This is a genomic window from Stutzerimonas stutzeri (assembly GCF_019090095.1).
GTDB lineage: Bacteria > Pseudomonadota > Gammaproteobacteria > Pseudomonadales > Pseudomonadaceae > Stutzerimonas > Stutzerimonas stutzeri_AN.
Genome location: NZ_JAGQFP010000002.1, coordinates 624,914 through 680,383 on the forward strand (window position 1 = coordinate 624,914; position 55,470 = coordinate 680,383).

Below are 55,470 nucleotides of genomic sequence, written 5' to 3' on the forward strand. Positions count from 1 at the left end.
CTCGTCAGTGGCCTGCCGGGCTCTTGGCGGCTACGGCGTTTCCGTGAGCGGCGGCGTCGCCATGGCTGCCAGCACCGAGTACCGGCACTTCGTTGCCTTGCGCGTCGAAAAGCCGGCCGTCGCGGAAGTAGTCGCCGTCATGAAGCTTGGCGATGTCCTGATAGCGCAGGGTACGCTCGCTGGCGGCGACGAATACCGACTGCTGGTTCGAGTTGCCGGCTTTCAGGTGGTTGAAGATCAGGTTCAGCACGATGGCCATGATCGCCGCCGAGCTGATGCCGGAATGGAAGATGGTCTCGAACCAGGCCGGGAACTGGTGGTAGAAGCTTGGCGCCGCGATCGGAATCATGCCGAAGCCGATCGAGGTGGCGACGATGATCAGGTTCATGTTGTTGCGGTATTCCACCTGCGCCAGCGTTCGGATACCGGCCGCCGCGACGGTGCCGAACAGCACGATACCGGCGCCGCCGAGCACCGCAGTGGGAACAGCGGCGATCAGCCGGCCCATCACCGGCAACAGGCCCAGCGTGACCAGGATGAGCCCGGCCGTGGCGACCACGTAGCGGCTCTTCACGCCGGTCACGGCCACCAGGCCGACGTTCTGCGCGAAGGCACTCTGGGTGAAGGAGCCGAAGAGCGGAGCCAGGCTGCTGGAGATCATGTCGGCGCGCAGGCCATTGCCCAGCCGCTTGGAGTCGACCTTGGTGCCAATGATCTCGCCCACCGCCAGGATGTCGGCCGAGGTTTCCACCAGAGTCACGATGATCACGATCAGCATCGACAGAATCGCCGCCAGGTGAAACTCCGGCATGCCGAAGTGCAGCGGCTTGGGCATCGCAACCATCGGACCTTCGAGCACACCGGAGAAGTCCGTCATGCCCAGGAAGGCTGCCACCAGGGTGCCGATAACCATCGCCAGGAGAATCGACAGCCGGGAGATGCTGGCGCTGCCGAGCTTGGACAGCAGCAGCACCGTTGCCAGGGTAAAGGCGGCCAGGCCGATATTGGCCGTGCTGCCGAATTCGGGCGACTGGCTGTTGCCCCCCATCGCCCAGCGTGCCGCGACCGGCATCAGGGTCAGGCCGATGATCGTGATGACGATACCGGTGACCAGTGGCGGGAAGAACTTGGTGATCCGAGAGAAGATCGGGGTAATCAGCAGGCCGATCAACGAGGCGGCGATCACGGCGCCGAGCACGGCGGGAATGCCTCCGGCGCCATCGCTGCCGATGATGGCGATCATGGTCGCTACCCCGGCGAAGGACACGCCTTGTACCAGCGGCAGTTGGCAGCCGAAGAACGGCAGGCCGAGGGTCTGCAGCAGGGTGGCGAGGCCACCGGCGAACAGCGAGGCGGCGATCAGCAGGCCGATGTCCGCCGGAACCAGTCCGGCCGCCTGACCGACGATCAGGGGCACCGCGACGATACCGCCATACATGGTCAACACATGCTGCAGGCCATAGGCCAGGTTGGCGCCGATGCCGAGATTCTCGTCTTCGGGCCGCTGTTCAGGAGATGGTTTTGCGGATGAGGCTGTCATGTCGATCCCTTTCTCGCTGTTGTTCTTGTGCGGCTAATGTAGACAATTCCTTTCAGGATTGACTACCACTTTGTATACATTTTTATCTGCTGCCGCTCAGGACACAGGTGCAGCCACGTTCTCCAGCGCGTGGAGCAAGGCGGCCCGTGGACGTTGAGTGGTCAAAAACGCGAGGGCGACAAACCGACGGCCGGTTGCGCAGGGTTCAGGTTACGACTGCCAAGGGCGGAATCGATGGCTGGTGAATTGGTGGTGCAACTGGGGCCTTGCCCCGCGAGGGGCCCCATTCGTGGCCAACGCCAAACTGTGGGAGTGGTCTCGACCGCGAACGGGCACGGTGCGCTGGCTGGCTTTGTGGGTGGGGTCGGGGATGAGGGAGAACGAGCGGGAGCCGTCAGACCGTGCAACCGCTCCATTCGCGGCCAAGGCCGCTCCCACAGGTCACGCACCTCGCCCAAACCGTGGGAGCGGTTGGGGACGCCTAGTCTTGACCGCGAAAAGGCATGGCGCACCGGCTGGTTATTTTTGGTGGAATCGCGTCAGGGGAAGGGAGGAACGAGCGGGAGCCGTCAGATCGTGCAAACGCCCTATTCGCGGCCAAGGCCGCTCCCACAGGCGCGCATTTCGCACAACCATGGGAGCGGTTGGAGACGCCTAGTCTTGACCGCGGACGGCATGGCGCACCGGCTGGTTATTTTTGGTGGGATCGCGTCTGGGTAAGGGGGAACGAGCGGGAGCCGTCAGATCGTGCAAACGCCCTATTCGCGGCCAAGGCCGCTCCCACAGGCTACGCACTTTGCCCAAACCGTGGGAGCGGTTTGGGACGCCTGGTCTTGACCGCGAATGGCCGCGACGCACCCGCTGGCCACCCGTTGGGTTGGCGCCAGGATGACCGGCGGAGGGCGAGTCGAGTGCGCGGCCTCCGGGCGGAAGCCGCGCACTAAGAAAGACCGGCGGTCGGTCAGTCTTCGAGCATCGCCTTGTTGCGGACTGCGCCCTTGTCGGCGCTGGTGGCGAGCAGGGCGTAGGCCTTGAGCGCCGTGGTCACCTTGCGCGCGCGAGGCTGGGCCGGCTTCCAACCCTTCTTGTCCTGCTCGATGCGGCGGTGGGCCAGTTCTTCATCGCTGACCTGCAGCTGGATGCTGCGGTTGGGGATGTCGATCAGCACCTTGTCGCCGTCGCGGACCAGGCCGATGGCGCCGCCTGCGGCCGCTTCCGGCGAAGCATGGCCGATGGACAGGCCCGAGGTGCCACCGGAGAAGCGACCATCGGTGAGCAGGGCGCAAGCCTTGCCCAGGCCTTTGGACTTCAGGTACGAGGTCGGGTAGAGCATTTCCTGCATACCTGGGCCGCCCTTCGGGCCCTCGTAGCGAATGATGACGATGTCGCCGGCCTTCACTTCGTCATTGAGGATGCCCTTCACGGCACTGTCCTGGCTTTCGAAGATCTTCGCCGTGCCTTCGAACACGTGGATGGATTCGTCTACGCCGGCGGTCTTCACCACGCAGCCATCGAGCGCGATGTTGCCGTAGAGCACGGCCAGGCCGCCTTCCTGGGAATAGGCGTGCTCGACGCTACGGATGCAGCCGTGCTCGCGGTCCAGGTCCAGGGTGTCCCAGCGGGTCGACTGGCTGAAGGCCGTCTGCGTCGGGATGCCGGCCGGGCCGGCCTTGAAGAAGGTGTGCACCGCTTCGTCCTGGGTCTGGGTGATGTCCCACTGGGCGATGGCTTCTTCCATGCTGCGGCTGTGCACGGTGGACACATCGGTGTGCAGCAAACCGCCACGGGCCAGTTCGCCGAGAATGGAGAAGATGCCGCCGGCGCGGTGCACGTCTTCCATGTGGTACTTCTGGATGTTCGGCGCCACCTTGCACAGCTGCGGCACCTTGCGCGACAGCGCGTCGATGGCGAGCAGGTCGAAGTCGACCTCGGCTTCCTGGGCGGCGGCCAGGAGGTGCAGGATGGTGTTAGTCGAGCCGCCCATGGCGATGTCCAGCGTCATGGCGTTCTCGAACGCCTTGCGGCTGGCGATGTTGCGCGGCAGCACCGACTCGTCGCCTTCACCGTAATAGCGCTGGCACAGTTCGACGGCAGTACGGCCGGCGCGCAGGAACAGCTGCTCCCGGTCGCTGTGGGTCGCCAGGGTCGAACCGTTGCCGGGCAGGGCCAGGCCCAGGGCTTCGGCCAGGCAGTTCATCGAGTTGGCGGTGAACATGCCGGAGCAGCTGCCGCAGGTCGGGCAGGCGCTGCGCTCGTATTCGGCGACCTTCTCGTCGGACGCGCTTTCGTCCGCGGCGATGACCATCGCATCGACCAGGTCCAGGCCGTGGCTGGCCAGCTTGGTCTTGCCGGCTTCCATCGGGCCGCCGGAGACAAATACCACCGGGATGTTCAGGCGCAGGGCGGCCATCAGCATGCCGGGGGTGATCTTGTCGCAGTTGGAGATGCAGACGATGGCGTCGGCGCAGTGCGCGTTGACCATGTACTCGACCGAGTCGGCGATGATCTCGCGCGAGGGCAGCGAGTAGAGCATGCCGTCGTGGCCCATGGCGATGCCGTCATCGACCGCGATGGTGTTGAATTCCTTGGCGACGCCGCCGTGCTTCTCGATCTCGCGTGCGACCAGCTGGCCGAGGTCCTTCAGGTGCACGTGGCCGGGCACGAACTGGGTGAAGGAGTTGGCGATGGCGATGATCGGCTTCTTGAAGTCTTCATCCTTCATGCCGGTGGCACGCCACAGCGCGCGGGCACCGGCCATGTTGCGGCCGTGCGTGGAGGTTTTCGAGCGGTAATCGGGCATGACGGTTCCTGCGGCTAATCAGCTGGTCGAATAGTGCTTATGGTGAGCGTCACCTGTGCCGCGTGCAACGGCAGGTGACCGTGCGTGCGGAGGGGCCGGATCGAGACGGGGTATCGCTCGGGCGGCCTGGGCTCATGGGCCCGCCGGGGGATGGCGGCGAGGAATGGGCCGATTCTACGCCCGGCCGCGGCACTGCGAAAGGTTGATGGTCGGGGTCGGCGGGTTGCCGGCGCGGTCGTCGAGGTGGATGTCGCTTTCACATCCACCGTGTGCGTCCCGCGTTCGCCTCAGCTGTTCGGCAGGATCCGGCAGGTGATGCTCTTGATATAGCGCGTCTCGGGAATCGCCGGGTGCACCGGATGGTCCGGGCCCTGGCTGCCGCGTTCCAGCAGCTGGATGTTGCGGTCCAGATGACGGGCGCTGCCGAGCAGGATGTTCTGCAGATCGTCCTCGGGCAGGTGCATGGAGCAGGACGCGCTGACCAGGATGCCGTCCTTGTTGAGCAGGCGCATGGCTTGCTCGTTGAGGCGGCGGTAGGCGGCTTCGCCGTTCTTGAGGTCCTTCTTGCGCTTGATGAAGGCTGGCGGGTCGGTGATGACCACGTCGAAGCGCTCCTCGGCGTTCTTCAGCTCCTTCATCGCCTCGAAGGCATCGCCTTCGACGCAGGTCATCTTTTCAGCGACGCCATTGAGCGCCGCGTTACGCTCGACCCCGTCGAGGGCGAAGCCCGAGGCGTCGACACAGAACACCTCACTGGCGCCAAACGCGGCGGCCTGTACGCCCCAGCCGCCGATGTAGCTGAACAGATCCAGCACGCGCTTGCCCTTGACGTAGGGTGCCAGCCGCGCGCGGTTCATCCGGTGGTCGTAGAACCAGCCGGTTTTCTGGCCTTGCAGCACAGGCGCTTCGAACTTCACGCCGTTCTCTTCCAGGGCCACCCACTCGGGGACGACCCCGAAGGCGGTATCGACGTAACGCTCCAGGCCCTCGGCGTCCCGCGCGCTGGAGTCGTTCTTCCACAGTACGCCACGCGGCTTGAGTACCTGCACCAGGGCTTCGAGCACCGCGTCCTTGTTGCGCTCCATGGTGGCGGAGGCCAGCTGGACCACCAGGTGATCGTGGAAACGGTCTACCACCAGCCCTGGCAACAGGTCCGAGTCGCCATAGATCAAGCGGTAGCAGGGCTGATCGAACAGGCGTTCACGCAGCGACAGGGCGACCTGGATGCGGTGCACCAGCAGCGACTTGTCCAGGCTGTGCTTGAGATCGCGCGACAGCAGGCGGGCGCAGATCAGGTTGTTCGGCGAGACGCCGACGATGCCCAGCGGTTTGCCGCCCGCCGCTTCGAGGATGGCCTGGTCGCCCGCGGCGAAACCGCTCAGCGGCGTGGCCGCGGTGTCCACCTCGTTGCTATAGACCCACAGGTGCCCCGCGCGCAGGCGGCGATCGGCGTTGGCTTTGAGACGCAGGCTGGGCAGGGTCATTGGGAGGGCTCCGGGAAAAGGGCGGGATTATAAGGGGGACGGAAGATAAAAGCGCGGAGCAAGCAGGGGTTCGGACGGATCAAGGGTTCGGCTCGGGCACCGATGGAACCGCAGCTTCGTTGTGGTGGATCGATGGAGCGTGATCCACCCTACGTTTCTCCGGGCTCCAGACTTCCAGCCCACCTGTAGGAGCAGGCTCTGCCTGCGACCCGCTCGACCAGGAGCCGTGTCCGATCGCAGGTAGAGCCGGCTCCTACGGGCGCGAAGCCTGCGGCCGCTTCTTTCTACACCGCCAGTGCCTTGATCAGGGCGTCACTGAACGCGGGGATATCGTCCGGTTTGCGGCTGCTGATCAGGTGGCCATCGACCACCACCTGCTCGTCGACCCAGTTGGCGCCGGCGTTTTTCAGATCGTCGGTCAGCGAGGGCCAGCTGGTCATGCGCTTGCCTTTGACCAGGTCGGCGGAGGCCAGCAGCCAGGCGCCATGGCAAATGACGGCGATGGTCTTGTTCGCGCGCGCAGCGTCACGCACCAGCTCCTGGGCCATGTCATCGGTGCGGATGATGTCGGAGTTGACCACGCCGCCGGGCAGCAGCACCGCGTCGTAATCCTCCATGCGGAGGGTGTCGAAGGTCTTGTCGACATGAAACTTGCTGGCCGGGGTGGTGTGATTCCAGCCGGTCACCTCGCCATTCTTGGCCGAAACGATGTGGACGGTGGCGCCCTTCTCCTCGAGTGCTTCCTTGGGCCCGGTCAATTCCACCTGCTCGAAGCCGTCGGTAACCAGCGCCGCAACGCGTTTGCCTTTGAGTGACTCTGCCATGTTCGTCCTCCTCGTCGTTTCAAGAGCGCCCAGATCGGCGCTACTTGAAATCCGACCATGTTCTCGGCCAAAGTTCGCACCCTTCGGCCGCGGCGATGCGCTCAGCGTCTGCCCCTTGATGTGGTCAGCATCCTGCGTGGTCGTCCTGCACGACTGCCGTTCGGCCCCGGCGAACCGGAAGCGGGCTGACGCCGCCTCGCCCGTCCTGATAAGGTCATCTCCGGTTCATTGCCCATAGCGTCCATGCCCGAACTTCCTGAAGTCGAAACCACCCGCCGCGGGATCGAGACCCATCTGGTCGACCAGCGTGTCAGCCGTGTCATCGTCCGCGAACGACGCCTGCGCTGGCCCATTCCGGACGATCTCGATGTGCGCCTGTCAGGGCAGCGCATCCTGGCGGTGGAGCGGCGCGCCAAATACCTGCTGATTCGCGCTGAAGTGGGCACTCTGATCGCCCATCTCGGCATGTCCGGCAGCCTGCGGCTGGTACCGGCGGACCTGCCGGCGGCCAAGCACGAACACGTCGACATCGTCCTCGAGTCGGGCATGGCGCTGCGCTACACCGATCCGCGCCGTTTCGGCGCGCTGCTCTGGAGCGAGGATCCGCTGAGCCACGTGCTGCTGGCCAACCTGGGCCCCGAGCCGCTCAGCGACGCCTTCGATGGCGAGCGTCTGTACCAGCTGTCGCGCGGGCGGAGCATGGCGATCAAGCCGTTCATCATGGATAACGCGGTGGTGGTGGGCGTCGGCAACATCTATGCGAGCGAAGCGTTGTTCGCGGCGGGGATCGATCCGCGCCGGGCCGCGGGCGCGGTGTCGCGGGCGCGCTATCTGAAGCTGGCGATCGAGACCAAGCGCATCCTGGCGTATGCCATCGAGCGCGGCGGCACGACCCTGCGCGATTTCGTCGGCGGCGACGGCAAGCCTGGTTACTTCCAGCAGGAGCTGTTCGTCTACGGGCGAGCCGGCGAGTTCTGCCGGCAGTGTGGCTCGACCTTGCGCGACATTCGCCTGGGGCAGCGAGCCAGCGTTTACTGCGGCCGCTGCCAGCGTTGAGGCGGCCACTGCGCAGGCATTGACGGCGTTCACGATCAATAAGTGGCCGCCGCTGCTATAGTGACCGGCACAACAATCATCTGCCTCGTTTCGCCCAGTTGAAGGACCACACCATGAATCTGTTTCGCTCCACTGCTGTCGTCTTGGCCCTGACCACTGGTCTGCTGGCGGTTCCCGCTCAGGCGCAGTCCGTGCAGCAGAACGCCAGCGGCGATCCCATGTACACCGTCGAGGCGCCCAAGGCCTTTTCCATCGTCGGCGATCTGTTTATCGCACGCCCGCTGTTGATCGCCGCAACGGCCATCGGCGCCGGTCTGTTCGTGGTCAGCCTGCCGTTCAGCGCCATGGGCGGCGGCATCAAGGAAACCGGTAAGGCGCTGGTCGTCGAGCCCGGCGCCGCCGCCTTCGCCCGTTGCCTGGGATGCACCCGCGTCGGTTACAACCGCCAGGACTGAGCCAGGCCTCGCGCTGACCGGAGCGCGATAAGCACTACCCGCACGGCTCCGCCGCCTTCGCGCGCGCGGAGCCGTGTCGTTTCTGAGGTTTGCTTTTTTTGCGATACCAGCGCTGACCGAAGGCGGCGGGCCGGAGCGCTCAGGTCTTGGTATCGCTGGCTGGTCGCGTGGTGCGGCTGAGGATGCAGGTCGGCCGCGTTGCGAAGTGATGCCGGTTGCCGGGCTCACCGCAGCGGTGAGCCGCGCACGTCGCCGATCAGGCCTTGCCGGTGATGATCAGGTATTTCTGCATCAACTCGTCCTTGCTCTCGACGTTGTTCGCATCCAGCGGAATGCAATCAACCGGGCAGACCTGCTGGCACTGCGGCTCATCGTAGTGACCAACACATTCGGTGCACAGGTTCGGGTCGATGACGTAGATTTCCTCGCCTTGGGAAATTGCGCTGTTCGGGCACTCGGGCTCGCACACGTCGCAGTTGATGCAGTCATCGGTGATTATCAGGGACATCCAGCTAGCTCCAGCCGCGGCGTCGGCCGCAGCGCAGGTAAGAACGACGCGCCAATTTTGCCGCATCCATACGGCCGGTGCACGCGACAGTGCGATCCCCCGGCCAGCGGTTGCGCTCGGCGCGGCCGCCGTGGCGTTAACGCGAGGCGTAGCGCTCGGTCAGCGCTTTCATCACCGAGGGGTGAACGAACTTGCTGACATCGCCCCCCAGGCGCGCGATCTCGCGAACCAGGGTCGAGGAGATGTAGGAGAACTTCTCCGAGGGTGTCAGGAACAGGCTTTCGACATTGGGCGCCAGTTGCCGATTCATGTTCGCCAGCTGGAATTCGTATTCGAAGTCGGACACCGCGCGCAGGCCACGCAGCAGCACATTGGCCTTCTGCTCGATGACGAAATGCGCCAGCAGCGTCGAGAAGCCCAGCACCTTCACGTTCGGCAAGTGCGAGGTCACTTCCTGTGCCAGAGCCACACGCTGTTCGAGCGGAAACAAGGGATTCTTGTTAGGGCTGGCAGCGACCGCAATGATGACTTCATCGAACAGGCGTGAAGCGCGCTCGACCAAGTCGGTGTGGCCCATGGTGATCGGATCGAAGGTTCCCGGATACAGCACTCGATTCATCGCGGCGTCCTGACGCATGCGTGGGGGGTGGATGGTAGCGGCTCGGTCACGGCAGCGTAAAGCATCAAAGCGGATGACCCCCGGATGCCAGCATAGCGCTGGCGTTCAAGGATTTTTCAATCGTTCGGCCAGTTGACTGGAGAGCTTCGCGGTCAGGCCGTAGATGGACAGCTGCGGGTTGGCGCCGATACTGGTCGGAAACAACGAGCCGTCATGGATCGACAGGTTGGCCAGTTGTTGGTGCCGCCCGAGGCTGTCGGTCACCGCCTGGCGCGGATCTTCACCCATGGCGCAACCGCCCATGACATGGGCGCTGCCGAGCCGGGTGCGATAGCGCTCGAGCTTTAGTCCATCGATCAATTGGCGCGCTTGCGCGAGGCGGGTGACGTACTCGGCGTCACTGTGCAGCGGCAGGACCGCTTTGGCCCCGGCCGCAAACTGAATCTCGGCCATGCTGTGATACGCACGGCGGATGCCGTCCCAGGTGTAGTCGGTCATTCGATAATCGAGCGTCGGCGAGCCGTCGCTGCGCAGCTGAACCTGGCCCTCCGCGCTGTCCGGGTGAAAGCCATCGCGCATCAGCGCGATCATCGCATTGGTGTGGGGTAACTGTTCCATTCGCAGGGCGTTGTCGACGCCGAAGCGCCCGAGCAGCGTCGCCGCCAGGGCCGGGTGCACGGGCGGCACCTCGAGCTTGTAGGACATCCGCCCGCGCGCGCCGTCGCGCCACTGGAAATGATCGGAATAGATCGATTGGGGGGCGCCGTAGAAGGGGTTGATCACCGCCTCGAATTGCGCCGCCGAGAAATTCACCAGGTGCAGGAAGGTACGCTTGCCGAGCCGCTGATGTGGGTCGGGTGCATCCGAGCGCAGCAGGATGGCCGGCGTGTTGATGCCACCGCCGGCAAGGATGTAGTGCCGCGCACGGACCCGGATCCGCCGTCCGGTCGGTGTGACGCACAGCGGGTCCATGGCCACGCACTCCAGCGCCGTCACCCGGTCGTGCTCGATCACCAGGCGGTCGGCTCGGGTCAGGTAGAGCACTTCGCCACCGGCCTCCAGCATGGCCGGGATCGTCGTCACCAGCATCGACTGCTTGGCGTTGGTCGGGCAGCCCATGCCGCAGTAGCCCAGGTTCCAGCAGCCGCGCACGTTGCGCGGTATCACCGCCCAGCTGTAACCGAGCGCCTCGCAGCCGTCTCGGATCACCTGGTTGTTGGCGTTGGGCGGCAATGGCCAGCGCTCGACACCCAGGCGCTGCTCCATCCGCTCGAACCAGGGCGCCAGATCCTGCTCGGAAAGCCCTCGGACGTCGTGCTCGCGGGCCCAGTGCTCGAGGGTGGCGGGGGGCGTGCGAAAGCTCGAGGTCCAGTTCACCAGGGTCGATCCGCCCACTGCACGGCCTTGCAGAATGGTGATGGCGCCGTCGTGGCTGGTGCGGCCGATAGCCTCCTGATAGAGCGAGGCGTAGGCGGTCGGCTCCTGCATATCGAAGTCGCGGCTGCTGCGCAGCGGTCCTTCCTCGATCAGCAGCACCCGGTAACCCGCCGCGCTGAGGATTTCCGCGCTGGTAGCGCCACCGGCCCCGCTGCCGACGATGGCAATGTCGGCCTCGAGGGTGGCGTCGTGCTCGAGTCGCGATCCATCGTGAATCTTCCAGCCGCGGGCGATACCTTCGGCAATCGGGTCGGGAACGGGCATCGGTTCTCCTTGATGCAAGCGGCGTGTTCAGCCAGTCGGCTAGACGGTTGGCGGGCCGGGATAGCCGCAATGCGCCCAGGACTCCGGACGGCCATACCAGGCCATCAGGATCATCTGCTGGAGCGAGGCATGCCCCTGTCGGAACAGGTCGATCGAGCTGTGCTCCCAACGCTGCAGAAATGCCGTCACTTCGTCATCCTGCGCCTGCTCCCAACCGCCCCAGATGCCCGTCGACGGACCGCGGGTGAGCGGCAGCGACAGCAGGTCGAACAACTGCCGGACCTGCTGCGCGACCGCCGGTGACAGGCGGGCCAGGCCTTGGTCGAGGCTCGCCAGCGTGCCTTGAACGGCACCGGGCAGGCTGGCGGGAGCCGTTGCGCCCTCGAGCATCACTGCAGCGATACGCCGTAGCATCGGCAGGTCACTGTCGCGCAGTTGCACGAATCCCCGGGCCGGGTGATCGGCGCTGCAGCCGGCGAGGCTGCCGAGCAGGCCGGCACCGGCAAGGGCGACGCTGCCGAACAGGCCGATGCGAAGCAGGCGGCGGCGAGAAACCAGGTTGTCGCCAGTCATCGTTTCGAAGGGCATGGCCGCGCGACTCAACGTACGAAGAGCTTGTAGATGAGCTTCTGCAATGCCTTGCCGTAGGGTGGATAGATCACGCTGGCCGCATTGAAGCGCTGCTTGACGAAAACGCCCTTGGCCTTGCTGAAGGTCAGGAAGCCGTCTCGCCCATGGTAATGCCCCATCCCGGACGGGCCGATGCCGCCAAATGGCAGATCGTCCTGCGCCACATGCAGCAACGTGTCGTTGAGGCAGACTCCGCCGGAATGAGTGTGCCGCAGCACTCGGCGCTGCTCGGCCTTGTCGTAGCCGAAGTAATACAACGCCAGCGGACGCGGCCGCGCAGTGACGTAGGCGAGCGCCTGGTCGATCCCGTCGTAGGGCACCACCGGCAGCAGCGGGCCGAAGATTTCATCCTGCATGACCTGCATGTCGTCGCTCACCTCGAGCAGCACATGCGGTGCCATGCGCCGCTGCTCGCCTGGTTCATGCAGTGCTACCACGCGGGCGCCCTTGGCCCGGGCGTCGTCCAGGTAAGCCTGCAGGCGCGCATGCTGTCGACGGTTGATGATGGCGGTGTAGTCCGGGTTGTCTTCCAGCTGTGGATAGAAACGTCGCACCGCCTTGGCGTAGGCCTCGACAAAGCCATCGATGCGCGATCGCGGCACCAGCACGTAATCCGGGGCGACACAGGTCTGGCCTGCATTGAGTGTCTTGCCGAAGGCGATGCGCTCGGCGGCGTCGGCCAGCGGCACGTCGGCCGACACGATCGCCGGAGACTTGCCGCCCAGTTCGAGGGTCACGGGCGTGAGATGCTCCGCGGCGGCGCGCATCACCTGGCGACCCACGCTGGTGCTGCCGGTGAACAGCAAATGGTCGAAGGGCAGCTGCGAGAACGCGACCGCGGTGTCGACGTCGCCGAGGACCACCGCGACCTGATCCTCGGGAAAGATCTGCGCCAGCAGGTCCTTGAGCAGCGCGCCGGTCAGCGGCGTGGCCTCGCTCATCTTCAGCATGATCCGGTTGCCCGCCGCCAGCGCACCGATCATCGGGCCGATGGCGAGATACAGGGGATAGTTCCAGGGAACGATGATGCCGACCACCCCCAGCGGCTGATAGACCACGCGGGCGCTGGCCGGCTGGAAGGCCAGGCCGACCCGCCGCCGGGACGGAGCCATCCAGCGCCGCAGATGGCGCTTGGCATGCCGAATGCCATGCAGGCTGGGCATGATTTCCGCCAGCCGCGTTTCGTCTGCCGAGCGGTTGCCGAAGTCCTCGCTTATCACGTCGATCAGAACTTGCTGGTGGCCGGCAAGCAGGTCGTGCAGCGCTTCCAGCCACTGCAGGCGGTCCTCGGCGCAAGGGCTGGGCGCGGCCTGGAATGCCTGACGCTGCCTTTCGAACAGGGTTTGCAGGCGGTCGATTTCGAGGCTGGGCTGATTGGCATGAGGGGCATCGGCAAGCATGGTGCGATCCGGGCAGGTGACAGCCGATGGTTTTAGAGTAATGACTCTAATCTGTCAAACCTGTGCGCGTCCCGAGCGGGCAGGTTACCTTTGCGGTCTCCGTTTCAGCGTACCGAACACAATTCCGCATGACCGCCAAATCAAGTACCCGCGAGCGCATCCTGCAAGCCAGCCTGGAGCTGTTCAACGCCAGCGGCGAGCGCAGCGTGACCACCAACCATATCGCCGCGCACCTGGCGATATCGCCGGGCAACCTCTATTACCACTTCCGCAACAAGCAGATGATCATCGCCGAGCTGTTCGAGCGCTACGAGGCGAATGTCGATGGCTTCCTGCAACTGCCGGAAGGCCGCGCGTTGACCATCGAGGACAAGGCTCGCTACCTCGAGGCGCTGCTGTCGGCGATGTGGGACTACCGCTTCCTGCATCGCGATCTGGAGCACCTGCTCAGCAGCGATGCTCAGCTGGCCGAGCGTTATCGGCTGTTCGCCCAGCGCCATCTGCTCAGTGCGCGACGCATCTACCAGGGGTTCGTGGACGCCGGCATGCTCGAGATGACCGCGCCTCAAGTGGAGGCGTTGGCAGTCAATGCCTGGATCATCATGACGTCCTGGGTACAGTTCCTCTGCAGCTTGCACGGCGCCCCGGACCAGGTACTCGACAGAGGCATGTTGCGCCGCGGCATTTACCAGTTGCTGGCGCTGGAGCAGGGCTTCGTGACGCCGCCGTGGCGCCCGGCCGTGGCGCGCCTGCTGGCGCAACTGGACGGAGCGACGATCATCCAGGACGATGCGTCGTCATCGTCCGCACGGCTCTAGGGCGCCGACAACCACTCGGGTATCCGCTGCTCCAGGTAATAGCGCGGTGCCAGCGGGGTGCCCTCGACGAAGCCGACATGGCCGCCGGTACGATGCAGCTCAAGGGCGGTGCTCGCCGACAACTCCGCGGGCTCGGGCACGCTGTGGCGGGACACGAAGGGGTCGTCCTCGGCCTGAATCAGCAGGGTGCGCACCCGGATGTCCGGCAGGAAATAGCGACTCGAAGCGCGGCGGTAATAGTCGCTGGCGTCGGCGTAGCCGTGCAGCGGTGCGGTGAACCGGCCGTCGAAATCCCAGAAGGTGCGCATGCCATCGAGCGAGCCGAGCTGTTCCAGCGCAGCCAGATGCTCGGTACGCCCCTGGCTGGCGAACAGCCGCCGCTTGTCGCGCACGTAGGCCACCAGCTCGCGCATGAAATGCGCCTGGTAGACGCGCGAGAAGCCGCGACCGATGCGGTCGGCGCACTGATCGAGGCGAAAGGGGACCGAGACGGCGACGGCCCGCTGCAGCGGCGCCGCGCCACCCGCTTCACCGAGGTACTTGAGCAAGACGTTACCCCCCAGCGAGTAGCCGACCGCATGCAGTGGCGCCAGCGGGCGAGCGGCCTGCAGGTGCGCGATGACTTCGGCCAGGTCGTCGCTGGCGCCGGAATGATAGGCGCGGGGCAGCAGGTTCGGCTCACCGGAGCAGCCGCGCCAGTTGATCGCCACGCTGGCCCAGCGCCGCTCGGCCAGGCGCTGCTGCAGACCCAGCACATAGTGGGAACTGGACGAGCCGGTCAGCCCATGCAGCACCAGCACCAATGGCGCCGAAGGTTCATGGACGCCGTGCCAGTCGAGATCGATGAAATCTCCATCGGCCAACCACATGCGCTCGCGGCGCCGCGACAGTACGGGTGCGCGACGGCAGAACGAATTCCACAGCGTCTGCAGATTGCCCCCCGGCAGCCACCAGGCGGGCGCGAAGGTGGTGTCGGGTTCGGAACCTACGGGAATATCTGAGACGGTCATGGACGCGGTGCGACCCTGCGAATGGTGGTGTGACAGGCCCTGCTGCCCGGTGATCGGAGCGCCTCCGGCGGCGCCGCCAGGTCAGGCCTCGCCGCTGCGTTCCCAGAGTGCGTAGTGCACGTTGCCGGCTTTTTTCTCGCGGTGCAGCCGCCAGTTGCCGGGCAGGCCGAGCGTCGAGGGCTGCGCCTCGCTCTCGGTATAAACCCAGGCTTGCTTGGCTAGCCATCCCTTGCCTTCCAGCAGCGCGCAGGCGGGTTGCAGCAGGTTCTTGTTGAACGGTGGATCGAGAAACACCAGATCGAACGGCGTGGGCGTCTGGGTTTCCAGGTAGCGCAGCGCGTCGCTTTGCAACAGCTGGCCGTGGCCGCACTTCAGGGTATCCAGGTGCTTGCGCAGGCTGGCGATGGCGTTGGCGTTCAGGTCCAGCGCCAGCGCCAGGCTGGCGCCGCGCGACAGCGCCTCGAGATACAGCGCACCGCTGCCGGTGAACGGATCGAATACGCGGGCGCCGGACAGATAGGGCGCCAGCCAGTTGAACAGGGTCTCACGCACACGGTCCGGTGTCGGGCGCAGGCCTTCGGCATCGGGGAAGCTGAAGCGCCGGCTGCGCCATTCGCCGCCGATGATGCGTAGCTGCCCCTGGCCACCACGGGCAGAAGGTCGGATGGGTGGGTTGGCCATCAGTGCTCCGGGACGCCGCTGGGTTGTTCGACGGGCTTCTCGCTGGGTGCCGGCAGCGGCTTCTGCTCGACCTGCGGGCCGACCGTGACGATCACGAAGTTCTCTGCGCTGAGGTGCTTGTTCATCGCGGCCTTGACCTCTTCGACCGAGAGCGCCTGCACCTGTTGCATGAAGTCTTCGAGGTAGGTCAACGGCAGGCCGTAAAAGCCGATGCTGCCCAGCTGACCGACGATGTCGGCATTGCTCGCCGTCGACAGCGGGAAGCTGCCGGCGATCTCACGCTTGCTGCGTTCCAGTTCGGCCTGGGTCGGACCATTCTTCAGGAACTCGTCGACCAGTTGCTGCACCAGCTGCAGGGTGGCTTCGGAGAGGCTGGCGCGGGTCTGCAGGTTGATCATGAACGGCCCGTTGGTCTGCATCGGGCTGAACCCGGAGTAGATGCCGTAGGTCAGCCCGCGTTTCTCGCGGACTTCTTCCATCAGCCGGGTACCGAAGCCGCCACCGCCGAGGATCTGGTTGCCCAGGTAGAGGGCGGCGTAATCGGGGTCTCCGCGCGGGATGCCGAGCTGCGCCAGCATCAGGTGCGTCTGGTTGGACGGAAAGTCGATGTGTCGCGTGCCCGGTGTCGGAGCGCTCGGCACTGGCGGCGGTGGCAATGCCGGGCCCTGCGCAAGCGCGGCCGAAACCTGTTCGGCTATCGCTTCGGCCTGTGCGCGGTCGAGATCGCCGACCAGCGCGATCACCGCGTTGCCGGCGGTATAGGCCTTGGCGTGGAAGGCGCGAAGCTGATCGGCACTGATCGCGGGGATGGTATCCGGCGTGCCCTCGCTGGGGTGCGCGTAGGGATGCTTCTGATAGAGCTGCTCGAACAGTTCGAGGCTGGCGAGCTTGCCCGGGTTCTGCTTCTGGAATTCGAAGCCGGCCAGTACCTGGTTCTTGATTCGCTGCAGCGAATCGGTGGGGAAGGTTGGCTGGCCAACGACCTGGCTGAACAGCTGCAGTGCCGGCTCGCGCTTGTCCGGTGCGCTGAGGCTGCGCAGGCTGGCCACGGCCATGTCGCGATAGGAACCGTTGCTGAACTCCGCGCCAAGGCTTTCGAAACCCTCGGCAATGGCGGTGACGTCCTTGCCCTCGATCCCTTCGTTGAGCATGGCGTTGGTCAGCATCGCCAGCCCGGGCAGGTCACCGTCCTGGCTGCTGCCGGCGGCAAAGGTCAGGCGCAGATCGAACATCGGCAGTTGGTGGGCTTCGACGAACAGTACCCGGGCGCCACCGCTGGTCTGCCAGCTCTGAATATCCAGCTCCCGGCGTGCCAGGGGCTTGCTGTCGAGCTCGTCGAGGGACTCGATCCGCGCCTGTTTCTCGTCGGCTTGCTTGGCAATGGCTTGCCCTGACTCGGCCGGGGTGGCGACCGTTTCTTCAGTGGGCACCGGGATCGCCGAGGCCGTCTCGCCGGTGTCTTCGCAGGCGGTGAGCCCCAGGCAGGCCATCAACAGCAGGCCGAGCAGGCTGCGATGCAACGGGTTGCGATCACTCATCGCTGGACTCCTCGGGCAGAACATGGGCCACGCTCAGGCGGGAGCGGGTGAAATAGTGGCGGGCAGCTTGCTGTATGTCGCCCGCAGTGACGGCTTCCAGCGCGCTGAGCTCCTCGTCCATCAGGCGCCAGGACAGCCCGACGCTTTCCAGCTGGCCGATGGTGGTGGCCTGCTGGCTGATGGAGTCGCGCTCATAGACCAGCCCGGCGATGACCTGGGCGCGCACGCGCTCGAGCTCCTCCTGGCTCGGCGCGTTCTGCTTGAGCTGCTCGAGCTGCTTCCACAGGCCCGCCTCCACCTCTTCCAGGCTGCGGTCCTTTTGTCTGTTGGGCGTGGCGCTGAGCACGAACAGCGAATCGCCGCGAGCGTAGGCGTCGTACCAGGCCGAGGCGCTGGTCACCAGCTCTTCGCCGCGCTCGAGCTGCTGTGGCAGGCGCGCGCTGTAGCCGCCGTCGAGCAGCGCGCTGATCAGGCGCAGGGCGTGGATTTCTCGCGGCGTTTCGCTGGTCGCCAGGCTCGGGGTATTGAACGCCATGATCAGGCTGGGGACCTGCGTCTTGACGTGCAGGGTCAACCGTCGCTCACCCGGCTCGTCCAGTTCCAGGGGGCGTTTGGCCTCTGGTATAGCACGGCTCGGAATGGGGCCGAAATAGCGCTCGGCCAGCTCGCGCACCTCGACCGGCGTGACGTCGCCGACCACCACCAGCGTGGCATTGTTGGGCACGTACCAGCGCTCGTACCAGCGGCGCAGTTCCTCGACGCTCATGCGCTCGAGATCGGCCATCCAGCCGATGGTCGGCGTGTGATAGCCGCTGGCGGGATAGGCCATCGCCTTGAAGCGTTCGAAGGCCAGGGCGCTCGGCTTGTCGTCGGTGCGCAACCGACGCTCCTCCTTGATCACCTCGATCTCCCGGGCGAACTCGTCGGCGGGCAGCTTCAGGCTGGCCAGGCGGTCGGCTTCGAGCTCGAAGGCAACCGCGAGCCGGTCGCGCGCCAGCACCTGGTAGTAAGCCGTGTAATCGTCGCTGGTGAAGGCGTTTTCCTCGGCCCCGAGCTCGCGCAGGATGCGTGACGCTTCGCCGGCCCCGAGCTTGCGGCTGCCCTTGAACATCATGTGCTCGAGGGCATGCGACAACCCGGTCTGTCCGGGCGACTCGTAGCTGGACCCCACCTTGTACCAGAGCTGGGACACCACGACCGGCGCGCGGTGATCTTCACGCACGATCACCTTCAGGCCGTTGTCCAGGGCGAATTCGTGGGTGGGCTGGCTGTCGGCTGCAACGACCAGGGACATATACAAGGCGCCGAACAACAGGGCTGCGGCGCTGCGTAGCATCGGGGGCATAGTCAGGGCTCGTTCTGGGATCGGTCTCGCTGCGAGGTAAGGGGCAGCCGAGCACGGTTGGCCATGGTACTGGGGCATCGGGGTCAGGGCAAAGCGGTCGAACATCCGGCCATCAATGTGCCGCACCGCTGGTGGATGGCCGCGCTTAGCGCCAGCGGTTACGCAGTGCTAGGATAGGCCCCGTCTGGCCGGTGGCATGACGCCGGCGTTTCGCCCTCTTGAGAAAATCTTCTCCATGTTTGGTTCCAACGACGATAAGAAGGCGCCGGCCGCGACCGGCGAAAAGAAAGGCTTGTTCGGCTGGTTGCGCAAGAAGCCGCAGACGCCCGCCGCCGAGCCGCCACCGGCCGAGCCGCTGGAAGACAGCCAGCCATTCGCGGACGAGCCCGATAGCCTGCAACGCGAAGAACTGCCCGCCGAAGAGCCGCCCCGCGCTGAGCTGGCCGAGCCCGCCGAACTGCCGGTGATGGAGCCGGACACGGCCGCGCAGACCGAGCCCGAGCCCGAGCTCGAGCCGGTCCAGCCCAAGGACGTTCCGGAAGCGCCGGCATTGGCCGAGATCGCCATCGAACCAACGCCTGCCGTCGTCGAGGCGCCGGCCAAGCTGGGCTTTTTCGCACGCCTCAAGCAGGGCCTGTCGAAGACCAGCGCCAGCATCGGCGAAGGCATGGCCAGTCTGTTCCTGGGCAAGAAGGTCATTGATGACGATCTGCTGGACGAGCTGGAAACCCGCTTGCTGACCGCCGACGTCGGCGTCGAAGCCACCACGGCGATCATGCAGAACCTCACCCGCCGCGTCTCGCGCAAGGAACTGGCCGACAGCGGCGCCTTGTACAAGGCGTTGCAGGAAGAACTCGCCGCGCTGCTCAAGCCTGTCGAACAACCGCTGGCGGTCGATAGCGGCAAGCAGCCCTTCGTGATCCTGGTGGTCGGCGTCAACGGCGTCGGCAAGACCACCACCATCGGCAAGCTGGCCAAGAAGCTGCAGCTCGAAGGCAAGAAGGTCATGCTGGCCGCTGGCGATACCTTCCGCGCGGCGGCGGTCGAGCAGTTACAGGTTTGGGGTGAGCGCAACAAGATTGCGGTGATCGCTCAGCACACCGGCGCCGATTCCGCGTCGGTCATCTTCGATGCGGTGCAGGCGGCCAAGGCGCGCGGTATCGATGTGCTGATCGCCGATACCGCCGGCCGTCTGCATACCAAGGACAACCTGATGGAAGAGCTGAAGAAGGTCCGTCGGGTGATGGGCAAGCTCGACGAGACCGCACCGCACGAGGTGCTGTTGGTGCTCGATGCCGGCACCGGCCAGAACGCCATCAACCAGACCAAACAGTTCAACCAGGCCGTGGAGCTGACCGGCCTGGCGCTGACCAAGCTCGATGGCACCGCCAAGGGCGGGGTGATCTTCGCCTTGGCCAAGCAGTTCGGCACGCCGATTCGCTATATCGGGGTGGGCGAAGGCATCGATGACCTGCGCACCTTCGAAGCGGACGCCTTCGTCAATGCGCTGTTCGCCGAGAAAGGGACGAGCGGAGCCTCGGCATGATTCGTTTCGATCAGGTCGGCAAGCGCTATCCCAACGGTCACGTTGGCCTTCACGAGCTGTCCTTTCATGTGCAGCGTGGGGAGTTTCTCTTCGTCACCGGCCACTCCGGTGCCGGCAAGAGCACCTTGCTGCGCCTGCTGCTGGCAATGGAGCGCCCAACCAGCGGCAAGCTGTTGCTGGCCGGGCAGGACCTGGCGCGAATCAGCAATGCGCAGATTCCATTCTTGCGCCGGCAGATTGGCGTGGTATTCCAGAACCACCAGCTGCTGTTCGATCGCACCGTATTCGATAACGCCGCGCTCCCGCTGCAGATCCTCGGGCTGAACAAGCGTGAGATCGGCCAGCGGGTCATGACGGCGCTGGAGCGCGTCAGCCTCAAGGACAAGGCGCTGCAATACCCGGCGGACCTTTCGACGGGGCAGCAGCAGCGCGTCGGCATCGCCCGCGCCGTGGTTCACCGCCCGGCATTGCTGCTGGCCGACGAACCCACCGGTAACCTCGACCCGCGTCTGGCGGCGGAGATCATGGGCGTGTTCGAAGATATCAATCGCCTCGGCACCACGGTGCTGATTGCCAGTCACGACCTGGCACTGATTGCGCGCATGCGCCATCGCATGCTCACGCTGCAGCGCGGGCGTCTTATCGGTGACGGGGAGGCCGCCCGATGAGCGCACCCGAGCAGAATCCGAACCCGGCCGAGCGCGCCGGTGGCGTGCGCAACAAGCCGGAGCAGCCGCGCGGCGATGAGCCAGATTTCAAGACGCTGTTCCACGCCTGGCTGGAGAGCCATCGGGCCAGTGTGGTCGACAGTGTCGGCCGGCTGGTCAAGCAGCCTATCGGCAGCTTCTTCACCTGTCTGGTCATGGCCGTGGCGCTGAGCCTGCCCATGGGGCTGGCGCTGTTGCTGGACAACGTCGAGCGCCTCGGCGGCTCCTGGCAGCGGGCGGCGCAGATTTCGTTGTTCATGAAGCTGGACGTGGGCGCGGAGCAGGGGCGCACGCTGCGCGAGCAGATCCTCGAGATGCCCGATGTGGCCGAAGCCAGCTGGATCAGCCGTGAGCAGGCGTTGGAGGAATTCCAACAGCTGTCCGGTCTCGGCGAGGCGCTGCGCGAACTGCCGGAGAATCCGCTACCCGGCGTGATTCTGGTCACGCCCAGCAAGGTCGATCGGGACGATCTCGAGGCCCTGCGCCAGCGTCTTGCCGAACTGCCAGGCGTTGAGCAGGCGCAGCTTGATCTGCTCTGGGTCGAGCGTTTGACCGCCATCCTCAAGCTCGGCGACCGCTTCGTCTTCGGCCTGAGCCTGCTGCTGATCGCCACCTTGCTGCTGGTGATCGGCAACACCATCCGGCTGCACATCGAGAACCGCCGGACCGAGATCGAGGTGGTCAAACTGGTCGGCGGAACCGACGGCTACGTGCGCCGTCCCTTCCTCTACATGGGCGCTCTGTACGGCCTGGGTGCCGGGCTGATTGCCTGGTTGCTGCTGGCCTACGGGCTGGGCTGGCTGAACGAAGCCGTGGTTGGGCTGGCCGGTCTGTACGGTAGCGACTTCGGGCTGGAAGGTGTGCCGGCAGACGATGGCCTGTCGCTGGTGCTCGGCGCCGTGTTGCTGGGTTATATCGGCGCCTGGCTGGCCGTGGCGCGCCACCTGAGCGAGTTGGCTCCGCGTTAAGTTGCTGTTTTTAAAGAGATTTTATGAGGTGTAAGGGAACTTTTCCAGGTTCTTGCAGTCTGACTCGGCAGTGCTAAACTGCTGCAGCTTCATTATCGGAGGATCTGCATGACTACTAATCTGCAACCTGTTCAAGCCCTGGTCCCGGGAGCCAATCTCGAGGCCTATGTGCAGACGGTTAACAGCATTCCGCTGCTTACGGTCGAGCAGGAGCGTGATCTGGCCGAGCGTCTGTTTTACCAACAGGACCTCGAGGCCGCGCGTCAGATGGTGCTTGCCCACCTGCGATTCGTCGTGCACATCGCTCGCAGCTATTCGGGCTATGGTCTGGCGCAGGCCGACCTGATCCAGGAAGGCAACGTGGGCCTGATGAAGGCGGTCAAGCGCTTCAACCCGGAGATGGGTGTGCGCCTGGTGTCTTTCGCTGTGCATTGGATCAAGGCCGAGATCCACGAATTCATCCTGCGTAACTGGCGCATCGTCAAAGTCGCCACGACCAAGGCGCAGCGCAAGCTGTTCTTCAACCTGCGTAGCCAGAAGAAGCGCCTGGCCTGGTTGAACAACGATGAAGTCGAGCGGGTGGCCGACAGCCTCGGCGTCGAAGCCCGTGAAGTCCGCGAGATGGAAAGCCGCCTGACTGGCCATGACATGGCGTTCGATCCCTCGGCCGATGCTGACGACGACAGCGCCTACCAGTCGCCTGCGCATTATCTCGAAGATCATCGCTACGATCCGGCCCGCCAGCTCGAGGACGCCGATTGGAGTGACAGTTCCAACTCCAGCCTGCACGAGGCGCTGGAGACATTGGACGAGCGCAGTCGGGATATTCTTCAGCAGCGCTGGTTGAGCGACAACAAGGCAACGCTGCATGACCTGGCGGCCAAGTATGGGGTGTCCGCGGAGCGCATCCGGCAGCTGGAGAAGAATGCGATGAACAAGCTCAAGGGGTCCATCCAGGCCTGATTGGCTCCCGGATGATCGACAAGGCGCTGCACTGCAGCGCCTTTTTTTATGCTCGTCGGGTCAGATCCGGCGCGCCCGGGCCGGTGTGTCAGGACGGCGGGCTGACACTGCTCAGGGCATCGCTCAGTGCGATCAGCAACTGTGCGGCGCTGATGGGTTTGTGCAGCCAGCTGATGCCGGTGTCACCTTCGCGCTGCTCGAAGTGGCTGGCAGCGGAAATCACGATGATCGGCAGATGGTGCGTCGCCGGGTTCGCGCGTACCTCGTCGATCAGCTCGCGGCCGCTGCCATCGGGCAGGTGAAGGTCGAGTGTCATCGCCTCGTAGCGGACGTTGGCCAACTTGTCCCGGGCCGCATGCAGGCTCTGTACCCGGTCCACGGCATAACCGGCGTCGCGCAGCATCAGGTGCAACAACCGGCCGGTGTCCGGTTCGTCTTCGATCACCAGCAGCCGTGGCTGGCCCTGGTCCGCTGCCGGCGAGGAGGGCTCGAGGATGGGCAGCTCGCACCAGAAGGTCGTGCCGCGCGTCTCGCTGGTTTCAAAGCCGACCCGCCCTCCCATGCGCTCGATGAACTTTTTGGTGATGGCGAGCCCCAGGCCGGTGCCACCCTTCTGACGGCTATCCGAAGCGTCGGCCTGGGCAAACTTCTCGAACACCCGGCTGCGGAAGCTGGCCGGGATGCCGGGGCCCTGGTCGGTGACGTTGATGCGCACGTGACCGGCATCGGGCAGGCTGCAGTGCAGGCTTACTTCGCCGCCTTCGGGGGTGTACTTGATCGCGTTCGACAGGAAATTGGTCAGCACCTGTTGCAGGCGCAGGCCATCGACCCAGACGTTCACATTTGCCGGATCGCGCAGCACACAGCTCACGTTGAAGTGCGCGGCGAAGGCCTGATTGCTGGCCAGTGCCTCGTCCAGAAGCCGGCGCAGCGCATGTTCGCGCATGTCGAAGGCCATCTTCCCGGCTGCGATTTTTTCCATGTCCAGCAGGTCGTTGATCAGATAGCCCAGGCGCAGGCTGTTGCGATGGGCGATATCCAGCATCTGCTGCATCGCGGGCGGCACATCGCCCAGCGCACCGCCGGTTACCAGGCCCAGGGCGCCACTGATGGAGGTCAGCGGCGTGCGCAACTCATGGCTGACGGTCGAGACGAACTGGTCCTTCATCTGCTCGATGCGCTTGTGCTCGGTGAGGTCCATGCTGGTGCCGCTGATGCGCAGGGGCTGGCCGTCTCGGTCGCGCTGGATGTAGCCCCGGATGAGTACCGGAATCACTTTCCCGCTCTTGTGCAGGAAGCGCAACTCGGTGGTGAAATGGTCGACCGCCGAGAGCATGGTTTGCGCCAGCTGTGCCTTGGCCGACGCCAGGTCCTCGGGGACCAGCAGGCGCTCCCAGAGCTTCAGATCCGACTGCAGCTCACCGGGGCGATAGCCGAGCATGTGCCAGGCTCGCGGCGATGCATAGAAGCTGCCGGCGTCCAGATGCAGGTCCCATAGGCCGTCGTTGCTGCCCTTGAGGGCGAGGCTGAGGCGCTCTTCGCTGAGTTGCAAAGCGCGTTTGTTTTCGCGGATGCGCTCGGTCATCTGCTGCGCCAGTGCCTCGGCGCGGCTGCGCCTGAGCGACAGGGAGGCGGTCAGGACGAACAGCAGCACGCTCAGGCCGGCACCAAGTCCGATGACCAGCCAGTTGCTGGCCTGAAAGAACGCCTCGAACTCCGGCAGGCTCTCCAGGCGCAAGGTCCAGGTCTGCCCGTAGAGGTCGAGCTGTACCACCTGGCTGTACTGTGCCGGCTCGGCGCGTGGCTGCTGGCGGCTGACGAAGATCAGATCGTCGGGATCCTCCGTTTCACCGGCATAGATGTGCAGGCTGAGGTTGGGATCGGCGGCGCCGAGGATACCGTGCATCAGGTCGTCCATCCGGTAAGGACTGTAGACGAACCCCCGGAGCGCCTGCAGGCGCTGTTCGGCTGTGCCCGAGGGTTGGTCAGGGCGATACAGTGGCACGTACATGAGAATGCCGGCCTGCGTTTCGCCGTGGGTCTCCTGGCGCAGCGTGACCTTGCCGGTGATGTGCGTTTGCCCGGATCGGGCGGCCTGCAGCATCGCATGGCGGCGCACCGGCTCGGCGAACATGTCATAGCCGAACGCTGCCAGGTTGCGGCCGCGAAATGGCTCGAGGTAGACGATAGGGGTGTACAGTCGGGCGTCTTCGCGGTGAGGGTGCACGTCGTAGTCGGCGAAGCCCTCAGCGCGAACCCGCTGGATGTGCGCGGTCCGCTCCGCTGGCCGTACGGCCTCCGCGAAGCCGACACCCTGGATGCCGGGGTAATGCTCGCGTAACCGCAGACGCTCGTTGTAGGCGCGCCACTGGGAGCGGGACACCTCCGCGTTAACGTCGAACAGCCCGGCCGCGCCGAGCAGGATCTGCTCGTGGTCGACCATCCGCTTGCCAATGGCTTCGGTGGTGGTCTTGACCAGGAAGTCGAACTGCTGGTTCGCCGCGCGCTCTTCTTTGAGCGTGAGGTGCTGGAAAATGGCCAGTTGTACGAGCAGGGTGAATGCCAGCACGAGCCAGGCGACACTGTTACGCCAGTGAAAGAGTTGCCGCACCTTGCTCAAAGGTGCCTGGATTGCGTTTCCGCTCATGCTAGCGCTGCCATGCGTTCGGTGGCGAATCGGCGAGAGGATGACTGCACGTCCGTCTCGATGGCATCCCGTCCATCGGGCGTCGCCGGCATCTCGCGACCTGTCGCATGCAGCTTACTCGTTGCGATGGCGCTCTGCCATAACGCTCCGTCTGACCGTTCCGGTTGCCGACGAGCGCCGGATCAGCGGTCAGTCAATCGGCCTTGGTCGGTTGAAGCTGGTTCAGGTAGTGGCTGCCGCCCAGCTGCCGCATCTGCTGGCGGATCCAGCTGGCACGTCGGCGTACGTGCGGTCCGGGGCGCCCTGCGCTCCACTCGCGCGGGTTGGGCAGCACCGCGGCCAGCTGGCTGGCCTGGGCCGTGGACAGGTAGGCCGCGCCTTTGCCGAAATGGTGTTGGGCCGCCGCCTCGGCGCCGAAGATGCCGTTGCCCCATTCGACGCTGTTCAGATAGACCTCGAGGATGCGCTGTTTCGGCCAGAGCAGCTCGATCCAGGCGGTGAACCAGACTTCGAAGCCCTTGCGCACCCAGCTGCGGCCAGACCAGAGGAACAGGTTCTTGGCGACCTGCTGGCTGAGGGTGCTGGCGCCACGCAGCGAGCCGCCGCGCTCGTTGTGCGCGAATGCCGCGCGAATGGCGGCGATGTCGAACCCCCAGTGATTGGCGAACTTCTGGTCTTCGGCCGCGATGACGGCCATCTTCAGGTCATCGGGCAGCACCTTCCATGGCCGCCAGTTGCGCTGCAGGTCGATGGGCTCGCCGGTGCTCCAGGACTCGATCTTGCGCTCGATCATGAGCGCCGTGAATGGCGGCGGAACCCAGCGCAGCACCAGTACCAGCAGCACGGATAGGGCGCTCGACCAGAGCAGCAGTTTGATGAGGCGGCGCGACAGGGCTCGGAGCATGGACATGGTCGGGGGCGGGGTGAACGGGCATTATAACGGCGTCGTCCACTCCTGACTGGAAGCGCCTGAATGATTCGCCTATTCCTTCTGCTCGCTGCCTTCTTCGGCCTGACCGGCGTGGCGCTGGGCGCCTTTGCGGCACATGGTCTGAAAAGTCGTCTCAGCACCGACTACCTCGCGGTGTTCCAGACCGGCGTGCAGTACCAGCTGATTCATGCGCTGGCGCTGTTCGGCGTCGCGTTGCTGGCGTTGCATGCGCCGGGCCGCCTGCTGAGCGCTGCTGGCGGGCTCTTCGCGCTGGGCGTCCTGCTGTTTTCCGGCAGCCTCTATCTGTTGGCGCTGACCGGCGTTACCCGCCTCGGCATCGTCACTCCTATCGGCGGCACCGCCTTTCTGGCCGGATGGCTCTGCCTGCTGCTGGCGGCCTGGAACCTTCGCGGGTGAGTGATCGCACCACGGCGGCATGGATGAATGGCAACGCGCGTCGCCTTGGTGCGCCGGGGCGATCGGGCTAGAATGCGGGCCCCCTTGTCAATGGTGGCGATCACTATGCACATCCAGTTGAACGGCGAGCGCTACGAGCTCCCTGACGGTCAGTCGGTGGCCGATCTGCTGCAACGCCTGGACCTGACTGGGCGGCGGCTGGCGGTCGAGCTCAATCGAGACATCGTACCGCGCAGCCAACATGGCACGACGCGCCTGGCCGAAGGCGATCAGGTCGAAGTCGTGCACGCGATTGGCGGTGGTTGATCGGCTTACCGCCTCGATAGCAATTCCGGACGTCGCCCGTGCAGCGACGTACTTCTTCGCTTCATTACAGATGAACAGGATGGTCGCATGAGCCCAGTTCCGCACGACAAACCCTTTACGCTTGCCGGCCGCACCTATACGTCGCGTCTGCTGGTAGGCACCGGCAAATACAAGGATCTCGACGAGACCCGCGCCGCCATCGAGGCGTCCGGCGCCGAAATCGTCACTGTCGCGGTGCGCCGCACCAACATTGGCCAGAACCCGGGCGAGTCTAACCTGCTCGACGTCATCTCGCCGGAGCGCTACACCATCCTGCCGAACACCGCCGGTTGCTACGACGCCGACGAGGCAGTGCGCACCTGCCGCCTGGCCCGCGAGCTGCTCGACGGCCACAAGCTGGTCAAACTGGAAGTGCTGGCCGACCAGAAGACGCTGTTCCCCAACGTCATCGAAACCCTCAAGGCCGCCGAAGTGCTGGTCAAGGACGGCTTCGACGTCATGGTCTACACCAGTGACGACCCGATCATTGCGCGGCAGCTGGCGGAAATCGGCTGCATCGCGGTCATGCCGCTGGCCGGCCTGATCGGCACCGGGCTGGGTATCTGCAATCCCTACAACCTGCGCATCATTCTCGAAGAGGCGAAGGTGCCGGTACTGGTCGACGCCGGCGTAGGCACCGCCTCCGACGCGACCATCGCCATGGAGCTGGGTTGCGAGGCGGTGCTGATGAACAGCGCTATCGCCCATGCGCAGAATCCGGTGTTGATGGCCGAAGCCATGAAATACGCGATCGATGCGGGGCGCCTGGCCTATCTGGCCGGACGCATGCCGAAGAAACTCTACGCCAGCGCGTCCTCGCCGCTCGAAGGCTTGATTCGCTGAGTGATCCCGTCTCCGGCCGCGTTCGTTCCGGGCGCGGCCGTTCCTTTTTTCTACAGGTCTATTCATGAGCGACACCCTCTCTCCGGCTGACGGCCAACGGCGCATGCGCACCATCAAAAGCTTTGTCATGCGCGCCGGGCGCATGACCGAAGGCCAGCAACGCGGCCTGGGCCTGGGTTGGCCGCGATTCGGCCTGGAACTGGCCGACGGCATGCGCGATTTCGACCAGGTCTTTGGCCGGTCGGCACCGCGCACGTTCGAAATCGGCTTCGGCATGGGCCACTCCACGCTGGAAATGGCGGCGGCCGCACCTGAACAGGACTTCATCGGCGTCGAGGTGCATACACCCGGCGTCGGTGCGCTGCTAAACGGACTTCTGTCACAAAACCTGACGAACGTGCGGGTTTACAGTTGCGATGCGCTGGAAGTGCTGCGTGAATGCGTCCCCGATGCCAGTCTGGACCGGGTCCTGCTGTTCTTTCCCGACCCCTGGCACAAGAGTCGCCACCACAAGCGGCGCATCGTCCAGCCGGCATTCGCCGAACTGGTGCGGCAAAAGCTGAAGGTCGGCGGGGTATTGCATATGGCCACCGACTGGCAGGCCTATGCCGAACACATGCGCGAGGTGATGAGCGCCGCGCCCGGCTACCGCAACCAGGCGGCCAATGGGCAATACGTCGAGCGTCCACAAGAGCGCCCGACGACCAAGTTCGAGCGCCGTGGCGAGCGCCTGGGCCATGGGGTCTGGGATCTCAAGTTCGAGCGCGTCGACTGATAGAAAAAAGGGTTGTCGTGTGGCACCCGCCAGCGCCGCGACCCGCGGCCTCAGGGAAGACCAGATAAAACAAGAGCATGCCAGGACGGCACGATCTCCCAACGCCTCAACGAGCGCCTTGCCTATCGGCAAAGGCCGTTATCTGCCGCGCGTCCTTTGCGCAGCAAGGAGCAAAAGCGATGTATAGGAAATGTGCAGTTCTGCTAATGGCGCTCTGTGCCAGCCAGGTCCAGGCCAAGGTAGACGAGGCTCAGGCGGCACGCCTGGGCCAGGATCTGACGCCACTGGGCGCCGAGCGGGCCGGCAACGCCAGCGGCAGCATCCCGGCGTGGACCGGTGGGGTGACAGCGCCGGCCAATTACCAACCGGGCATGCATCATCCCGATCCGTTCGCAGCTGATCCGGTTCTCTACCGGGTCGATAGCACCAATGTCGCGCAATACGCGGCGCTCTTGCCGGAAGGGCTGCGTGCTCTGGTCGAGCGTGATCCGGACTTCTACCTGCGCGTATTCCCGACACGCCGCAGCGCCGCGGCACCCCAGCGCATCTATGACCAGACGCGTGCCAATGCGGAGTCAGCCGAGCTGATCGCCAATGGCAACGGCATCACCGGGGCGGTCGCCGGTATCCCGTTTCCGCTGCCCGAGGACGGTATGCAGGTCATCTGGAACCATATCCTGCATTACAAGGGCGAGCAGACCCACATGGTCAACAACCAGGCCGTCGTCATCAACGGCAGGGCCAGCCTGATCAAGCGGGACCGGCACATCTACTACGTCTACAACCGCGAGGGGATGACCCCCGCGCAGCTGGACAATACGCTGCTGTTCTACAAATACCGGGTAACCGCGCCGGCTAAGCTCTCCGGGACCGCCCTGGTGGTACAGGATCCCATGGATCAGGTGTTGGCGATCCGCAAGGCCTGGCGCTACAGCCCGAGCGATCGCCGGGTTCGCCGTCTGCCTTCGCTGGCCTACGACTCGCTGCAACCGGACACCAGCGGACTGGCGACCGCCGACGTGGTCGACTCCTTCAACGGCGCGCCGGATCGTTACGAGTGGAAGCTGATCGGCAAGCGGGAAATGCTTGTGCCCTACAACAGCTACGCGATCCATCAGCAGGGCATTCCCTATGAGTCGATCGTCGGTGCACGGACCCTGAATCCCGACCTGCTGCGCTACGAGCAGCATCGGGTGTGGATCGTCGAGGCGGCGCTGCGCAAGGGATTCAGCCACCCCTATGCCATGCGCCGGTTCTATATCGACGAAGACAGCTGGCAGATCCTGGCGGTCGATCTGTTCGATGGCGATGCCGAGCTGATCGGCTTGCAGGAGAGTCATCCGATCAGCTACTACGAGGTGCCGATGTTCGGCAGTACCGTGGAAACGCTGTACCACCTCAAGGATGGCAACTACTTCGTCGACGGCCTGGACAATAACGAGCCGATGTACGACTTCAGCGCCCAGATGGGGCCACGCGACTTCTCGCCCGCAGCGCTGCGTCGCGGCGCCAACTAGCGTTCGAGCCCCGCCAGGCCGTTGCGCGGCCTGGCACCGCCCTGGCCAGCCTGGCCAGCGCCTCCTGATCAGACCCGTCGGTGCCGTCGCGGTCAGCGCCACCACCGGGGTGTCACGACGCTACCCACCCTGCCAAGCCCGCTACGGACCCTTGCACGCATCCCGATGCAGCGCCACCGCGGCTCGCGCGCGCATGCTGGACGTCGTAATCGTCCGCGGCATGCGTCACCTGTGGCGGCGGCGAATAGCGATACCGATGCTCTGCCGCCAGCCGCCAGCCGCGCGGCCTCATCCAGTCGTACCAGAACCACTGCCCGGCGAGCGACGCCTCGACGTCTGTGCGGCCCCATCGAGGGGCAGTGCAGGCGCCGGGTTGGCGCAACGCACGCTGCGCCGGGATCGGCCGACTCATCGGCACCATACCGGGCGGTTCTTATATGTATATACAATGGCGCTCGTTAGGGTAGTGGCTGCCTGGGTAATAAGCGGCTTACGCGCCGGTAAATAGCGGTTATAGGTGCTTGACCACGCTCTGTGTCTTTTCTATTGTATATACAATAAGACAAGCCGAGGTCAGTCCCGATGCCTTCCACTCCCGATAAGCGCCTGCTATGGCGTGCCGTAAGCGTCTTCGACGGTAGGCAGACCCTGCCTCAACCCATGGCGGTGCTGGTCGAGGCCGGTCGCGTCGCGCTTATGGTGCCTATGTCCGAACTCGACGAGGCGCAGGTCGCCGGTGCCTTCGAGGCCGGGTGCGGGGGTGTGATGACGCCCGGTCTGATCGATTGCCACAGTCATCTGGTCTATGCCGGTAACCGCGCCGATGAATTCGAGCAGCGTCTGGAAGGTGTCGATTACGCTGAAATCGCCAAGGCCGGCGGTGGCATTCTCCGTACCGTGCGCGCCACTCGCGCCGCCAGCGAGGAGCAGTTGCTGGACGAGAGCCTGCCTCGGCTGCAGGCCCTGCTGGCCGATGGCGTGACCACCGTCGAGATCAAGTCCGGTTATGGCCTGACGACCGCCGACGAGCTGAAAATGCTGCGGGTGGCGCGCCGCCTCGGCGAGCTGCTGCCGGTACGAATCACCACGACCTTGCTGGCGGCGCATGCCTTGCCACCCGAATATGCCGACGACAGCGACGGTTACATCGACCTGGTGTGCGGCGAGATCATCCCGGCGGCCGCAGCCGAGGGCCTGGCCGATGCGGTGGACGTGTTCTGCGAGCACATCGGCTTCAGCGCAGCCCAGTGCGAGCGGGTCTTTCAGGCGGCGCAACGGCACGGCCTGCCGGTCAAGGCGCATGCCGAGCAGTTGTCCAACCAGGGCGCCAGCGCCCTCACGGCGCGTTATCAGGGGCAATCGGCCGACCATATCGAGTTTCTCGACGAGGCCGGGGTGCAGGCCATGGCCGCTGCCGGTACGGTCGCGACCCTGTTGCCGGGCGCTTATCACACGTTGCGCGAAACCCAGCTGCCGCCGATTGCGTTGCTGCGTCAGTACGGTGTGGCGATGGCGGTGGCCGGCGATGCCAACCCCGGCACCGCGCCCATCTGTTTCCCCACCCTGAACCTGAATCTGGCTTGCACGCTGTTCCGTCTGACCCCTCGCGAGGCGCTGGCCGGCATGACCGCACACGCGGCGCAGGCTTTGGGTAAACCCGAACTGGGCCGCATCGCCGTCGGCGCGCCAGCCGATCTGTGCTTGTGGGATGTCCGAACGCCGGCCGAGCTGGCGTACGCGGTACAGCCGGGACGACTGCGTCAGCGCATCGTCGGCGGTGTCGTCAGCTATGACAAGGAGGCCGATCGCCATGTGGGCTGACCGTCATTCCATGGCGCTCTGGCAGGGGCGTGTCGATCCCGAGGCAGACAGCGCGCGCTGGCACCAGCGCGTCCAGCCGCTCGTCGAGGGCAACCCACCGGGACTGGCCTTGCTTGGCTTCGCCAGTGACGAGGGGGTGCGGCGCAATCATGGCCGGGTCGGCGCGGCGAATGGCCCGCTGGCGATGCGCAAGGCGCTGGCCAATCTGGCCTGGCATCGCAGCGGACCGGCCTACGATGTCGGTGACGTGGTCTGTGCCGATGGCGACCTGGAGGCTGCCCAGGCGCGTCTGGGCGAGTGTGTCGGCCGATTGCTGGAGGCCGGGCATCTGCCGATCGTACTGGGCGGCGGGCATGAAGTGGCGTTCGGCAGCTGGCAGGGCCTGGCGGCGCATTTGGGCGGCGATCGATCCGCGCAGGCCGTTCCTCCCCGCATAGGCATCATCAACTTCGATGCGCATTTCGATCTCCGCGATCCGGCCCAGGTGCATTCGTCTGGCACGCCGTTCGCGCAGATCGCCGAGCAATGCGCCATACGCGGCTGGCCCTTCGCGTACGCCTGCATCGGCGTCAGCCGTGCCAGCAACACCCGCGCCTTGTACAAGCGCGCCGCCGAATTGGATGTGCTGGTGCGCGAGGACCGTGAGATCCGCGAGGCCAGCCTGGCGGCCATCAGCACCGACCTGGATCGCTTCATCGCCGACTGCGATGCCGTCTACCTGACCATCGATATCGACGTGCTGCCCGCCTGCGAAGCCCCTGGCGTCAGCGCACCGGCTGCGCGCGGCGTGTCCTTGGCACTGCTCGAGCCGTTGCTCGAACGCGTCCGCGACAGCGGCAAGCTGCGCCTGGCCGACCTCGCCGAGCTCAACCCCGAACACGACATCGACAGCCGCACCGCGCGGTTGGCGGCGCGTTTGATTCACCTGCTGTCCCTGACCGGCTGAGCCCGCGCAGCCCTTTCTCTGACAAAAACAATTACAGAGGAACCACCGATGATGCTTTTCAGCGTTCGAGCGCTCCGCCGGGAGGACGACCATGTCTGACCCGGCCACCACCCTCGTCCATGTCTCGCCGGGCCGTGCCCTGGCGCGTCTGCTCGGTTACAGCCTGATCGGGCTGCTGGTGTTTTTCGTGCCGTTCGAGATCGACGGTCGCTCGACCATCCTGCTCGATCACAGCGCCAGCGCCTTGCTCGCCCACGCGCGGCCACTGGTCATCGCGATCGCACTGCTGTTCATGCTCTACGGTGCGCTGCAACCCTGGTTCAGCGGCAGCTGGCGTGGCGACCTGACCCGCACGGTATTCGCCGTGCTCAAGGTGTTCGGCCTGCTGATTGGCGTGGGCTATCTGTTTGGCGTCGGGCCGGCGGCCTTGTATCAGCCGGGCATGCTGCCGTTTCTGTTCGACAAGCTGGTGCTCAGCCTGGCGCTGATAGTGCCGCTCGGCGCCCTGGCGCTGGTGTTCCTGATCGGCTTCGGGCTGCTGGAGCTGGTCGGCGTGCTGATGCAACCGGTGATGCGGCCGATCTGGCGCACTCCGGGCAAGTCCGCGATCGATGCCGTGGCCTCGTTCGTCGGCAGCTACTCGGTGGGCCTGCTGATCACCGACCGCATGTACCGCCAGGGCCATTACAGCGTGCGCGAGGCGGCGATCATCGCCACCGGATTCTCCACCGTCTCGGTGCCGTTCATGGTGATCATCGCCAAGACCCTCGGCCTGATGGACATCTGGAACCTGTATTTCTGGAGCGCGATGCTGGTGACCTTCAGCGTCACCGCCGTCAGCGCGCGCATTTATCCGCTGTCGCGCCTGCCGTCCGAGCGCCGCCCCGAGCCGCCCCTGCCGGCCGGCGACAGCCGCATCGCCAGCGCCTGGCGCGCGGGGCTCGAACAGGCCGCCTGCGCGCCGTCGCTGCCCAGCGCACTGCGGAAAACCTTCATCGACGGGCTGCGCATGACCGCGGCGATCCTGCCGAGCATTCTCGCGGTCGGCCTGCTCGGGTTGCTGGCCGCCAAGTACACCCCGCTGTTCGATGCCATCGGCCTGCTGCTGTACCCGCTGACCTGGCTGTTCGGCCTCGAGCAGCCAATGGCGGTGGCCGGTGCGATCTCCTCGGGTCTGGCCGAGATGTTCCTGCCGGCGATGCTGCTGAGGGACGCCGAGGCACAGGTCAAGTTCGTCACCGCGATCGTCTCGGTGAGCAGTGTGCTGTTCCTGTCCGCCTCGATCCCCTGTGTGCTCGCCACCCGAATCCCCCTGCGTTTGCGCGACCTCCTGCTGGTCTGGCTGCAACGCACCCTGTTGAGCCTGGCCTTCAGCATTCCGCTGGCCCACCTGGCGCATTACCTGGGCTGGCTGTAACGCCTGCCGCTTCCGAGTTTGTCAAAGAGGACCCTGAAATGACCCGTTTCCGCGACACCGAAATCCGCGCCGCCCGCGGCACCACCCTGACCGCCAAAAGCTGGCTCACCGAAGCGCCGCTGCGCCTGCTGATGAATAACCTCGACCCGGAAGTGGCCGAGAACCCCAAGGAGCTGGTCGTGTATGGCGGCATCGGCCGTGCCGCACGCAACTGGGAGTGTTTCGACAAGATCGTCGAGGTGCTGACCCGCCTGGAAGACAACCAGAGCCTGCTGATCCAGTCTGGCAAGCCTGTCGGCGTCTTCGAAACCCACAAGGATGCGCCGCGGGTGCTGCTGGCCAACTCCAATCTGGTGCCGCATTGGGCGAACTGGGAGCACTTCAACGAACTGGATCGCAAGGGCCTGGCCATGTACGGGCAGATGACCGCTGGCAGCTGGATCTACATCGGCAGCCAGGGCATCGTCCAGGGCACCTATGAAACCTTCGTCGAGGCCGGCCGCCAGCACTATGGTGGCGACCTCAAGGGCCGCTGGGTACTGACCGCCGGCCTGGGTGGCATGGGCGGCGCGCAGCCACTGGCCGCTACCCTGGCCGGGGCCTGCTCGTTGAATATCGAGTGCCAGCAGAGCCGTATCGATTTCCGCCTGAAGACCCGCTACGTCGACGAGCAGGCCAACGACCTCGACGACGCCCTGGCGCGTATCGACAAGTACACCGGTGAAGGCAAGGCGATCTCCATCGCGCTGTGTGGCAACGCCGCCGAGATCCTTCCGGAACTGGTACGTCGCGGCGTGCGGCCGGACATGGTCACCGACCAGACCAGCGCCCACGACCCGCGCCACGGCTATCTGCCGATCGGCTGGAGCTGGGACGAATACGTCGCCCGCGGTAAGACCGAAGAAGAGGCGGTGGTCAAGGCCGCGCGTCAGTCCATGGCGGTGCACGTGCGGGCCATGCTGGACTTCCAGAAGATGGGCGTGCCGACCTTCGACTACGGCAACAACATCCGTCAGATGGCGCTGGAGGAGGGCGTCGACCACGCGTTCGACTTCCCCGGTTTCGTGCCGGCCTACATCCGCCCGCTGTTCTGCCAGGGCATCGGCCCGTTCCGCTGGGTAGCGCTGTCCGGCGATCCCGAGGACATCTACAAGACCGACGCCAAGGTCAAGGAGCTGATCCCCGACGACGCGCACCTGCACAACTGGCTGGACATGGCCCGCGAGCGCATCAGCTTCCAGGGCTTGCCGGCACGCATCTGCTGGGTCGGCCTGAAGGATCGGGCGCGCCTGGCCCAGGCCTTCAACGACATGGTCGCCAGTGGTGAGCTGAAGGCGCCGATCGTGATCGGTCGCGACCACTTGGACTCCGGCTCCGTGGCCAGCCCCAACCGCGAGACCGAGGCGATGCAGGACGGCTCCGACGCCGTCTCCGATTGGCCGCTGCTCAACGCCCTGCTCAACACCGCCGGTGGCGCCACCTGGGTTTCGTTGCACCACGGCGGCGGCGTCGGCATGGGCTATTCGCAGCACGCCGGGGTAGTCATCGTCGCTGACGGTACGCCAGAAGCCCGGGCCCGTCTCGGACGGGTGCTGCGCAACGATCCGGGGACCGGGGTGATGCGTCACGCCGACGCGGGTTACGACATCGCCATTCAGTGCGCCGGCGAGCAAGGACTCGACTTGCCGATGGTCGCCGCTACCCAAGGAGCCGACGCATGAGCCTGTTCAACCTGATTCCGGGCCAATTGACCCTGGCCCAGCTGCGCGCGGCCTACCACGCACCCCTCCAGCTGCGGCTGGACGACAGCGCCCACGCCGCGGTCGAGGCCAGCGTTGCCTGCGTCAACGCGATCATCAGCGAAGGCCGCACCGCTTATGGCATCAATACCGGTTTCGGCCTGCTGGCCTCGACCCGCATCGCCAGCGAAGACCTGGAAAAGCTGCAGCGCTCTCTGGTGCTGTCGCATGCCGCCGGGATTGGCGAGCCGCTGGACGACGCCATGGTGCGGCTGATCATGCTGCTCAAGGTCAACAGCCTGGCGCGCGGGTTCTCCGGCATTCGCCTAAAAGTCATCGAGGCGCTGATCGCCATGATCAATGCCGAGGTCTACCCGCATATTCCGTTGAAGGGGTCGGTCGGGGCTTCCGGTGACCTGGCGCCGTTGGCGCATATGTCGCTGGTGCTGCTCGGTGAAGGTCGGGCGCGTTACCAGGGTCAGTGGCTACCGGCCCGGGAGGCGCTGGCGGTGGCCGGGCTCGAACCCATGACCCTGGCCGCCAAGGAAGGCCTGGCCTTGCTCAACGGCACCCAGGTCTCCACCGCCTACGCCTTGCGGGGGCTGTTCGAGGCCGAGGACCTATTCGCCGCGGCCACCGTGTGCGGCGGGCTGACCGTCGAGGCGGCGCTGGGCTCGCGGGCTCCGTTCGATGCCCGCATTCATGCCGCGCGCGGTCAGCGTGGGCAGATCGATGCGGCGAGCGCGTTCCGCCACCTGCTCGGCGACAGCAGCGAAGTCGGCCACTCCCACGAGGCCTGCGACAAGGTGCAGGACCCGTACTCGCTGCGCTGCCAGCCGCAGGTCATGGGCGCCTGCCTGACGCAGTTGCGCCAGGCCGCCGAGGTGCTGGCGGTGGAAGCCAATGCGGTCTCCGACAATCCGCTGGTGTTCGCCGCCGAAGGCGATGTGATCTCCGGGGGCAACTTCCATGCGGAACCGGTGGCCATGGCCGCCGACAACATCGCCCTGGCGATCGCCGAAATCGGCGCGCTGAGCGAGCGGCGTACTTCGCTGATGATGGACAAGCACATGTCGCAGCTGCCGCCGTTCCTGGTGGCCAATGGCGGGGTCAACTCCGGATTCATGATCGCCCAGGTCACCGCCGCGGCCCTGGCCAGCGAGAACAAGGCTCTGGCGCACCCGCACAGCGTCGACAGCCTGCCGACCTCGGCGAACCAGGAAGACCACGTCTCCATGGCCCCGGCTGCCGGCAAGCGGCTGTGGGAGATGGCCGCCAACACCCGAGGCGTGCTGGCCATCGAGTGGCTGGGTGCCTGTCAGGGGCTGGATTTCCGTGAGGGCCTGAAAAGCTCGCCGTTGCTCGAGCGGGCGCGCCAGGTGCTGCGGGCCAAGGTGCCCTACTACGTGGAAGACCGCTTCTTCGCGCCGGACATCGCCGCGGCCGATGCTTTGCTCGCCGAGCGCGTACTCAACCCCTTGATGCCCAACGGGCTGTTGCCTTCGCTGAACCAGTGACGCTGTGACGTCTTCCTGGCCTGTACGCGGTGCAGGCCAAGGGGACCTTTTGCCGCAAAACAACAATAAAAACCGAAAGGAACTCTCATGAATTCAATTGTTCTGGCCGTATTGGCCATGGTCACGCTGTCGATGATGCGGGTCTCGGTGGTCTTCGCCCTGGTGATCTCCGCGGTAATCGGCGGGCTGACCGCGGGGATGCCTATCGAGGCGATCATCGAGGCCTTCAACGAGGGCCTCGGCGGAGGCGCCTCGGTGGCTCTGGCGTACGCGACCCTGGGCGCGTTCGCCGTGGCCCTGTCGCGTACCGGTATCGCCCAGCGATTGTCGGCCCGGGTCGTCGAGCACCTAGGGCACAGCCGCCACAAGTCCGGTGAGCTGGCGCTGGTCAAGTGGATCATGCTGGCCAGCCTGGTGCTGGCCGGGTTCGCCGCCGAAACCGTGATTCCGGTGCATATCGCCTTTATCCCGATCCTGGTGCCGCCCCTGTTGCACGTGATGAATCGCCTGCAACTGGACCGACGCCTGACCGCCTGTGCGATCACCTTCGCCATTACCGTGACCTACATGGCATTGCCGATCGGCTTTGGCACCATCTTCCTCAACGATATCCTCATCGGCAACGTCAACCAGGCCGGCGCCGTCCAAGGGTTGACGGTCAGCCGCGAGATGGCGCCCCAGGCGATGGCAATCCCGGCGCTGGGCATGGTCTTCGGGCTGGCGATCGCCGCGTTCAGCTACCGCCGCAAGCGGGTCTATCAGGAACTGCCGGTCGCCGGCGAGCACCTGAGCAGCAGCGCCAGGCCCTTGAGCTTGCGCCAGCTCGGACTGATCGCCCTCGCCCTGCTGCTGGCGCTGGGTGTGCAGCTGTGGAGCGGTTCGATGGTGTTCGGCGGCCTGGTCGGCTTCGCGGTGATTTCCATCAGCGGGGTGATCCGCTGGGATGAACAGGACGACGTGTTCACCCAGGGCATGCGCCTGATGGCGCTGGTGGGGTTCATCATGATTGCCGCGGCCGGTTTCGCGGCGGTGATGAAGGCCACCGGAGAGATCCCCAGCCTGGTCAGCAGTTCGGCAGAGCTGATCGGCAACAATCGCGGCATGGCGGCGCTGATCATGCTGCTGGTGGGGCTGTTGATTACCATCGGCATCGGCTCGTCGTTTTCCACGGTGCCGATCATCGCCTCGATCTATGTGCCCCTGGGGCTGGGCTTCGGCTTCTCGCCGCTGGCGATCATTGCGTTGGTCGGAACTGCCGCGGCGCTCGGCGACGCCGGTTCGCCCGCATCGGATTCGACCCTCGGGCCCACTGCGGGGCTCAATGCCGACGGCCAGCATGACCACATCTGGGACACCGTGGTACCGACCTTCCTGCACTTCAACCTGCCGCTGATCGCGGCCGGTTGGCTGGCGGCCATGGTGCTCTGATCGTCCGGGCGCGCTCGGGTCCCTGCACCTCGGTCACGGTGAACGTTATCATCCGCGCATCGCGTCGACTTTAAGGGGGCCTGAGTGGCCAGCAACACACCGCGCTACCGGGTCATCGAGCAGTACCTGCTCGAGCGCATCAACGCCGGCGACTTTCCGGTCAATCACCAGATCCCAGCGGAGGAGCAGCTGGCGCGGGATTTCGGCGTCAGCCGGATGACCGCCAACAAGGCTATCCGCGACCTGGTGCAGAAGGGCTACCTGATCCGCCAGGCCGGACTCGGCACCTTCGTCACCGATCGCAAGGCCGAGTCTTCGCTGCATGAGGTGCTGAACATCGCGGCCGAGGTCAGGGGGCGCGGCAACGAGTACAGCAACCTGATACTGCGCTGCGAGGCGATCGAGGCGGACGACGAGGTCGCCCTGCGGCTCGGCGTGCGGGTCGGCACGCCGACCTTCCACAGCATTCTGGTGCACCGCGAGAACGGCCTGCCGATCCAGCTGGAGGATCGCTACGTCAACCCGCGCTGGGTACCCGATTACCTCAAGACCGATTTCGCCCGGCACACGCCCAACGAGGTGCTGGTTGCGGCCTGCCCGATCTCCGACGTCGAACACGTGGTCGAAGCCGTGCTGGTCGATCGTCAGACCGCCGAATGGCTGGCCATGGACCCGGCGACGCCGTGTCTGAGCATGATCCGCCGGACCTGGTCCGAGGATCACCTGGTCAGCTACGCGCGGCTGATTCATCCCGGCGATCGCTACAAGCTACGCTCGGCACTCGGGCCGCGGGACTTCGCCTCGGCCTCGCCGCGACGCGGCAGCTGAGGCATCCGCCCCGGCCGTTCGAGGGCCGGGCTAGGCAGCCCGCAGCGCCACCGATCGCGGCGAGTCCCGCCCGCAAGCGCTATTTGGAACACCACTCGACAAGGGGGGCTATATGTTCAGACCGGGTCACGCGGAGATCAGTCGACTGGCATCGCCAGTGCTCCCCGGGTACCACCTGGTGCTCGATTACCACGTCGAGGGACCGGAAAACAGACCGGAGTGGGCCTGCTTCCATCTGCACGGGCAGGTCGATGAAACGCCGATCGACGAGCATTTCTCGATGCACCGGGACGTGGCGTTCAATTTCCTGCAGCGCATCCATCAGTGTTTGCGCAAGCGAGGCGTGAACCTGCATGCCGATGTGCTGTTCGGGCTCCATGCCGACTACGATCCGCTGTTCGAGGACCTGCGCCACCAGCTGCACGGTACGCCCGGGGAGCCGGTGGATCTCGATCGGTTTCTGCGCGAAGAGTGATGCCGCTCAGTTGCGGTCGGCCACCACGCCAATGATGAACAGCAGGAGCAATAGCACCGGGGCGAGGGTGTAGTTGTTGAACTGGGCCAGGCCCTTGGCCAGCCAGGGGCTCAGGTAGATGATGCCCAGGCCGTAGACCACGGCGCAGAACACCACGAAGGCGAGCGTACGCAGGACGAAATTGAGGCCGCCGATGTTCTTCTGCACCCAGGCATTGAGTGCCGGCCCGAACAGCACGAACAGGGTCGCCATGACCGCCAGTGAGATGTCGAACAGATGATGCCGGCTCCAGCGCGACAGGGTGGCGATGAGGTCGAGTACAAGATCCATGCGGGGTCCTTAGGGCAGGAAAAGCTGTAGCAGGTCGTTGAGAAATAGCTGGCCCTTGGCCGTGGCGACCAGGCGCTGCGGATCGCGCTCCAGCAGTCCACGCGCTTCGGCTTCGTGGCGGCCTTGGGCGAGCAGCGTCGTCGAAAGGCCGGTGCGTTCAGTGAACAACGCTGCCGGCACGCCGTCGGTGAGGCGCAGCACATTCATCAGAAATTCGAAGGGCAGTTCATCGTCGTGCAGAACGTTCTCGCCGGCGCGAAAACGCTTGGCCGGGTCCAGATAATCCTTGGGCAGGCGGGTCTTCCAGGTCCGGCGAATCTGCCCGTCTGGGCTGCTCGCCTTGCCGTGGGCGCCGGCACCGAGGCCGAGGAAATCACCAAAGGTCCAGTAGTTGAGGTTGTGGCGCGCCTGATGCCCCGGCTGGGCATAGGCCGAGGTTTCGTACTGGCGGTAACCGTGCTCGGCGAGCAGCGTCTGACCCGCCTCCTGGATGTCCCACAGGGTCTCGTCTTCAGGGAGCACGGGCGGCTTGCTCCAGAACTCGGTGTTGGGCTCGACCGTCAGCTGGTACCAGGACAGGTGCGTCGGTTGCTGGGCGATGGCGATGCGCAGATCGCCCAGCGCATCGTCCAGGCTCTGGTCGGGCAAGCCGTGCATCAGGTCCAGGTTGAAGTTGTCGAAACCCGCCGCACGCGCCATATCAGCGGCGCGCACCGCTTCGTCGCCGTCGTGGATACGTCCCAGCGCCTTCAGCTTGGCCGCCTGGAAGCTCTGCACGCCGATCGACAACCGATTGATCCCCAGGCTTCGGTAGTCACGGAATTTCGCCTGTTCGAAGGTGCCCGGGTTGGCTTCCAGGGTGATCTCGATGTCGGCGGCGAAACCGACCCGTTGTTCCAGCCCCTCGAGAATCCGGCCCAACGCCTGGGCGGAAAACAGGCTCGGGGTACCGCCACCGAAGAAGATCGAGCTGAGTCTGCGTCCGTGCGCCTGCTCCAGCTCGGCGTCCAGATCAGCGAGCACTGCCGCGACATAGGCGTCTTCAGGCAGAGTGGGGCCGGCGGCGTGAGAATTGAAGTCGCAATAGGGACACTTACGCACGCACCAGGGAATATGGACGTAGGCCGCCAGCGGCGGCAGCTGGAAGCTGGCAGCCGGGAGATGGAGGCTGTCCGTGTGCTTTTCGCTTCCAGCGTTCAGCTTCTGGCTTCCGGCTTCGCTCATGCGATACCCAGGCGCTGCTTGAGCAGGGCCATGGCACGGGCGCGGTGACTGATCTGGTTCTTGTCCTGTGGGGCCAGCTCGGCGCTCGAGCAGTTGCGCTCGGGCACCCAGAACAGCGGGTCATAGCCAAAGCCGTGCTCGCCCTGTGGGGCGTGCAGGATGCGGCCATGCCAGAGCCCCTCGCAGAGTATCGGCAGCGGATCGTCGGCATGGCGCACCAGCGCCAGCGCGCAGACGAACTGCGCACCCCGTTCGGCATCGGGTACCTGCCGAAGCGCATCCAGCAGCTTGGCATTGTTGGCGGCATCGCCTTGGCCATCGGCATAGCGGGCCGAGTAGATGCCCGGCGCGCCGCCGAGATGATCGACCGCCAATCCCGAGTCGTCGGCCAGCGCGGGCAGGCCAGACACCCTGGCCGCATTGCGCGCCTTGAGGATCGCGTTCTCGACGAACGACAACCCGGTTTCCTCGGGCTCCACGTCGCTGAATTCGCCCACCGAGCGCACGCGAATCGCGTGGCCCAGCATGGCTTGCAGTTCCTTGAGTTTGCCGGCGTTGTGGCTGGCCAGCACCAGTTCGTTGAAAGGCATCATTCGTCCGGAAAGAATTCCTGAGTGAAGTCGAAATTGATCGGTGCAGCGCCGCTAGGCTTGACGTTCAGATTGAAGCGCAGGACCTCGCGCGACTCGAAGGGAAATTGGGCGAGGTAATAGATGGCCTCGTCACCTTCCTTGAGCTGCTTGAAGGTCAGCGGGTAGTCCTGCCCGAGCAGGTTCTTGACCGAACCGCTGACCTGTGCGGCGACCGGTTTGCCGGACTTGAGCACCGAAACGTTGACCACGCCCTGGGTCTTGCTGCGCACCAGGCCCGCCGCGGCGGCGATGTCCGGCTGCAGGAAGCTCGAATTGAAGGCGATGTAGTGGACGTCGTGCTCGCCCACGCTGTGTTTGCGCTCGGCCATGGCGGGCAGCGCCAGTAGCAGGGCGAGCAGGCATATCAGGCTAGATCTCATGGTTTCCTCCAGCGGTGAGGCGCTCAGCGAGCGGGACCGGCGACGCGATAGATGCCGATTTCTCCGATCAGGTTCGGCCACAGGCGGCTCGCGACGCCGTGCTTGTGATGGCGGTCGACCGCCAGTCGCTCGATCACCCGGGCACCGAGTTCGCGACAGAGCCGCTCGAAATCCTCGAAGGTGCAGAAATGGATGTTCGGCGTGTTGTACCAAGTGTAGGGCAGGAACTCCGAGACCGGCATGCGGCCTTTGCTGGCCAGGTACCAGCGGCAGCGCCAGTGACCGAAGTTGGGGAAGGTGATGATGCATTCGCGGCCGACGCGAAGCATTTCCTTGAGCAACTCGTCCGGGTAGTGCACCGCCTGTAACGCCTGGGTCATGACGACCATGTCGAAGCTGTCACTGGCGAAATTGCCCAGGCCCTTGTCCAGGTCCTGCTCGATGACGTTGACGCCCTTGTCGATACAGGCGGCGATGTTGTCGGGGTCGATTTCCAGGCCGTAACCGCTGACCTGCTTGTGGTCGCGCAGCCAGGCCAGCAATTCCCCGTTGCCGCAGCCGAGGTCGAGCACACGGCTACCCGCCGGTATCCAGTCTTGGATGATGTCCAGATCGGCGCGCATGTGAATTCCTTATAAAGCGATGCGGTTCATGTAGCCGCGAAACGCTTGCAGATAACGGGGAATGGGGATGAGGAAGGCGTCATGGCCTTGCGGTGCGTCGACTTCCAGGTAGCAGACGTTCTTGCGTGCGGCCATCAGCGCATCGACGATTTCGCGCGAGCGCTCTGGCGAGAAGCGCCAGTCGGTGGTGAAGGAAATGACGCAGAACTCAGCCTTGGCCGTGGACAAGGCTTGCGCCAGGTCATCGTCGAACGCTGCGGCCGGGTCGAAATAGTCCAGCGCCTTGGTCATCAGCAGGTAGGTGTTGGCATCGAAGCGGCCGGAGAACTCCTCGCCCTGGTAGCGCAGGTAGCTCTCGACCTGGAACTCGACGCTGTTGAAGTCGTAGTTGAGCTTCTCGCTCTTGAGACCTCGGCCGAACTTGGTGCCCATGGCGTCATCGGACAGGTAGGTGATGTGGCCGACCATGCGCGCCAGCATCAATCCCCGCTTGGGAATCACGTTCCGCTCGAGGAAATGCCCACCGTGGAACTCCGGGTCGGAAAGGATCGCCTGACGCGCCACCTCGTTGAACGCAATGTTCTGCGCCGACAGCTTCGGTGCCGAGGCGATCGCCACGCAGTGACGCACGCGCTCGGGGTAGCTCATCGTCCATTGCAGCGCCTGCATGCCGCCGAGGCTGCCGCCGACTACCGCCGCCCATTGCTCGATGCCGAGCACATCGGCCAGTCGCGCCTGGCTGTTGACCCAGTCCTCCACCGTGACGACCGGAAAATCGGCACCGTAGGGGTTGCCGGTCTGCGGATTGATGCTGCTGGGTCCGGTCGAGCCGTTGCAGCCGCCAAGGTTGTTCAGGCTGACGACGAAGAAGCGGTTGGTGTCGATGGCCTTGCCCGGCCCGATGCAGCTGTCCCACCAGCCCGGCTTGCGCTCGTCCATGTCATGGTAGCCGGCGGCATGGTGATGGCCGGATAACGCATGGCAGATCAGCACGGCGTTGCTGCGCGCGGCGTTCAGCTCGCCGTAGGTCTCGTAGATCAACTGGTAGTCGTGGAGCGTGCGGCCGCAGGCGAGTGCCAGCGGCTCGGCGAAATGCTCGACCTTCGGACTCACCAGACCAACGGAATCGGCTGGAATAGCAGTGGGCATCGACCCTGGCTCGTACTGGAAGAAGGCGGCAAAGTCTAAAGGTTAGCGCGCTTCAATTCATCCTCAATCGCAACGCGCCGGTCAGCCCAGGCTGGCGCTGGTCAGGCTGACCACCTTGCCCTGGCGGCGTAGCGGTGCCGGACGTCGCAGCACGCGGAGCATTTCCCCGGCTTGTGCCAGCTGTTGCTCCAGCTCCTGCCCATAACGCGCCAGCAGGCGGCCGCGCTGGCTGTTCTGCTGGCTATCCTGGGCCATGCTCTTGAGTTGCAGCATGTGGGCTTCGAGCTGTTGCTTGTGTTCCAGCGAGTGCTGCATCAGCGGCAGCAGCGCTTCGCCGGCCCATTGCTCGGCATCCTGGCGCAGGCGTTGGTGCATGGCGATGACCTCCTGCACCAGCGTGGCGAAGAAGCGCCGGGTCAGCGTGCGCTGTTCGGTGAGCAGCGTCTTGAGCTGCAGACGGAACTGATCGGCCTTGGCCTGCAGGTCCTTGAGCTGGTGCTGATAGGCGGCGAGACGGAACAGTGGGGCGTCGATGCCATGCAGCGGGTTCTCGTCGTTGTGCCGACGGTAGATGGCCGAGACCATCTTGTTCGCCAATGCCGCTTCGTGTTCGAGGGCGCCGAGGTCCTGCTCCACCGAGCGGAAGAAGTGCAGGATGCTCAGGTTGATGCCCAGCGTGGTCAGGCTGCCGGTCAGGCTGCGGCGCAGGCGCGTCAGATGTTCTTCCAGGCGCTCGGCGCGCACGGTGCCGCGTAACAGCTCGCCTTGGCGCTGCAACAGACGCTGGTTGGTCTTGAGCTGCAACAGGCGCTTGTGATGTTGGTTGTGATCGTGACGCGTACGCGCAGTCAGCTCCAGCAGCAGCTGGCCACTGTCCTGCCGGCGGCCTTCGAGCAGTTCGCTTTGCGCGCGTACCTTGGCCAGCCGCTGCGTCAGGATGTGCTGGCTGTTGTGCAACAGGGCCAGCACCTGGCGCACGACCTGTTGCTCGAGCAGCTGCTCCTTCTGCGCGAGAATACGCTCGCACAGCAGGTGCTCCAGCGCCAGCAGTCGGCTGCGTTGCAACAGTGGCTGATCGTCGCGGATCTTGGCCAGCAGGGCCTGCTTGGCCGACAGCGGCAGGACGTCTTCCTCGGCGATGCCCAGCTGTTGGGCCGTGGTGGCCTGCATCCGCTGAATCGCCTCATCGACGAAGGCATCGCCGGCCACATCGTCCCAGAGCACGTCGATCTTGTTCAGCACGGCGAACAGACGCTGGCGGTCGCCGTCGTCCAGCTGTCGGATGTGCTGCTCCCAGATGTCCATGTCGCTGGCGGTCGCGCCGGCATCGGCGGACAGCAGAAAGATCACCGCCTGGGCGTTGGGCAGCATCGACAGGGTCAGCTCCGGCTCGCTACCCAACGCGTTGAGGCCTGGCGTGTCGAGGATACGCAGGCCCTGGCGTAGCAGCGGATGATCGAAGTTGACCATGGCGTGCCGCCACGCCGGCACCAGAACCTCGCCGGGTGTCTGCGCGTGTTCCAGTGTGTCGGGGTGGAAGCCGAGCTGGATCGCTTGCTCCACCGGCAGCGACTTGACCGCGGCGACTTGAGTGAAGGCTTCCACCATGCCCTCGGGGTCCGCGGTGTCCAGCGGCAGCGTCAGCCAGAGGCTCGGATTGCGCTTGAGCTGGGCGATGCTGGTGTCTTCCAGGCGCGACTCGATGGGCAGCAGGCGGATATAGCTGCGCGCGGCCCGGGGGTCGAAGAACAGCTCGGTCGGACACATGGTGGTGCGCCCTGCCCGGGACGGCAGGATGCGCTGGCCGTAGCCCGAGAAGAACAGGGCGTTGATCAGCTCGGTCTTGCCCCGGGAGAATTCGCCGACGAAGGCGAGGGTGATGTGATCGGTGCGCAGCAGTTTGAGCGCTCGGTCCAGTCTGGCCTCTACCGCCTCGGAGCTGAGGCGGTTGTGGCTCAACCAGCTGCGGTAGCGCGTGATCTCACGGACCAGGTCACGCTTCCAGGTGACGTAGGCATCCACTTGCCGGTCGAGTCGTTCCATGATCCTGGGGTGTCCTGATAGGCGAATCAGGCGATTATCCCAGTCGCCCGGTGCCGGTCAATCGAGCGGATGTGAACCAGTGCCCAAAGCGCACAGCTGGCCGATGCCTCAAATCAGTGAGCGAAGAATGTTGGGCATGTACGTCATCATCGCCAGGTTGTTGATCACGAGCATGTCCAGAAGCTTGATCGCGAGGAAGGCGAAGATCGGCGAAATGTCCAGCCCACCCATGTTGGGCAGCAGGCGACGGAAGGGCGCGAGTGCCGGTTCGCAAATCTGGCTGACCAGTTGCGCGCCAGGGTTGTGGCTGCCGGGCGCGACCCAGGACAGGATCACGCTGATGATCAGGGCGTAGAAGAAGATGTTGAGGAACAGCCCGGTGACGCCGATGATCGCCCAGACCAGCAGCTGCAGAGGATTGCCGATGGTGCCGTAGGCAATCATCAGCACGGCTGCCATCAATAGCAGCTGAACGATGATCGCCAACAGCAGTGACGACAGATCCAGCCCACCGATGCTGGGGATCACCCGGCGCAACGGGCGCAACAAGGGGTGCGTAGCGCGCACGATGAACTGGCTCAGCGGATTGTAGAAGTCAGCCCGAACCAACTGCAGGATGAAGCGCAGGAGAACGATCAGCAGGTAAAGGCTGCCGAGCGTCTGAATGATCAGGATCAGGGCTTGCGAGAGTTGCGACATGAAGGCTCCTTAGAATCTATTGATGTGTCGTCGCGAGCCGCACTGCTGCGCCAAAGGGGCGCGGCCACGGCGCGGGACGCCGGTAATGGTTGTGCCTTGGCAGTCGCGCAATGCCGCCTGGCTCGACTGCGCTGTAGACCGTTCGCACGGTGTGGCCTTGTTCGTCACTCGTTTGCCGTGACCCACTGCTGTGCATCATGCGATGCCCGTAGCTGGTGAGGCGGCAAGCCCGTTCGCCACGGACGCTGCCTGGCTTCGCCCCAAGCGGGCTCCGGCGCGGCCGCGACCAGAGGCCAACAGACCCTACTTGCCCAGTTGCTCGGCGAGTTCGGCCGAGCGGCGCGCGGCGGCGTCCATCGCCTGTTGCACCAGCGCCTCGAAGCCGCCCGCTTGAAAGACTTTGATCGCCGCTTCGGTGGTTCCGTTCGGTGAGGTGACCCGGCGCCGCAGTTCGGCAGCGTCAACGTCGCTTTCACAGGCCATCCGCGCCGCACCCAGGGCGGTGTGCAGGGTCAGCTCCGCTGCGGTATGACGCGGCAGGCCAAGCTGTTCGCCGGCGGCCGTCATGGCTTCGATCAGCAGGAAGAAATAGGCCGGACCGCTGCCGGACACTGCGGTCACGGCATCGATCAGGTCTTCGCTGTCAAGCCAGATCGCCAGGCCGACGGCCGACAGTAGTTGTTCGGCCTGGCCTTTCTGTTCGTCACTGACCGTCGGGTTGGCGAACAGGCCACTGACGCCCTGGCGCAGCAGCGCAGGGGTATTCGGCATGCAGCGCACGATCGCCCGTGGCGTATCGGCGCCCAGCCATTGCTGCAGGCTGGCGCAGGTGATGCCGGCGGCGATCGACACGAGCAGTTGATGCGCCTGCAGGTGCGCGGCCAGGTCGCGACAAACGGCCTGCATGACCTGTGGTTTGACCGCCAGCACCACCACATCGGCCCCGGCGATGGCCTGGGCGTTGTCAGCGAAGGCCTCGATACCATGAACATCGTGCAGCTCGGTGCGTCTGTCCGCACCAGGGTCGCTGGCGCAGATGGCGGAGGCAGGAATGCCCTGGGCGCGTAGCCCGCCGATCAGGCTGGCGGCCATGTTGCCACCGCCGATGAAGGCGATACGGGGAGTGCTCATGCGAAATTTCCTTTATTCATGCAGATGGGCGGCCGTAGGCCCGGGCGCCGAACAGGGCGGTGCCGACTCGGACCCAGGTGGCGCCTTCGGCGATAGCCGCTTCCAGGTCTTGGCTCATGCCTATCGAGAGCGTGTCCAGACCCAGCTGGAGTTCGGTTTGCAGCTGGCGCAAGCGGGCGAACGCAGCGCGCTGTTCGGCCGGATCGTCAGTTGGTTCGGGAATCGCCATCAGCCCGCGCAGACGCAAACGGGGCAGGGCGGCGATGGCGTGCGCCAATTGCGGCACCTCCTGCGGCTCGCAGCCGGACTTGCTGGCTTCGCCGCTGACGTTGACTTGCAGGCAGATGTTCAACGGTGGCAGTGATTCGGGGCGCTGATCGGAAAGGCGTTGGGCAATCTTCAGGCGGTCCACCGAGTGGACCCAGTCGAAGTGTTCGGCGATCGACTTGGTCTTGTTCGACTGGATGGGGCCGATGAAATGCCAGGTCAAGGGTAGATCGCTCAGGGCCGCCTGTTTTTCCAGCGCTTCCTGCAGGTAGTTCTCTCCGAAATCGTGCAGGCCGGCTTCGCTGGCCCGGCGGATGGCGTCGGCCGGCTGCGTCTTGCTCACCGCCAGCAGGTGCACCTCGTCGGGATTGCGCGCCGCAGCTTGCGCCGCCTCACGGATGCGCGCTGCGACCTTTGCAATATTGTTCGCTATCGTGGACATTACCTGCGCCTGCCACCTTAGGGTCTGCGCGGCATTCTACCTGCTTGCTTGTAATTGGGGAGTCCCATGGATATCACAGAGCTGCTGGCCTTCAGTGCCAAGCAGGGTGCGTCGGATTTGCACCTGTCTTCCGGCTTGCCGCCGATGATCCGCGTCGATGGCGACGTGCGTCGGATCAACCTCCCCGCGATGGACCACAAGCAGGTGCACGCGCTGATCTACGACATCATGAACGACAAGCAGCGCAAGGATTTCGAGGAATTTCTCGAGACTGACTTCTCCTTCGAGGTGCCCGGCGTGGCCCGTTTCCGGGTCAACGCGTTCAACCAGAACCGTGGTGCCGGCGCAGTCTTCCGGACCATTCCGTCCAAGGTGCTGACGATGGAAGATCTCGGCATGGGCGAGGTGTTCCGCAAGATCACCGACGTGCCGCGTGGCCTGGTGCTGGTCACCGGTCCGACCGGTTCGGGCAAGTCCACCACCTTGGCGGCGATGCTCGACTATCTGAACAACACCAAATATCACCACATCCTCACCATCGAGGATCCGATCGAATTCGTTCACGAATCGAAGAAGTGTCTGGTCAACCAGCGTGAAGTGCACCGTGACACCCTTGGCTTCTCCGAGGCGCTGCGCTCGGCGCTGCGTGAGGACCCGGACATCATCCTCGTGGGCGAGATGCGCGACCTGGAAACCATTCGCCTGGCGCTGACCGCGGCGGAAACCGGCCACCTGGTGTTCGGCACCCTGCACACCACCTCGGCGGCCAAGACGATCGACCGGGTGGTCGACGTGTTCCCGGCGGAGGAAAAGTCGATGGTGCGCTCGATGCTCTCCGAATCCCTGCAGGCGGTGATCTCCCAGACCCTGCTGAAGAAGGTCGGCGGCGGCCGGGTTGCCGCCCACGAAATCATGATCGGCACCCCGGCGATCCGTAACCTGATCCGCGAGGACAAGGTCGCGCAGATGTACTCATCGATTCAGACCGGTGGATCGCTGGGTATGCAAACCCTGGACGCCTGCCTCAAGGGGCTGCTGGCCAAGGGGCTGATTTCCCGCGACAGCGCCAAGGAAAAGGCCAAGCAGCCGGAAAATTTCTAACCCGACAGGGCCGGCGTTATCGCCTGGCTTCCGCTTCGCTTAAATGGCGGCGTGCCCGCCTCCGAGAAAGACGATGGAATTCGAGAAACTGTTGCGTCTGATGGTCGAGAAGGGCGGCTCCGATCTGTTCATCACCGCCGGCGTGCCGCCTTCGATGAAGGTCAACGGCAAGATCATGCCGGTGAACAAGACGCCGATGTCACCGGAAATGACCCGTGAAACCGTGCATTCGGTGATGAACGAGCAGCAACGTCGGGACTTTGCCGAGAACCACGAGTGCAACTTCGCCATCAGCGCGCGTGGCATCGGTCGCTTTCGCGTCAGTGCGTTCTATCAGCGCAACCTCGCCGGCATGGTGCTGCGTCGTATCGAAACCAATATCCCGACGCTCGAAGACCTGAAGCTGCCCGACGTGCTGAAGAAGCTGGCCATGACCAAGCGTGGTCTGGTGCTGTTCGTCGGCGCGACTGGCACCGGCAAGTCCACGTCGCTGGCTGCGATGATCGGCTATCGCAACAAGAATTCCAGCGGGCACATCATCTCCATCGAAGACCCGATCGAGTTCATTCATCAGCATCAGAGCTGCATCGTCACCCAGCGCGAGGTCGGCATCGACACCGAATCCTTCGACGTCGCCCTGAAGAACACCCTGCGTCAGGCGCCCGACGTCATCCTCATCGGCGAGGTGCGGACCCGCGAAACCATGGACTATGCCGTCGCCTTCGCCGAAACCGGGCACCTGTGCCTCGCGACGCTGCACGCCAATAACGCCAACCAGGCGCTGGACCGGATCATCAACTTCTTTCCAGCCGACCGTCAGCAGCAGGTCTGGATGGACCTGTCGCTGAACCTGAAGGCCATCGTCGCCCAGCAGCTAATCCCGACGCCGGACGGCAAGGGCCGCCGCGCGGTCATCGAAGTCCTGATCAACACGCCGCTGGCAGCCGACCTGATCCGCAAGGGCGAGGTGCACGAGCTCAAGTCATTGATGAAGCGCTCCACCGATCTGGGCATGCAGACGTTCGACCAGGCGCTGTACAACCTCTACGTGCAGGGCGAAATCACTTACGAAGACGCCCTGCTGCATGCCGACTCGTCCAACGACCTGCGCCTGATGATCAAATTGGGCTCGGAAACCGATAGTGAACACCTGACGTCCGTCTCCCAGGGGCTGACGCTCGAAGTCAGCGATGACGATCCGGGGCGCAGTTTCCGCTGATCAGGGCTGGCTGGGCGGTCCGATTCGCTTGCCCGGCCGATTGGCAACCCGTTCGGCCTGGCCGTCGCGTTGTGCGCCGGCCCGGGCGCGGCTCATCAATTGCGGGATCAGCGGCCCTTCCGGCAGATTTTTCCAGAAGCGCAGCGGCAGGTGACTCTGCATCACCTGGCGGTTCAGCCGCGCCGGGTTGAAAGTGCTTTCATAGTAGGTCTTCCACAGCTCCGTTCCGGGATCCTGCGAGGTCTGCGCCAGCTGTCGCCAGGCAGGCGGGCAGGGGCAGAAGTGGAGCAGCTGGACCCCATTCCATAGCACGGCGTCATCCGGCGTCGCGATCAGCCAGGTGTGCAGCCCCATCCGGTCGGCGAAGTGCGGGGCGGCGCTGGGCAGGATGTCGTGCGCGGGTTCGAACCAGGCCACATAGTCAGGCGCATCGGCCGCGCTCGTCGGGCTGAAGCGCAGGAAGGCGTGCATATGGTGCGCTTCTCGACGCACCGCCTTGATCCGCGCGTGCAGCTCGCTGCCATCGACATCACCGACCAACCGCGCCGTGCGGTCACCTCTGACGACGCGCCAGAGAATGCGGTACAGCAAGCTCCAGCGATCCGGCGTGCGAAACCGTGCTGCACATTCGAGTTCGCCGATCAGCTCACGTGAAATCCGCACGGTAGGCATTGGTTCGCCGGCAGCGGCTGTGTCGAGTCCATCGAACAAACCGCCAGGTTCATCGGCTCCGAGCCACTCCACCTGATGCGGCGCGACGCCCTCGCGCAGCAGCTCACGTGCCGCATCACGCCAGCCCTCGAAGCACTCGTCGAAGCGTACCTGACGCATTACCACAACCCTAGCTGCGCGGGGCCTTCGCTGAGCTGCTGCCGCAGAACAGCGGAGGCCTGGTAGGCCAGCCTCGGCCGGTAATCCTGGGTGATGACGAAGGGCTTGGCCTTTTCCAGCGAGCAGCGCAGACGCGTCAGGTCTTCGAAACGAATACGTTTCTGTCGGCGCAGTGCGACCAGGCGCTTGGCGCTCAGCAGGCCGATACCGGGAATCCGCGCGATCAAGGCGGGTTCGGCCTTGTTCAGGTCGACGGGGAAGTGTTCTCGGTGGGACAGTGCCCAGGCCAGCTTGGGGTCGATATCCAACGGCAGGTTGCCGGGGCCGGCCAGCAGTTCGTTGGCGCCGAAGCCGTAACCGCGCATCAGGAAGTCGGCCTGGTACAGGCGATGTTCGCGCAGCAGCGGGGGCGCCTCGAAAGGCACGGTCTTGGGGCTGTGCGGGATGGGGCTGAAGGCCGAGTAATAGACCCGGCGCAGGCGGTAGTCGGCATACAGCGACTGGGCCGTATGGAGGATGGTGCTGTCGTCCGTGGCATCGGCGCCGACGATCATCTGTGTGCTTTGCCCGGCCGGTGCAAAGCGCGGCGCGCGCCGCTCGGCCTGGGCTTCGGCCTCTCCTTGATGAATCGAGTGCATGGCTTGCTTGATGGTGACGACCTGCTTCTCCGGCGCCAGGCGAATCAGGCTGGACTCGGTGGGCAGCTCGATATTGACGCTGAGGCGGTCGGCGTAGCGGCCGGCCTCGGCGATCAGCAGCGGGTCGGCGTCGGGTATGGTTTTCAGGTGGATGTAACCGCGAAACTCATGCTCCTCGCGCAGCAGCTTGGCGACACGGTTGAGCTGCTCCATGGTGTAGTCGGCCGACCGAATGATGCCGGAGCTGAGAAACAACCCGCTGATGCAGTTGCGCCGATAGAAATCGAGCGTCAGCGCCACCACTTCCTCGGGCGTAAAGCGTGCTCGTGGAACATCGCTGGAGCGGCGATTGACGCAATACTGGCAGTCGTACAGGCAGAAGTTGGTCAGCAGCACCTTGAGCAGCGCCACGCAGCGTCCATCCGGCGTGAAGCTGTGGCAGATGCCCATGCCGTTGGTCGCACCCAGCCCGCTCTTGCCTTTAGAGCTGCGCTTGGGGGCGCCGCTGCTGGCGCATGACACGTCATATTTGGCGGCGTCGGCGAGGACGCTGAGTTTCTCGATCAACTGCATGGCGGCTACCGTGATACTGTTTGCATATACAGTATCACGGCGCGCTGGTGAACCGATGCCCGCTCGGCAGACGTGCCAGCGGTTGCGAATCGGATAAGCTCAGCGACGACACCCAATCAATCAGTGAGGCTCAGATGCGGCAGAACACCCACAGCACTTTGATCGGCTATCTCCTGTGGATTTTCGGATTTCTCGGTTCTCACCGTTTCTACTACGGCAAGCCGATCACCGGCACCCTCTGGTTCTTCACGTTCGGTTTGTTCTTCGTCGGCTGGATCATCGACCTGTTTCTGATTCCGTCGATGGACCGGGAGGCGGACATGCGTTTCCAGCCGGGTCCGATCGATTACACCGTGGCCTGGATCCTGCTGACCTTTCTTGGCGTATTCGGCGTGCACCGGATGTACCAGGGCAAATGGATTACCGGTCTGATCTATCTGTGCACCGGCGGGCTGTTCTTTGTCGGCGTGCTCTATGATTTCTGGACGCTGAACAGCCAGGTATCGATGCGCAACATGGAAAAGCGCTGGTAACGGTCCGGTTGGCCCGGACCGTTCGCCGCGGCTTCAGCCCTGGAAAGCGACTCTGCCATCGACCAGGGTATAGCGCACCGCTCCAGGTAGGCAGTGCCCCATGAAAGGGCAGTTGCGCCCCTTGGAATGCCAGACCTCTCCGGCCAGCGTCGAGCTGTTCGGATCGAACAAGACCAGGTCGGCGGCCGCGCCGACAGCCAGCTGACCCGCCGGAAGTTGCAGTGCCGCGGCCGGGCCGCTGCTCAGGCGAGCCAGCAGGGTGGGCAGGTCGAGCAAACCGTCTTCCACCAGCGTGAGCGCCAGCGGCAGCAAGATTTCCGCACTGCTGATACCTGGCTCGGTCTCGCCGAATGGCGCCTGTTTGGCGTCTGCTTCGTGGGGTTGGTGGTGGCTGGAAATGGCCGAGATGGTGCCGGCTTTGACCGCCTCACGCAGGCCCTCACGGTCGGCTGCGCTGCGCAGCGGCGGCTGCACGTGGTAGAGGCTGGAGAAGCCGTGCAAGGCTTCATCGGTCAGGATCAGCTGATACATGGCCACATCGGCGGTGACCGGCAGCCCGCGCGACTGGGCTTCGGCGATCATCCGGGCGCCACGGGCCGTGGTCAGCTGACTGAAGTGGGCGCGTACGCCGGTTTGCTCGACCAGTAGCAGGTTGCGCGCCAGCGCAACGGTTTCAGCCGTTTCGGGGATCCCTGCCAGGCCGAGAAAGGCGGCCGCAGGCCCTTCGTGAGCCAGCCCGCCGGCAGCCAGGTCGGCATCCTGGGAATGGATGACCACCGTCAGATCGAAGGTCGCGGCATATTCCAGCGCCCGGCTCAGGTTTCGATGGTTGGTGAAGTCGGTCAGGCCGTTGCCGAAGGCGACGCAGCCGGCATCGCGCAGCGCGACCAGCTCGGCGAGCTGGTCGCCCGCCAGGTTGCGGCTCAGGGCGCCGATCGGGAAAACCTTGGCATGCCCGGATTCGCGGGCGCGGTCGAGAATCAGCTCGGCGACCGCGGCAGTGTCCAGCACCGGTTTGGTATCGGGCGGACAGCACAGGCTGGTGATGCCGCCGGCGGTGGCGGCCAGCGTCTCGCTGGCAATGTTGCCTTTGCGGCTATAGCCCGGTTCGCGCAGCGCGACGGACAGATCGACCAGGCCTGGTGCTGCAACCAGTCCTTGTGCGTTGAGCGTGTGCGCCGCGGCGAAGCCTGCGGGCGGCTGTCCGATGCCGACGATCTTGCCGTCCTGGCAGTAGAGGTTGGTGACTTCATCACGGCCGCTGGCCGGATCGATCAGGCGAGCGTCGAGAATTTCGGTTGGCATCAGTTCTGCTCCTCGAGCGCCTGTTCACTGTCGATCTGCCGTTGGGCTGTTTGCCCGCTCATGGCCATGGAAAGCACCGCCATGCGAACCGCGATGCCATAGGTAACCTGA

General features: G+C 64.9%; 52 protein-coding genes (1 of these 52 running past the window's edge). 23 read left to right on the forward strand and 29 right to left on the reverse strand.

Annotated features, from left to right (window positions below):
* Positions 1-4: 4 nt before the first annotated feature.
* From KVO92_RS12525 to KVO92_RS12540, 4 genes are all read right to left on the reverse strand, one after another.
* Complete coding sequence (locus tag KVO92_RS12525) at positions 5-1,540, reverse strand: nucleobase:cation symporter-2 family protein (protein WP_254621425.1); 1,536 nt, start codon at positions 1,538-1,540, stop codon at positions 5-7.
* A 961-nt stretch (positions 1,541-2,501) separates the two neighbouring features.
* On the reverse strand, positions 2,502-4,340 hold the full coding sequence (ilvD, locus tag KVO92_RS12530) for a dihydroxy-acid dehydratase (protein ID WP_217475965.1): 1,839 nt from the start codon (positions 4,338-4,340) through the stop codon (positions 2,502-2,504).
* A gap of 287 nt (positions 4,341-4,627) precedes the next feature.
* Positions 4,628-5,824, reverse strand: a complete 1,197-nt coding sequence (locus KVO92_RS12535; protein WP_217475966.1) for a class I SAM-dependent rRNA methyltransferase — start codon at positions 5,822-5,824, stop codon at positions 4,628-4,630.
* Between the two features lie 284 nt (positions 5,825-6,108).
* Positions 6,109-6,648, reverse strand: coding sequence for a type 1 glutamine amidotransferase domain-containing protein (locus KVO92_RS12540; protein WP_217475967.1), 540 nt, complete (start codon positions 6,646-6,648; stop codon positions 6,109-6,111).
* Between the two features lie 243 nt (positions 6,649-6,891).
* On the opposite strand from KVO92_RS12540, the gene mutM reads away from it, so the two are divergent.
* Together mutM and KVO92_RS12550 are read left to right on the forward strand one after the other, a co-directional pair.
* Positions 6,892-7,704: a bifunctional DNA-formamidopyrimidine glycosylase/DNA-(apurinic or apyrimidinic site) lyase gene (gene mutM, locus KVO92_RS12545; RefSeq protein WP_217475968.1), complete on the forward strand. Its 813-nt coding sequence runs from the start codon at positions 6,892-6,894 to the stop codon at positions 7,702-7,704.
* Between the two features lie 113 nt (positions 7,705-7,817).
* Positions 7,818-8,159 (forward strand): multidrug transporter, encoded by a 342-nt coding sequence (locus KVO92_RS12550; protein ID WP_217475969.1) that lies wholly within the window; start codon positions 7,818-7,820, stop codon positions 8,157-8,159.
* A 256-nt stretch (positions 8,160-8,415) separates the two neighbouring features.
* Here the strand turns inward: KVO92_RS12550 and KVO92_RS12555 are convergent, their stop codons facing one another.
* The 5 genes from KVO92_RS12555 to KVO92_RS12575 form a co-directional block, all read right to left on the reverse strand.
* Positions 8,416-8,667: a YfhL family 4Fe-4S dicluster ferredoxin gene (locus KVO92_RS12555; protein ID WP_021206077.1), complete on the reverse strand. Its 252-nt coding sequence runs from the start codon at positions 8,665-8,667 to the stop codon at positions 8,416-8,418.
* A 136-nt stretch (positions 8,668-8,803) separates the two neighbouring features.
* A complete protein-coding gene (gene coaD, locus KVO92_RS12560; RefSeq protein WP_102846855.1) occupies positions 8,804-9,286 on the reverse strand; it encodes a pantetheine-phosphate adenylyltransferase in 483 nt (160 codons plus the stop codon).
* Positions 9,287-9,391: 105 nt separating this feature from the next.
* On the reverse strand, positions 9,392-10,987 hold the full coding sequence (locus tag KVO92_RS12565) for a GMC family oxidoreductase (RefSeq protein WP_217475970.1): 1,596 nt from the start codon (positions 10,985-10,987) through the stop codon (positions 9,392-9,394).
* 39 nt (positions 10,988-11,026) lie between these two features.
* Positions 11,027-11,575, reverse strand: a complete 549-nt coding sequence (locus KVO92_RS12570; RefSeq protein WP_254621426.1) for a twin-arginine translocation pathway signal protein — start codon at positions 11,573-11,575, stop codon at positions 11,027-11,029.
* A gap of 11 nt (positions 11,576-11,586) precedes the next feature.
* Entirely contained in the window at positions 11,587-13,017 is a 1,431-nt protein-coding gene (locus KVO92_RS12575; protein ID WP_217475971.1) for a coniferyl aldehyde dehydrogenase, read from the reverse strand.
* A gap of 128 nt (positions 13,018-13,145) precedes the next feature.
* Here KVO92_RS12575 and KVO92_RS12580 point away from each other — a divergent pair, with 128 nt between their 5' ends.
* Positions 13,146-13,835: a TetR/AcrR family transcriptional regulator gene (locus KVO92_RS12580; protein ID WP_217475972.1), complete on the forward strand. Its 690-nt coding sequence runs from the start codon at positions 13,146-13,148 to the stop codon at positions 13,833-13,835.
* Here the strand turns inward: KVO92_RS12580 and KVO92_RS12585 are convergent.
* From KVO92_RS12585 to KVO92_RS12600, 4 genes are all read right to left on the reverse strand, one after another.
* Positions 13,832-14,845: a hydrolase gene (locus KVO92_RS12585; protein WP_217475973.1), complete on the reverse strand. Its 1,014-nt coding sequence runs from the start codon at positions 14,843-14,845 to the stop codon at positions 13,832-13,834. The genes KVO92_RS12580 and KVO92_RS12585 overlap by 4 nt on opposite strands.
* An 81-nt stretch (positions 14,846-14,926) precedes the next feature.
* Positions 14,927-15,526: a 16S rRNA (guanine(966)-N(2))-methyltransferase RsmD gene (rsmD, locus tag KVO92_RS12590; RefSeq protein ID WP_217475974.1), complete on the reverse strand. Its 600-nt coding sequence runs from the start codon at positions 15,524-15,526 to the stop codon at positions 14,927-14,929.
* Positions 15,526-17,064 carry a M16 family metallopeptidase gene (locus tag KVO92_RS12595; protein WP_217475975.1) on the reverse strand — a complete coding sequence of 513 codons (1,539 nt, stop codon included), beginning with the start codon at positions 17,062-17,064 and terminating at the stop codon, positions 15,526-15,528. The genes rsmD and KVO92_RS12595 overlap by 1 nt, the downstream gene beginning before the upstream one ends.
* Positions 17,057-18,409, reverse strand: a complete 1,353-nt coding sequence (locus KVO92_RS12600) for a M16 family metallopeptidase (RefSeq protein ID WP_217475976.1) — start codon at positions 18,407-18,409, stop codon at positions 17,057-17,059. The genes KVO92_RS12595 and KVO92_RS12600 overlap by 8 nt, the downstream gene beginning before the upstream one ends.
* Positions 18,410-18,644: 235 nt before the next feature.
* On the opposite strand from KVO92_RS12600, the gene ftsY reads away from it, so the two are divergent.
* The 4 genes from ftsY to rpoH all read left to right on the forward strand — a co-directional run bounded on the left by ftsY (position 18,645) and on the right by rpoH (position 22,593).
* The gene (gene ftsY, locus KVO92_RS12605; RefSeq protein ID WP_217475977.1) at positions 18,645-19,955 is read left to right on the forward strand and encodes a signal recognition particle-docking protein FtsY; all 1,311 of its coding nucleotides are present in this window, start codon (positions 18,645-18,647) and stop codon (positions 19,953-19,955) included.
* Positions 19,952-20,623 carry a cell division ATP-binding protein FtsE gene (ftsE, locus tag KVO92_RS12610; protein WP_217475978.1) on the forward strand — a complete coding sequence of 224 codons (672 nt, stop codon included), beginning with the start codon at positions 19,952-19,954 and terminating at the stop codon, positions 20,621-20,623. Before ftsY ends, ftsE begins: the two co-directional genes overlap by 4 nt.
* On the forward strand, positions 20,620-21,630 hold the full coding sequence (gene ftsX, locus KVO92_RS12615) for a permease-like cell division protein FtsX (protein ID WP_217475979.1): 1,011 nt from the start codon (positions 20,620-20,622) through the stop codon (positions 21,628-21,630). The genes ftsE and ftsX overlap by 4 nt, the downstream gene beginning before the upstream one ends.
* Before the next feature lie 108 nt (positions 21,631-21,738).
* On the forward strand, positions 21,739-22,593 hold the full coding sequence (rpoH, locus tag KVO92_RS12620; RefSeq protein ID WP_217475980.1) for an RNA polymerase sigma factor RpoH: 855 nt from the start codon (positions 21,739-21,741) through the stop codon (positions 22,591-22,593).
* An 88-nt stretch (positions 22,594-22,681) separates the two neighbouring features.
* Here the strand turns inward: rpoH and KVO92_RS12625 are convergent, their stop codons facing one another.
* Together KVO92_RS12625 and mtgA are read right to left on the reverse strand one after the other, a co-directional pair.
* Positions 22,682-25,240 carry a hybrid sensor histidine kinase/response regulator gene (locus KVO92_RS12625; RefSeq protein ID WP_217475981.1) on the reverse strand — a complete coding sequence of 853 codons (2,559 nt, stop codon included), beginning with the start codon at positions 25,238-25,240 and terminating at the stop codon, positions 22,682-22,684.
* Positions 25,241-25,433: 193 nt separating this feature from the next.
* Positions 25,434-26,144 (reverse strand): monofunctional biosynthetic peptidoglycan transglycosylase, encoded by a 711-nt coding sequence (gene mtgA / locus KVO92_RS12630; protein WP_217475982.1) that lies wholly within the window; start codon positions 26,142-26,144, stop codon positions 25,434-25,436.
* Between the two features lie 69 nt (positions 26,145-26,213).
* On the opposite strand from mtgA, the gene KVO92_RS12635 reads away from it, so the two are divergent.
* The 13 genes from KVO92_RS12635 to KVO92_RS12695 all read left to right on the forward strand — a co-directional run bounded on the left by KVO92_RS12635 (position 26,214) and on the right by KVO92_RS12695 (position 40,239).
* Positions 26,214-26,588, forward strand: coding sequence for a DUF423 domain-containing protein (locus KVO92_RS12635; RefSeq protein WP_217475983.1), 375 nt, complete (start codon positions 26,214-26,216; stop codon positions 26,586-26,588).
* A 105-nt stretch (positions 26,589-26,693) separates the two neighbouring features.
* Positions 26,694-26,894, forward strand: coding sequence for a sulfur carrier protein ThiS (thiS, locus tag KVO92_RS12640; protein WP_217475984.1), 201 nt, complete (start codon positions 26,694-26,696; stop codon positions 26,892-26,894).
* Positions 26,895-26,981: 87 nt separating this feature from the next.
* Positions 26,982-27,776, forward strand: coding sequence for a thiazole synthase (locus tag KVO92_RS12645; protein ID WP_217475985.1), 795 nt, complete (start codon positions 26,982-26,984; stop codon positions 27,774-27,776).
* A gap of 64 nt (positions 27,777-27,840) precedes the next feature.
* Positions 27,841-28,551: a tRNA (guanosine(46)-N7)-methyltransferase TrmB gene (gene trmB / locus KVO92_RS12650; RefSeq protein WP_272876507.1), complete on the forward strand. Its 711-nt coding sequence runs from the start codon at positions 27,841-27,843 to the stop codon at positions 28,549-28,551.
* A 179-nt stretch (positions 28,552-28,730) separates the two neighbouring features.
* Complete coding sequence (locus KVO92_RS12655) at positions 28,731-30,068, forward strand: DUF1329 domain-containing protein (protein ID WP_217475986.1); 1,338 nt, start codon at positions 28,731-28,733, stop codon at positions 30,066-30,068.
* 582 nt (positions 30,069-30,650) lie between these two features.
* A complete protein-coding gene (gene hutI / locus KVO92_RS12660) occupies positions 30,651-31,889 on the forward strand; it encodes an imidazolonepropionase (RefSeq protein WP_217475987.1) in 1,239 nt (412 codons plus the stop codon).
* Complete coding sequence (gene hutG, locus KVO92_RS12665; RefSeq protein WP_217475988.1) at positions 31,879-32,835, forward strand: formimidoylglutamase; 957 nt, start codon at positions 31,879-31,881, stop codon at positions 32,833-32,835. The genes hutI and hutG overlap by 11 nt, the downstream gene beginning before the upstream one ends.
* Before the next feature lie 91 nt (positions 32,836-32,926).
* Entirely contained in the window at positions 32,927-34,252 is a 1,326-nt protein-coding gene (locus KVO92_RS12670) for a YjiH family protein (protein ID WP_217475989.1), read from the forward strand.
* Between the two features lie 38 nt (positions 34,253-34,290).
* Positions 34,291-35,973: a urocanate hydratase gene (gene hutU / locus KVO92_RS12675; protein WP_217475990.1), complete on the forward strand. Its 1,683-nt coding sequence runs from the start codon at positions 34,291-34,293 to the stop codon at positions 35,971-35,973.
* Positions 35,970-37,508, forward strand: a complete 1,539-nt coding sequence (gene hutH, locus KVO92_RS12680) for a histidine ammonia-lyase (protein ID WP_217475991.1) — start codon at positions 35,970-35,972, stop codon at positions 37,506-37,508. Before hutU ends, hutH begins: the two co-directional genes overlap by 4 nt.
* Positions 37,509-37,595: 87 nt before the next feature.
* Entirely contained in the window at positions 37,596-38,936 is a 1,341-nt protein-coding gene (locus tag KVO92_RS12685; RefSeq protein ID WP_217475992.1) for a Na+/H+ antiporter family protein, read from the forward strand.
* 84 nt (positions 38,937-39,020) lie between these two features.
* Complete coding sequence (hutC, locus tag KVO92_RS12690; RefSeq protein WP_217475993.1) at positions 39,021-39,764, forward strand: histidine utilization repressor; 744 nt, start codon at positions 39,021-39,023, stop codon at positions 39,762-39,764.
* 112 nt (positions 39,765-39,876) lie between these two features.
* On the forward strand, positions 39,877-40,239 hold the full coding sequence (locus tag KVO92_RS12695) for a DUF5064 family protein (protein WP_217475994.1): 363 nt from the start codon (positions 39,877-39,879) through the stop codon (positions 40,237-40,239).
* Between the two features lie 6 nt (positions 40,240-40,245).
* On the opposite strand, the gene KVO92_RS12700 is transcribed toward KVO92_RS12695, so the two are convergent.
* The 10 genes from KVO92_RS12700 to KVO92_RS12745 form a co-directional block, all read right to left on the reverse strand.
* The gene (locus KVO92_RS12700; protein WP_021206043.1) at positions 40,246-40,569 is read right to left on the reverse strand and encodes a DUF3392 domain-containing protein; all 324 of its coding nucleotides are present in this window, start codon (positions 40,567-40,569) and stop codon (positions 40,246-40,248) included.
* 9 nt (positions 40,570-40,578) lie between these two features.
* On the reverse strand, positions 40,579-41,793 hold the full coding sequence (hemW, locus tag KVO92_RS12705) for a radical SAM family heme chaperone HemW (RefSeq protein WP_217475995.1): 1,215 nt from the start codon (positions 41,791-41,793) through the stop codon (positions 40,579-40,581).
* Positions 41,790-42,386, reverse strand: a complete 597-nt coding sequence (gene rdgB, locus KVO92_RS12710) for an RdgB/HAM1 family non-canonical purine NTP pyrophosphatase (RefSeq protein WP_217475996.1) — start codon at positions 42,384-42,386, stop codon at positions 41,790-41,792. Before rdgB ends, hemW begins: the two co-directional genes overlap by 4 nt.
* Complete coding sequence (locus KVO92_RS12715; protein WP_217475997.1) at positions 42,383-42,805, reverse strand: DUF4426 domain-containing protein; 423 nt, start codon at positions 42,803-42,805, stop codon at positions 42,383-42,385. The genes rdgB and KVO92_RS12715 overlap by 4 nt, the downstream gene beginning before the upstream one ends.
* 23 nt (positions 42,806-42,828) lie before the next feature.
* On the reverse strand, positions 42,829-43,428 hold the full coding sequence (gene metW / locus KVO92_RS12720; protein ID WP_217475998.1) for a methionine biosynthesis protein MetW: 600 nt from the start codon (positions 43,426-43,428) through the stop codon (positions 42,829-42,831).
* A gap of 9 nt (positions 43,429-43,437) precedes the next feature.
* A complete protein-coding gene (metX, locus tag KVO92_RS12725; RefSeq protein WP_217475999.1) occupies positions 43,438-44,577 on the reverse strand; it encodes a homoserine O-succinyltransferase MetX in 1,140 nt (379 codons plus the stop codon).
* Between the two features lie 81 nt (positions 44,578-44,658).
* On the reverse strand, positions 44,659-46,620 hold the full coding sequence (locus tag KVO92_RS12730; RefSeq protein ID WP_217476000.1) for a dynamin-like GTPase family protein: 1,962 nt from the start codon (positions 46,618-46,620) through the stop codon (positions 44,659-44,661).
* Between the two features lie 108 nt (positions 46,621-46,728).
* Positions 46,729-47,319: a YggT family protein gene (locus KVO92_RS12735; RefSeq protein ID WP_217476001.1), complete on the reverse strand. Its 591-nt coding sequence runs from the start codon at positions 47,317-47,319 to the stop codon at positions 46,729-46,731.
* Between the two features lie 303 nt (positions 47,320-47,622).
* Entirely contained in the window at positions 47,623-48,450 is an 828-nt protein-coding gene (gene proC, locus KVO92_RS12740) for a pyrroline-5-carboxylate reductase (RefSeq protein WP_217476002.1), read from the reverse strand.
* A gap of 16 nt (positions 48,451-48,466) precedes the next feature.
* Positions 48,467-49,159, reverse strand: coding sequence for a YggS family pyridoxal phosphate-dependent enzyme (locus KVO92_RS12745; protein WP_217476003.1), 693 nt, complete (start codon positions 49,157-49,159; stop codon positions 48,467-48,469).
* 66 nt (positions 49,160-49,225) lie between these two features.
* On the opposite strand from KVO92_RS12745, the gene pilT reads away from it, so the two are divergent.
* Positions 49,226-50,260 (forward strand): type IV pilus twitching motility protein PilT, encoded by a 1,035-nt coding sequence (gene pilT / locus KVO92_RS12750; protein WP_021206033.1) that lies wholly within the window; start codon positions 49,226-49,228, stop codon positions 50,258-50,260.
* Between the two features lie 73 nt (positions 50,261-50,333).
* Positions 50,334-51,479 carry a PilT/PilU family type 4a pilus ATPase gene (locus tag KVO92_RS12755; RefSeq protein ID WP_217476004.1) on the forward strand — a complete coding sequence of 382 codons (1,146 nt, stop codon included), beginning with the start codon at positions 50,334-50,336 and terminating at the stop codon, positions 51,477-51,479.
* On the opposite strand, the gene KVO92_RS12760 is transcribed toward KVO92_RS12755, so the two are convergent.
* Both KVO92_RS12760 and KVO92_RS12765 read right to left on the reverse strand, forming a co-directional pair.
* Positions 51,480-52,310: a TIGR03915 family putative DNA repair protein gene (locus KVO92_RS12760; RefSeq protein ID WP_217476005.1), complete on the reverse strand. Its 831-nt coding sequence runs from the start codon at positions 52,308-52,310 to the stop codon at positions 51,480-51,482.
* Entirely contained in the window at positions 52,310-53,521 is a 1,212-nt protein-coding gene (locus KVO92_RS12765) for a putative DNA modification/repair radical SAM protein (RefSeq protein ID WP_217476006.1), read from the reverse strand. The genes KVO92_RS12760 and KVO92_RS12765 overlap by 1 nt, the downstream gene beginning before the upstream one ends.
* A 134-nt stretch (positions 53,522-53,655) precedes the next feature.
* Between KVO92_RS12765 and KVO92_RS12770 the strand changes: the two genes are divergently transcribed.
* Entirely contained in the window at positions 53,656-54,054 is a 399-nt protein-coding gene (locus tag KVO92_RS12770) for an NINE protein (protein ID WP_217476007.1), read from the forward strand.
* Positions 54,055-54,087: 33 nt separating this feature from the next.
* On the opposite strand, the gene KVO92_RS12775 is transcribed toward KVO92_RS12770, so the two are convergent.
* Together KVO92_RS12775 and KVO92_RS12780 are read right to left on the reverse strand one after the other, a co-directional pair.
* Complete coding sequence (locus tag KVO92_RS12775; RefSeq protein ID WP_217476008.1) at positions 54,088-55,359, reverse strand: dihydroorotase; 1,272 nt, start codon at positions 55,357-55,359, stop codon at positions 54,088-54,090.
* On the reverse strand, positions 55,359-55,470 hold the end of the coding sequence (locus KVO92_RS12780; RefSeq protein ID WP_217476009.1) for an aspartate carbamoyltransferase catalytic subunit. The gene runs 905 nt beyond the window's last position; 112 of the gene's 1,017 nt are visible here — the last part of the coding sequence; the start codon falls outside the window, past its right edge; its stop codon occupies positions 55,359-55,361. The genes KVO92_RS12775 and KVO92_RS12780 overlap by 1 nt, the downstream gene beginning before the upstream one ends.

What these genes read in the sequence shown, in the direction of transcription:
- KVO92_RS12525 (WP_254621425.1), bottom strand. Translation starts at nt 1,540, where the DNA reads ATGACAGCCTCATCCGCAAAACCATCTCCTGAACAGCGGCCCGAAGAC.
- ilvD (WP_217475965.1), bottom strand. Translation starts at nt 4,340, where the DNA reads ATGCCCGATTACCGCTCGAAAACCTCCACGCACGGCCGCAACATGGCC.
- KVO92_RS12535 (WP_217475966.1), bottom strand. Translation starts at nt 5,824, where the DNA reads ATGACCCTGCCCAGCCTGCGTCTCAAAGCCAACGCCGATCGCCGCCTG.
- KVO92_RS12540 (WP_217475967.1), bottom strand. Translation starts at nt 6,648, where the DNA reads ATGGCAGAGTCACTCAAAGGCAAACGCGTTGCGGCGCTGGTTACCGAC.
- mutM (WP_217475968.1), top strand. Translation starts at nt 6,892, where the DNA reads ATGCCCGAACTTCCTGAAGTCGAAACCACCCGCCGCGGGATCGAGACC.
- KVO92_RS12550 (WP_217475969.1), top strand. Translation starts at nt 7,818, where the DNA reads ATGAATCTGTTTCGCTCCACTGCTGTCGTCTTGGCCCTGACCACTGGT.
- KVO92_RS12555 (WP_021206077.1), bottom strand. Translation starts at nt 8,667, where the DNA reads ATGTCCCTGATAATCACCGATGACTGCATCAACTGCGACGTGTGCGAG.
- coaD (WP_102846855.1), bottom strand. Translation starts at nt 9,286, where the DNA reads ATGAATCGAGTGCTGTATCCGGGAACCTTCGATCCGATCACCATGGGC.
- KVO92_RS12565 (WP_217475970.1), bottom strand. Translation starts at nt 10,987, where the DNA reads ATGCCCGTTCCCGACCCGATTGCCGAAGGTATCGCCCGCGGCTGGAAG.
- KVO92_RS12570 (WP_254621426.1), bottom strand. Translation starts at nt 11,575, where the DNA reads ATGCCCTTCGAAACGATGACTGGCGACAACCTGGTTTCTCGCCGCCGC.
- KVO92_RS12575 (WP_217475971.1), bottom strand. Translation starts at nt 13,017, where the DNA reads ATGCTTGCCGATGCCCCTCATGCCAATCAGCCCAGCCTCGAAATCGAC.
- KVO92_RS12580 (WP_217475972.1), top strand. Translation starts at nt 13,146, where the DNA reads ATGACCGCCAAATCAAGTACCCGCGAGCGCATCCTGCAAGCCAGCCTG.
- KVO92_RS12585 (WP_217475973.1), bottom strand. Translation starts at nt 14,845, where the DNA reads ATGACCGTCTCAGATATTCCCGTAGGTTCCGAACCCGACACCACCTTC.
- rsmD (WP_217475974.1), bottom strand. Translation starts at nt 15,526, where the DNA reads ATGGCCAACCCACCCATCCGACCTTCTGCCCGTGGTGGCCAGGGGCAG.
- KVO92_RS12595 (WP_217475975.1), bottom strand. Translation starts at nt 17,064, where the DNA reads ATGAGTGATCGCAACCCGTTGCATCGCAGCCTGCTCGGCCTGCTGTTG.
- KVO92_RS12600 (WP_217475976.1), bottom strand. Translation starts at nt 18,409, where the DNA reads ATGCCCCCGATGCTACGCAGCGCCGCAGCCCTGTTGTTCGGCGCCTTG.
- ftsY (WP_217475977.1), top strand. Translation starts at nt 18,645, where the DNA reads ATGTTTGGTTCCAACGACGATAAGAAGGCGCCGGCCGCGACCGGCGAA.
- ftsE (WP_217475978.1), top strand. Translation starts at nt 19,952, where the DNA reads ATGATTCGTTTCGATCAGGTCGGCAAGCGCTATCCCAACGGTCACGTT.
- ftsX (WP_217475979.1), top strand. Translation starts at nt 20,620, where the DNA reads ATGAGCGCACCCGAGCAGAATCCGAACCCGGCCGAGCGCGCCGGTGGC.
- rpoH (WP_217475980.1), top strand. Translation starts at nt 21,739, where the DNA reads ATGACTACTAATCTGCAACCTGTTCAAGCCCTGGTCCCGGGAGCCAAT.
- KVO92_RS12625 (WP_217475981.1), bottom strand. Translation starts at nt 25,240, where the DNA reads ATGAGCGGAAACGCAATCCAGGCACCTTTGAGCAAGGTGCGGCAACTC.
- mtgA (WP_217475982.1), bottom strand. Translation starts at nt 26,144, where the DNA reads ATGCTCCGAGCCCTGTCGCGCCGCCTCATCAAACTGCTGCTCTGGTCG.
- KVO92_RS12635 (WP_217475983.1), top strand. Translation starts at nt 26,214, where the DNA reads ATGATTCGCCTATTCCTTCTGCTCGCTGCCTTCTTCGGCCTGACCGGC.
- thiS (WP_217475984.1), top strand. Translation starts at nt 26,694, where the DNA reads ATGCACATCCAGTTGAACGGCGAGCGCTACGAGCTCCCTGACGGTCAG.
- KVO92_RS12645 (WP_217475985.1), top strand. Translation starts at nt 26,982, where the DNA reads ATGAGCCCAGTTCCGCACGACAAACCCTTTACGCTTGCCGGCCGCACC.
- trmB (WP_272876507.1), top strand. Translation starts at nt 27,841, where the DNA reads ATGAGCGACACCCTCTCTCCGGCTGACGGCCAACGGCGCATGCGCACC.
- KVO92_RS12655 (WP_217475986.1), top strand. Translation starts at nt 28,731, where the DNA reads ATGTATAGGAAATGTGCAGTTCTGCTAATGGCGCTCTGTGCCAGCCAG.
- hutI (WP_217475987.1), top strand. Translation starts at nt 30,651, where the DNA reads ATGCCTTCCACTCCCGATAAGCGCCTGCTATGGCGTGCCGTAAGCGTC.
- hutG (WP_217475988.1), top strand. Translation starts at nt 31,879, where the DNA reads ATGTGGGCTGACCGTCATTCCATGGCGCTCTGGCAGGGGCGTGTCGAT.
- KVO92_RS12670 (WP_217475989.1), top strand. Translation starts at nt 32,927, where the DNA reads ATGTCTGACCCGGCCACCACCCTCGTCCATGTCTCGCCGGGCCGTGCC.
- hutU (WP_217475990.1), top strand. Translation starts at nt 34,291, where the DNA reads ATGACCCGTTTCCGCGACACCGAAATCCGCGCCGCCCGCGGCACCACC.
- hutH (WP_217475991.1), top strand. Translation starts at nt 35,970, where the DNA reads ATGAGCCTGTTCAACCTGATTCCGGGCCAATTGACCCTGGCCCAGCTG.
- KVO92_RS12685 (WP_217475992.1), top strand. Translation starts at nt 37,596, where the DNA reads ATGAATTCAATTGTTCTGGCCGTATTGGCCATGGTCACGCTGTCGATG.
- KVO92_RS12695 (WP_217475994.1), top strand. Translation starts at nt 39,877, where the DNA reads ATGTTCAGACCGGGTCACGCGGAGATCAGTCGACTGGCATCGCCAGTG.
- KVO92_RS12700 (WP_021206043.1), bottom strand. Translation starts at nt 40,569, where the DNA reads ATGGATCTTGTACTCGACCTCATCGCCACCCTGTCGCGCTGGAGCCGG.
- hemW (WP_217475995.1), bottom strand. Translation starts at nt 41,793, where the DNA reads ATGAGCGAAGCCGGAAGCCAGAAGCTGAACGCTGGAAGCGAAAAGCAC.
- rdgB (WP_217475996.1), bottom strand. Translation starts at nt 42,386, where the DNA reads ATGATGCCTTTCAACGAACTGGTGCTGGCCAGCCACAACGCCGGCAAA.
- KVO92_RS12715 (WP_217475997.1), bottom strand. Translation starts at nt 42,805, where the DNA reads ATGAGATCTAGCCTGATATGCCTGCTCGCCCTGCTACTGGCGCTGCCC.
- metW (WP_217475998.1), bottom strand. Translation starts at nt 43,428, where the DNA reads ATGCGCGCCGATCTGGACATCATCCAAGACTGGATACCGGCGGGTAGC.
- metX (WP_217475999.1), bottom strand. Translation starts at nt 44,577, where the DNA reads ATGCCCACTGCTATTCCAGCCGATTCCGTTGGTCTGGTGAGTCCGAAG.
- KVO92_RS12730 (WP_217476000.1), bottom strand. Translation starts at nt 46,620, where the DNA reads ATGGAACGACTCGACCGGCAAGTGGATGCCTACGTCACCTGGAAGCGT.
- KVO92_RS12735 (WP_217476001.1), bottom strand. Translation starts at nt 47,319, where the DNA reads ATGTCGCAACTCTCGCAAGCCCTGATCCTGATCATTCAGACGCTCGGC.
- proC (WP_217476002.1), bottom strand. Translation starts at nt 48,450, where the DNA reads ATGAGCACTCCCCGTATCGCCTTCATCGGCGGTGGCAACATGGCCGCC.
- KVO92_RS12745 (WP_217476003.1), bottom strand. Translation starts at nt 49,159, where the DNA reads ATGTCCACGATAGCGAACAATATTGCAAAGGTCGCAGCGCGCATCCGT.
- pilT (WP_021206033.1), top strand. Translation starts at nt 49,226, where the DNA reads ATGGATATCACAGAGCTGCTGGCCTTCAGTGCCAAGCAGGGTGCGTCG.
- KVO92_RS12755 (WP_217476004.1), top strand. Translation starts at nt 50,334, where the DNA reads ATGGAATTCGAGAAACTGTTGCGTCTGATGGTCGAGAAGGGCGGCTCC.
- KVO92_RS12760 (WP_217476005.1), bottom strand. Translation starts at nt 52,310, where the DNA reads ATGCGTCAGGTACGCTTCGACGAGTGCTTCGAGGGCTGGCGTGATGCG.
- KVO92_RS12765 (WP_217476006.1), bottom strand. Translation starts at nt 53,521, where the DNA reads ATGCAGTTGATCGAGAAACTCAGCGTCCTCGCCGACGCCGCCAAATAT.
- KVO92_RS12770 (WP_217476007.1), top strand. Translation starts at nt 53,656, where the DNA reads ATGCGGCAGAACACCCACAGCACTTTGATCGGCTATCTCCTGTGGATT.
- KVO92_RS12775 (WP_217476008.1), bottom strand. Translation starts at nt 55,359, where the DNA reads ATGCCAACCGAAATTCTCGACGCTCGCCTGATCGATCCGGCCAGCGGC.